Raw genomic sequence first — 54,893 nt, 5'->3', positions numbered from 1 at the left:
TGTCTTTTGTTCAAGCGACTTTATTATTATATCTTATCAATCTCTTGAAGTCAACAACTTTTTAAATTTCTTTTTTCGTCAGCGCCTTGTTTAGCGGCAACGAATAATAATATACCACCTCACAAATAATAGTGCAATAGTTTTTTAAAAGAAAATCAAAAAAGTTTTACGAGCGGCTTGTTTCTAAAAAAGCGCCGTACTGCGATAAGCAGAAACGGCGCCTTCCCTTTTATTATCGTTGTCTCATTTGAGGGAATAATAAAACGTCTCTGATAGACGGAGCATTTGTTAACAGCATGACAAGGCGGTCGATACCGATACCCAATCCCCCGGTCGGCGGCATGCCGTATTCAAGAGCTTCAACGAAGTCTTCATCCATCATATGCGCTTCATCGTTTCCTTCTTCTCTTTCTTTTAACTGCGCTTCAAAGCGTTCCCTCTGGTCAATAGGGTCATTCAGCTCCGTAAACGCATTAGCGTGCTCACGGCCGACGATAAACAGCTCAAAACGGTCTGTAAAGCGAGGGTCCTCCGGATTTTTCTTAGCAAGAGGAGAAATCTCTACAGGGTGGCCGTAAATAAATGTAGGCTGAATGAGTGTTTCTTCAATTTTTTGTTCGAAGAATTCATTGATGATATGACCCACCGTCATTGAGTTTGTGATCTCGATACCATGCTCTTTTGCATGACCGCGCGCTTCTTCAACAGTCATCTCATTCCAGAAATCTACACCTGTCGCTTCTTTGACCGCATCTACCATGTGGAGTCGTTTCCATTCAGGTTTCAGATCAATCTGCTCTTCGCCGTACTGGATTGTGGTGCTTCCAAGCACTTCCTGCGCAATATGTGCTACGAGGTTTTCCGTAAGACTCATAATATCTTTATAATCGGCGTACGCTTCATACAGCTCGATCATCGTGAATTCAGGGTTGTGGCGTGTAGAAACACCTTCGTTACGGAACACGCGGCCGATTTCGTAGACTTTTTCCAATCCGCCGACAATCAGGCGTTTCAGGTGCAGTTCAATCGCAATACGCATATAAAGAGGCATGTCGAGTGCGTTATGGTGCGTGATGAACGGGCGTGCAGACGCTCCTCCCGGTATGCTGTGCATCGTAGGTGTTTCAACTTCTAAGTATCCATGGTCATCTAAGTATCTTCTCATCGCTTGGATGATTTTGCTGCGTGTGATAAACGTTTGTTTGCTGTCAGGGTTTACGATGAGATCGAGATAGCGCTGGCGGTAACGCTGTTCAACGTCTTTTAACCCATGATATTTATCAGGAAGAGGACGCAGTGCTTTTGTCAGCAGTTCGAAAGATGTCGCTTTGACAGAAAGCTCGCCTACGTTTGTTTTGAAAACTTTCCCCGTGATGCCGATAACGTCTCCGAGGTCTGAAGATTTAAAGATTTCATATTGTTCTTCGCCGACACTGTCTTTTCTTACGTAAATTTGAATTTGACCTTCTAAGTCCTGCAGATGCGCAAAGCCGGCTTTCCCTTTTCCGCGCTTTGTCATCATACGGCCTGCAATGGTCACTTCGATCGCTTTTTCTTCCAGTTCTTCTTTAGAAAGCTCCTGGTAGGCGTCAATGATCTGTTGAGATTGATGCGTTCTCTCGAAACGTTCGCCGAAAGGGTCAATGCCGTTTTCTCTCAGCTGGTTCATTTTATCTCGTCTGACTTGCAGCTGGTCGTTCAATTCCTCATGATTTTGCTCTTCTTGACTCATTGGTATCACTCCGTTACATTTTGATTTCACGAAAAAGCAGAAAAACTGCCAGCGGTAAGCTGGCAGTGAGCAGCAATAGAGGGTGTATATTAACCTACTTTTGCATCTTGAAGCTCTTTTGCCTCTGCTTCGGCGGTAAATGCATCTAAAAGCTGCACAACTTCTTCACGCGTCTCACATTGGTTAATTTCGTTACGTACATTCGCATTGCCTCTGACACCTTTCAGGTACCAGGCAGCGTGTTTTCTCATTTCTCTGACTGCCACATTTTCGCCTTTTAACTTAATCAGGCGGTCTAAGTGCAGTTTGCATACCGACATTTTTTCACGGACTTTCGGTTCGTCTTTTAACTCGCCGGTTTCAAGGTAGTGCACCGTACGGTAAATCATCCACGGGTTGCCGAGTGCGGCCCGGCCGATCATGACGCCGTCAACTCCTGTTTCCTCAAGCATGCGTTTCGCGTCCTGAGGCGTTTTGACATCACCGTTTCCGATGACGGGAATGGAGACGGATTGCTTCACTTCTTTAATGATATCCCAGTTCGCAGTGCCTTCATACATTTGCACTCTTGTGCGTCCGTGCAGGGCAACGGCTTTTCCGCCGGCACGTTCAACGGCTTGGGCATTTTTCACCGCATAAATGTGCTCTTCATCCCAGCCCATTCTCATCTTCACTGTAACCGGCTTATCAACAGCATCTACTACTGCGGATACCATTTCATAAATCTTATCGGGATCGAGAAGCCATTTGGCGCCCGCATCACATTTTGTAATCTTGGGTACGGGACATCCCATGTTAATATCAATAATATCAGCAGTCGTGTTTTGATCTACAAACTTCGCCGCTTCCACAAGGGTTTCCTTTTTTCCTCCAAAAATCTGAAGGCTGAGCGGTTTTTCACGTTCATCAATGTAAAGCATCCCCATTGTTCTGGCGTTATTGTAAAGAATCGCTTTGTCACTGACCATTTCAGCGCATACCAATCCGGCTCCGAATTCCTTTACAGTCAATCTGAACGCTGAGTTGCAGACACCGGCCATAGGGGCAAGCACAACCCGGTTTTTCAATTGAATATCACCGATTTTAAACATTTTTCCCCTCCTTTCATTTGTCTATTTTTCAGGCGGGGCCAATTCGTCCGCACTTATATTTAAAACATCTGCCGCAGCTTGAATGATGGCATCTGACGGCAATCGGTTTCCGCGTTCAATTTCACCGACAATAGAAACTGATATACCTAATGCTTTTGCAAATCCTTCTTGAGTATAACCTTTCAGCTTTCTGAATGCACGAATTCGCCTACCCCAGATTTCTGCTTCCATACTCTTACACCTTCTTGGTTTGTTTCAGCGCTTATCGTGATATGATCCGCCTGCGGACATATTTCTTTTAACGGCGCAAGGACAAATAAGCGCTCATACATTCTCGGATGCGGAACAATCAGCCGCTCTGTTTCAATATTTTCACGATTATACAGCAAAATGTCAAGGTCTGCCGTCCGCGGTCCCCAGCGAATCTCTCTCGTTCTGCCTAATTCAGCTTCAATGCTCTGCGTTACATCAAGAAGTTCAAAAGGAGATAACGACGTTTTTACTTCAACCGCCATATTGAGAAACTGATCTTGATCCTCATAGCCGACGGGATCTGTTTCATATATGGAGGACACCTTTGACACCGTCACGCCATGATGCCGGCTGAGCATGGCCACTGCCTGGCGCAAATAATGTTCACGGTCGCCCATATTGGAGCCGAGGCCGATATATGCCGTATTGTTCATGATTTCTTTCTCGTCATTTCTATGGCTACTGATTTATAATGGCCGGGAATCGGCGGGTCAGGCTTAACAACCTTTACCGTACATTGCTGCACCGGCTCAAATTTCTCAAGGACGGTGTCTGCGATCCGTTCCGCAAGGGTCTCGACCAAATTAACGGGCTCGCCCTCAACGATGCCGCGGCAGACACTGTACAATTCCGCATAGTTAATGGTATAAGAGAGGTCATCCGTTTTTCCCGCTTTGCTCAAATCCAGTTCGGCAGTCAGGTCTACTTTGAAGCGCTGGCCGAGTTTGTTTTCTTCTTCGAACACGCCGTGATATCCGTAAAACTCCATACCTTCTACATATACTTTATCCATAATGTGCGCCTCCTTTGTTCAACATAGCATCCATCATCTTAGTCATTCTTGCGATCTCTTTGACATCGTGCACCCTCACAATGTCGCAGCCTTTCTGGACGCCAAGGCATACTGTCGCTCCCGTTCCCTCAGCACGTTCTTCAGGGGGAAGGTCAAGCACACGGCCGATGAACCTTTTTCTCGATGTCGCCAGGAGCAGCGGATAACCTAACCCGCTGAACACCTCCAGCTTGTTCATGACAGCCAGGTTGTCCTCATAGTTTTTCGCAAAGCCGATCCCCGGATCCAGAATCATGTTTTCATCTGTGACGCCGGCTTCTGCGGCAATTTTTACGCTTTCCATCAAGTCTGCAAGCATATCAGGAATAAGATCGTTGTAGTTTCTTTCCATGCGATTATGCATTAAGATAATCGGAACCCCGTGTGCGGCGGCTACTGACGCCATGTCAGGATCACCTTTCGCCCCCCAGATGTCATTAAGGATAGAGGCTCCCGCTTTGACCGCTTCGTCTGCCACGGACGCTTTGTACGTATCGATTGAAAGCGGAATGTCCAGCTCGCTTGTGATCCGCTCTATGACGGGGATGACTCGTGACATTTCCTCATCAGCCGACACGAGTGATGCGCCGGGTCTTGTCGATTCGCCGCCGATATCTATGATATGCGCCCCTTCTTCAGCCATCTTCGCCGCATGCAGAAGCGCCCTTTCCGTACTGTCGTATTTGCCGCCGTCAGAGAAGGAGTCTGGCGTTACATTTAATATCCCCATAACGAGCGTCTTCTCTTTATAGGAAAGAGCGCCTTTTTTTGTATGAATCAGTTTAGGCTGTTCAATTGTTTGCTGCGCCATTTTGTTCCTCCTCCTGTACATTCATTTTGTTTATTTCCTGCTGATACTGATTACGGAGCAATTGCACCGTTTTTCCGCTCACTCCGGGCAGCGGCACTTCCTCTATTTTAGAAAACGGGATGATTTCAAGCACGGAGTTTGTCAACCATGCTTCATCCGCTTCAAGCATTGATTGAAAACGGAATCGGCCTTCGGTGACTTCTGTCCCCTGCCGTTTCAATTCATCAATGACAAACTGTCTCGTTACACCATCGAGAATTCCCGTATCCAAGGATGGCGTAAAGACCTTGTCTCCTTTTCGCCAAAACACGTTGGAGACAATGCCTTCCGCGACATCTCCTTCTCCGGTCAGGAAAATGCCTTCAAGATTGGGATCATTCCCGATCTCCCGTTTAGCATACATGTTGTTTAAATAGTGATGGGATTTTAACCGGAAATATCCTTCAGGCGTATTTCTCCTGATAGAGAGAAGCTTGCCTTCTTTTTGAACAGGCAGAGTTTCCGGATTGAGCCGGTTGACGAAACAAAGGACGGTCGGCTTTTCATAAGTCTGCGCGGCAAACCCTTTATCGCTGACTCCTGCCGAGATGTTAAGCCGGACACGCGCGCTGCCGTCCTTGATGTCATTGAGGAGCAACAGTCTCCGAAGCATATCAAGCAGCTCCTGTTTGTTCACCTCATATGCAATCTGCACATCCCGAAGCGCCCTGTTGAGCCTGGCGACATGCGCATCCGGCAAAAACGGCCGGCCGCTGTAAAGCCTGAACGTCTCGAACGCGCCGATCCCGTACAGATAACCATGGTCAAAAGGAGAAAGCGCCGCTTCTTTCTCCTCTATATATTGACCATTCAAATATATAATCACACCGTCACTTCCTTTTTGCGGTGTGTCTCTATAAAGTTTCTGAGCATCTCTTTGCCGAAGGAGGTCATGATGGATTCCGGATGGAACTGAACACCTTCAACAGGCAGCTCATTATGGCGGATTGCCATAATTTCTCCTTCTTTGGTTTGAGCGGATACCGTAAAACACTCCGGCAGCGTGTCCGCTTTGACAATAAGTGAATGGTACCGGGTGGCGACAAGCGGATTTTGCAGGCCTTTAAAAATCGTCTGTCCGTCATGCATAACTTCTGACGTTTTGCCGTGCATGAGCCGCTCCGCTCTGACGACATCGCCGCCGAATACTTGCGCAATCGACTGATGCCCGAGACATACGCCGAAAATAGGAATACTGCCGGCAAAATGTTTGATCGCTTCGAGGCTGATCCCCGCTTCATCAGGACTGCACGGCCCGGGTGAAATCATTAAGAAATCCGGTGCCAGCTCTTCAATCTGCTCAATTGTAATCTCGTCATTCCGTCTGACGATCAGTTCCTCCCCGAGCTCACCCAAATATTGAACCAAGTTGTACGTAAATGAATCATAATTGTCAATCATTAAAATCATCTCTGCTCACCTCGTCTAATTTTTTGTCTCTTCTTCGCTCAGCTCTAACGCCTTTTTCATTGCAAAAGCTTTTTTGAACGATTCCTTGTATTCATGCTTCGGAACCGAATCAATGACTACTCCTGCTCCGGACTGCATGAAAGCATGTCCGCCGGCTGCATAGATCGTCCGGATCACAATGTTAAACTGCAAATCTCCGTTGAATCCGAACCAGCCTATAGATCCAGTATAAAGCCCCCGTCTTGTCGGCTCAAGCTCTTCTATAATTTCCATCGTTCTCACTTTGGGCGCTCCCGTGATGGTGCCCCCCGGGAAAACCGCATGAATAATGTCTGTCGCGTCATATCCGTCCTGCAGTTCCCCCTGTACGTTTGACACGATATGCATGACGTGGGAATACTTTTCGATCGCCATAAATTCGTTAACCCGCACGGAGCCGTAGCGCGATACGCGCCCGAGGTCATTGCGCTCAAGATCAACAAGCATGACGTGTTCCGCACGTTCTTTTTCGTTGTGAATTAATTCATCAGCCAAAGCCTTGTCTTCAGCATCGTCTTTTCCTCTTGAACGCGTACCCGCGATCGGTCTCGTTTCAAGCTTCTTCCCCTTCTTTGTCACCAATAGCTCCGGCGACCCGCATATCACTTGAAACCCCGGTGTCTCGAGATAGGCCATATAAGGAGACGGATTGACGTTTCTCAAGTGTTTATACACCTCATACGGATGAACGGATAAGGACTGAGACTGCCTGATGGACAAATTAACCTGGAACACATCGCCGCTCGCGATATATTGTTTAATTTGTTCTACAGCCTGCGAAAATCCTTCTTCAGTGAACGGAGCGGCGTACGATCCGTCCCCATTCCGATTCAGCGGTGAAAAAGGCTCGTCCGCCGTTTGGAGGGAACACCACATGTCCTCTAAGCCGGACAGCTTTTCTTCCGCAAGATCCGCTTCTTCCGCTTCAGTATGGGTAATGAGCCATAACGCCTCTTCCTCATGGTCATAAACGGCCACATCATCAAAAACAAGAAAGTAAATATCAGGTGTTTCCAGATCATCTAACGACAGCATCTTAAAATTCTCAATATATCGGGCGTAGTCGTAACTGATAAAACCAATCGCACCGCCTTGAAAGTCCGGAAACTCAACGTTTGTTTCCGTTCCGAGCGTTCCAAACCATTCATGAAAGGCCCGCAGCGGGTCACCTTCTTTAAACAGTGTTTCCCCCTCATGCTTGATCGTTGTAATTCCGTCTTTCCCTCTGACGGACGCAATCGGATCTAGACCGGCTATACTGAATCTTCCCCCTCTCGCGCTTTCGAGCAGAACATGCCGTTTTCTCGATTTCGAAAGGTTTTCATATCGCTGTAAAAATGCTTGTTTCGTAAAAGGTATTTTTCTTCCTGCCGGTCTGCGTTGTGCCATCATATCAATCCTCTGCTTCGTTTTACTGTAGTTTTATTTTAAAGCAATCACACTGGTGAAAAAAGTGAATTTCACTTCCAACCATAAAATTCGAAACGTTTTTTGGATTTTCGATGCTTCAGGCACAAAAAAACTCCCGGATACAGCCGGGAGCCGTGTGTATGTCTCTATTCAAACTGATAAAGCGGTGTGCTTAAGTAACGTTCTCCGTTACTAGGGATGATCGCAAGCACTTTCTTGCCTTTCCCCAGTTTTTTCGCGATTTCCAGTGCCGCGTAAATGGCCGCTCCGGAAGAAATGCCGCCGAGAATCCCTTCTTCTTTTGCCGTTTTACGGGCATATTCAAATGCATCCTCGTTTTTGACGGGAATGATCTGATCATAGATGTCCGTATTCAATGTTTCAGGGACAAATCCCGCTCCGATACCCTGAATTTTATGCGGGCCCGGTTTTCCGCCGGAAAGAACTGGAGAATCCGCCGGCTCTACCGCATAGATTTTGATGGATGGATATGCTTCTTTCAGTACTTCGCCCGCTCCCGTGATGGTTCCGCCGGTACCGATTCCGGCCACGAACGCATCAAGCTGGTCGTCACCAAACTGTTCTACGATTTCTTTCCCCGTCGTTTGGCGGTGAATTTCCGGGTTTGCCGCATTGTTGAATTGCTGAGGCACAAAGTATCCGTGTTCCTCGGCAAGTTCTTCCGCCTTTTTAATGGCGCCCTTCATTCCTTCTGCGCCGGGAGTCAGCACAAGCTCCGCTCCGTATGCGCGCAGCAGATTGCGTCGCTCCATACTCATTGTATCAGGCATAACGAGAATGGCTCTGAGACCTTTAGCCGCTGCCACCATCGCAAGACCGATTCCTGTATTTCCGCTTGTCGGTTCAATGATTGTGTCGCCGGCTTTTAATTTTCCTTCTTTTTCAGCCGCTTCAATCATCGCCACTCCGATCCGATCTTTTACGCTGCTGCCCGGATTCATGTATTCAAGCTTCAGATATACATCTGCACTGTTTTCATCCGTCAGGCGATTCAATTTCACAATAGGAGTATTTCCGATTAGTTCAGTAATAGAATTTGCAATACGCACCATGTTGGACACCTCAATTTCCGACTAAATTTATTGGTATTATAAATATAAGTTATCAATTTCAAAATTTTTTGTCAATCATTTAGTTCTTTTTTCCCCGTAGAACCAAGAGACCCCCGCCTCTTTCCACAGCGTTTTGACTGTCGCCTTGTCACCTAATTGATCCATCGCGATCTGGCGTCTGATTTGGCTCTTCACTTCATTGTATGAGAAAGTTCTCGCTTTAAGCTTTTCTTTCAGCTGAATGACGGCGTATCCTGAAGAAACTTTAATCGGTTCAGCGGACCATTCATCTTCTTTAAGATTTTTAGCTTCTGTGATATATGCCTGCGGGATATTTTCCTGGTTTTCTGTCACAAAGCCGAGGTCTCCGCCATACTGAGACGTGTATCTGTCCGTGGAACGCTCAGCGGCGACGGCTTCAAAGCTGGAACCGCCTTTCAAATCAGCAAGCACCCTGTCCGCCTCATCTTTGTTTTTGACGACAATGTGCCGGATTCTGTATGAATCATCGAAATGGTACAATTCTTTATTTTTATTATAAAATGATTGCATTTCCTTATCCGATATATCGATGTCCTTCGTCAGCAGTTCTTCAAGAAGAATGTTGTAGCGGATCTGGTCTCTCCATTCTTTTTCGGTAATATGGCTGTCTTCATAAAATGAATTATCTACCGCTTTGATTAAAAGAAACTCCCGCTCCAATTCGCTGTTTGAAACTGTGAGTTTATTCTTTTTCGCAAGCTCTTCCACTACTTCTGCATTAATCATGTCTTCCAGAGTTGATTTTCCGTACTGGTCTTCCATCTTTTTCATCCAGTCTTGCCGTGTGATATGTTTATCACCGATTGTCGCGATGGATTCTTCAGATGACCCCGCGGCTTGGGATTTTGTTAACTTATACGCCACTGTCACACTGCATACTAACAGCGCCGCTACAATAATCGTCAAAAGTGTTCTCGATTTCAAAATCTACCCCATCCCTTTTATAAAATAGAACAACCCGCTAAAGAGCTAGCGGGTTGTTTCGTCACGAAGCTCTTCCAGTTCTTCTTTTGTAAATAAATATTTCTCATTACAAAAATGGCAAACCGCTTCGGCTTTTCCGTCTTCTTCTATCATATCTTGTATTTCTTTTTTGCCTAGTCCTAAAATGGCCGTTTCGAATCGATCTTTTGAACAAGAACAGTGAAATTTGACCGGCATTGTTTCGAGAACGTCCGGTTTTTGACCCAGAACTTCTTCCAAGATTTCTTCCGGTGTCAGGCCTTTTTGAATCAATTTTGAAATCGGTTCGATTTGAGATAATTGCTTTTCAATTGTTGAAATGGTTTCTTCATCAGTCCCCGGAAGAAGCTGAATGATGAACCCGCCCGCAGCGAGAATCGTGTTATCAGGATTTACCAGAACACCTACGCCGACAGATGAAGGGACTTGTTCAGAAGAAACAAGATAATATGTGAAGTCGTCACCGAGTTCACCCGAGACAATCTCTACTTGTCCCGTAAAATAATCACGCAAGCCCAAATCTTTTACGACACTGAGTGTTCCATCAGTTCCGACCGCCCGTCTGACATCCAGTTTCCCTTGTTCATTGAGATCAAAATGAACGTGCGGGTTTGATACGTATGCTCTTACCTCACCCTTTGCGTTCGCATCTGCGACAATGGCTCCGATCGGGCCGCCGCCTTCTATTTTGACTGTCAGCTTATCTTCACCCTTAAGCATCGCTCCTAGCATCAGAGAAGCTGTCATCGTCCGGCCGATTGCGGCTGATGCCGTCGGCCACGTGTCATGCCTTCTTTGCGCTTCATTAACCATATCTGTCGTTCTGGCTGCATAAGCCCGCACTTTACCGTCATATGCAATTGCTTTAATTAAATAATCCATCGTTTACCTCCTATACGTGACCCACGCGATTTCGCTCATAAATGATTTCCAGCCCTTTCAGAGTGAGAAACGGGTCAACAATATCAATACAGTCTGATTCGTTTGCGATTAATGACGCAAGCCCGCCTGTCGCAATGACTTTCGGTTCCTGTGTTGCCTGCCATTTCATCCGCTTCACTATACCTTCAACTTGTCCGACATAGCCAAAAAGGATGCCGGACTGCATGGCGCTTACCGTGTTTTTGCCGATGATATTGTCCGGACGGGCAATTTCAATTCTTGGAAGCTTCGCCGCACGTGAGTACAGCGCTTCCGTTGAAATCGTAATGCCGGGAGCAATCGCGCCGCCCATGTATTGTTTGTTTTCATCAATGTAGCAATACGTCGTCGCCGTTCCGAAATCAACAACAATTAAGGGGCCGCCATACTGCTGGATCGCCGCAACGGCATTGACGATCCTGTCAGCTCCCACTTCTTTCGGATTGTCATACTTTATATTTAAACCTGTTTTCATTCCCGGGCCGACAACTTGCGGCTCGATGTGAAAGTATTTTGTGCACATTCTTTCTAAAGAGAACATAATCGGCGGCACCACGGATGAGATGATAATCCCTTCAATCTGTTCAAACATGAGTCCGGAATGTTCAAATAAGGAGCGGAGCAGCATGCCGAATTCGTCTTCTGTTTTGTGCCTGCTCGTTTCTATGCGCCAATGATATTCTAATTCCCCATCATGATATACACCAATCACGGTGTTGGTGTTCCCCACATCTATAACCAGTAACAACCTCTATCACCACTTTTGAATAGTTTCTAATCATAACATTTTCAACATTCTACAATACCATACACGATCTGCGGCTCTTTTGTAAACAAAACGGAACCAGTAAAAAAACCGCCGGTATACGCCGGCGGTTTTCATATCAGAAAGCGAACTATTCTTTCGGCTCGTCTTTCTTTTCGTCTTCTGTTTTAGACAGGATGTTTACTTTCACATCGTCTTTTTGAAGATGGTCATCTGAGAAATTGCGCTCAGGGAGTTTTCCGTGATCCACGAGATGCTTGATTTGTTCCGCATCTAATGTTTCCACATCAAGCAATGTCTGAGCAATCAATTCAAGCTTATCGCGATTTTCAGTCAGGATGGTTTTCGCACGCTCATAACATTCTTTAATGATGCGCTGAATTTCCTGATCGATTTCGTAAGCGATCTGATCACTGTAGTTCTGCTCGTTGTTGAAATCCCGGCCCAGGAATACTTGACCGCCTTGAGATTGACCGAACTGAAGCGGTCCGAGTTTTTCTGACATACCGAACTCTGTCACCATTCTTCTGGCAATGCTCGTTGCCCGCTGGAAGTCATTGTGAGCCCCCGTGCTGACTTCGCCGAAGATAATTTCCTCGGCAACCCGTCCGCCCAGAAGACCGACAATTTTATCGAGAAGTTCAGGTTTTGTCTGGAAGTAACGGTCTTCTCTCGGAAGCATGACCGCGTATCCGCCCGCCTGCCCCCTCGGAACGATCGTTACTTTATGAACCATATCGGCTTCATCCAGCACAAGTCCGATAACGGTGTGACCGCCCTCGTGGTACGCCACGATATTGCGTTCTTTTTTCGATATGACGCGGCTCTTCTTCGCAGGACCCGCAATGACACGGTCCGTCGCTTCATCAATGTCGCGCATATCAATTTTCTTCTTGTTTTGACGGGCAGCAACAAGTGCCGCTTCGTTAAGAAGGTTTTCTAAATCGGCGCCTGAGAAACCGGGTGTTCTTGAAGCGATTGCTTTTAAGTTCACCGTTTCATCAAGCGGTTTGTTTCTCGCATGGACCTGTAATACGGCTTCACGGCCGATGACATCCGGACGGTCTACCGTAATCTGACGGTCAAAACGTCCCGGACGAAGCAATGCAGGGTCGAGAATGTCCGCACGGTTTGTCGCAGCGATAATAATGATTCCTTCATTCGCACTGAAACCGTCCATCTCAACAAGCAGCTGGTTCAGCGTCTGTTCGCGTTCATCATGCCCGCCGCCAAGACCTGCGCCGCGCTGACGTCCTACCGCGTCGATCTCATCAATGAAGATCAGACAAGGCGCATTCTTTTTCGCATTTTCGAATAAATCACGCACACGGGAAGCACCGACACCGACAAACATTTCAACGAAGTCAGATCCGCTGATGCTGAAGAAAGGAACGCCCGCTTCACCGGCTGAGGCTCTCGCAAGCAATGTCTTACCGGTTCCCGGAGGTCCGACCAGCAGCACGCCTTTAGGAATTCTGGCGCCAAGCTCGGCGAATTTGCGAGGATCTTTCAGAAACTCAACAACCTCAACAAGCTCCTGCTTCTCCTCATCCGCGCCGGCTACATCTTTAAACTTCACGCGTTTCTTTTCTTCCGTATACAGCTTCGCTTTGCTCTTTCCGAAGTTCATGACACGGCTGCCGCCGCCCTGAGCCTGATTGAGCAGGAAGAAAAACAGAATAAAGATGATGACAAACGGAATGATCGTCGTTAAGAACGTCACCCACCCGCTTGTTTCCTGTGCGGGATCAACTTTTACGTCCGTCTTTTTAATTGCATCAAATATCTGGTCTGCTCCCTTTCCTTCAGGAACATGTGTTAAAAAGTACTGGTCTTTGTCGTATTTTTTCAGCTGTCCTTTTACCTCATAAACACCTCTGACAGGCTGAACCGATACGCTATCAACTTTCCCCTCATCGAGGTTCTTGATAAACGTACTGTACGACATATTTTCTGTCTTCGGGTTTGAAGTCTGGAAGTAACTCACAACCCCGATTACTACTAATAAAATAAGTAAATAAAAAATGGTATTACGGAAGACCCGATTCATTCCTTACCTCCTCCCACAGTAAGCACAACTATGTTCAATAGTACCATAGAAAATCATTCCAATACAACCGATAACCATCTCGGAAGCAGGCAGCCGATCAGCTTTCATAAATCGCCGGTTTTAATACTCCGATGTAAGGCAGATTGCGATAGCGTTCGGCATAATCAAGTCCGTAACCCACAACAAACGCGTCAGGAACTTCAAAGCCTACGAAGTCTGCTTTAATGTCCGCTTTTCTTCCGCTTGGTTTATCCAACAGGGTAACAATCTTAATTGATTTCGCTTTACGATATCGGAAGAGTTCTACGAGATAGCTCAAGGTTAACCCACTGTCGATAATATCTTCAATGATTAAGATGTCCCGGCCTTCTACAGATGTATCCAAATCTTTGATGATTTTGACTTCTCCGGAAGAAACCGTGGAATTTCCGTAGCTTGATACATCCATGAAGTCCATTTCCAAATATGTATCAATATGCTTTATAAGATCAGCCATAAAAGGAAGCGCTCCCTTTAACACACCGATTGCCAACGGAAACGTGTCGCTGTACTCGCTTGTTAATTGTTCTCCAAGCTGTTTTACTTTCTGCTGGATCTCATCTTCTGAGATCAGCACTTTTTCGATATCCTGTTTCATGTTAATGCTTGCCCCCTACACTTTTCATGCTGTCTATATTGTAATACAATGCGGTCACTGTTTGAAATCACAAGATCGTCAAAGATGGATTTTTTCAAGCCAGGCAGCCAGATAATTTCACCGCTCGCATCCGTTACAATCGGCCATTCGTCCCGATCCCGCAGAGGCAGTTTATGATCAATAAATATATCTTTCACCTTTTTCGAGCCATTCATCCCTTTAAGTTTGATCCGGTCGCCGATTTTTCTCGTCCGGATTGTTAAAGGAAATTGCACCTTGTTTCTGCTTGTCATAAAAACAGCATTCCCATTTTTGATATGAGGATCAGCCTGATCGGCCACCTCTATCATAAAGCCGTTGGGGAGAACAGCAGTCTCGCCTTTCGCTCCTTGCAGCTGCAGCTCAAAGGGAACTTTTTCACATTGCCATTGTTCAAATGTAAACAAACATGTCTGATATGATTTGACCACCTTCAGCCCTTTCGGAAAATCAAGCACTCCCGAGGCGCTTCCATTTTCCGCCCATTCGAGAAACTGCTGTATGTGGCGGGCGGAAAACGACGATGGAACGTTTTCATAAAGATAGTTTAATATTAGTTGAACTCCTCTTCTTTGTAAAGGTATCGGAAGGGCAAGCAATTGAGAGGAATTGACTTCAACCGATGTGTCTGACTTGCTTGTAATAACCTTATTCATTCGTTCTTTCGTTAATGACTGCAGGTATTGTTCGTCTTCTGTCAGTGCTTCACTCACCTTTTGAAACATTTTATGAACGTCAGGTGATTCATGTTTTAAAAAAGGAAGCACGGTCTTTCTGAATCTGTTTCTTGTATAATCGTCTTTTGCATTGCTCTCATCCGTTCTGTAGCTGAGCCCTTCTTGACGGCAGTATTCAAGGATTTCATCCTTTGCCGCATAGAGGAAAGGCCTGATCAGCCAGCCGGATGCAAATTCGCGGACGGGCTGCATTCCCGCAAGCCCTGCCCCGAGCGTACCTTTCGCAAGCCTCATGAGCATTGTCTCAACCTGGTCATCGCCGTGATGAGCCAGCGCCAAAAACTTCGCTTGGTGTTTTGTCATCAGATCTTCGAAAAACTGATATCTGCAATCACGCGCGGCAGCCTGCTTGTTCAGCTTATTCTTCTTTGCGTATGCAGAAACATCAATCTGTACCGTTTCGCAGAGGATGTGTTCCGCTTCGCAATATGACTGCACAAACTTCATATCTTCTTCAGATTCAGGACCCCTGAACTGATGGTCGACATGCGCCGCTATGATAACGGAGGAATGCCCGAAGTGCTTATTCAGCATACTGAGAAGCGCCATTGAATCAGGGCCTCCGGAGACCCCGGCAATAATCGTTTCTCCCTCCGCCTGAAGATGATATGTTTTGAAAAAATCTTCCACGCTTTTCACAATGTCCCCCTCACAATGAGCAGGTTTTTTAAAGATATACATATCCTATCACTTTCATTCCCTCCAAGCAAAGAAGAAGCATGAGCGCAGGCGTCCGGCCGGCACTAGATGAGAAAAAAGACGATGTAAGCGAAATAAAGGGCGAGAACGCTGATTAAAATAAGTGTTGTTTCAAACAAACCATTGTGCTTTGCGGGTTTTTGTTTAGGTTTATACCGCGTTTGAGATACAGTGCCCTGCCGCGGTTTTGATTGCGGCGGCTTAGGCTTGGCGGCGGCTTTCCTTTTACTCCCTGCACTCTGCCCCGCCGTCAGGATGTCATGCTTCATGGCTTCCGCAGACGGATATTGGCCGTTAAAAGCAGAAAACAGAACCTTCTTATACTTATTCAGAAACGGGTGGCCTTCAATGATAGAACGAAGCTGTTCTTTCGGCTGTCCTGACTTTTTGCACTCTTTCTTCTGGGCACAGTGGATCATGATCATTGCGACAGCAAACAGGTCATAGGATGGTTCTGCTTTTCTTGTTCCATACCCCCAATAGCCCCTGTCGTAAAACTCCGTATACTCTTTAATCGCGCGGCCCTGTTTTGTCGTTCCCCCTACATCAATGCAGCGAATGGCAGCCGGTGGTCCGGTTACAATGAGATTGTCCGGTTTGAGGTCGCCAAAAACCCACCCTTGCTGATGAAGGACTGACAGGCTGGAAAGAAGCTGCACCATCAGCACCGGAATCCACTCTGTTCCCTTACTGCTGATATATTGCGGAAGAAGCGGCCCTTCTATGTACTCCATCACGTAAAAAGAGACATTTTTATTCAGCTGCGGAATAAACGCGTCGTCCGCATCAAAAAAAGAAGGCCCCATCGTTTGCGACCGGGCCTTTGAAAAGGATTTTAAGACATTCACTTCAGAGGTAACAGACATGCTGTCGCTGCTTATTTTCAAAGCGACCTGTCCGCCTGATGCTTCTGCCAGATATACAATACCGTTAGCCCCTTTTCCAAGCTGTTTGAGCAATCTGTAGGATTTGCCGTTCCATTTGCCCTGAATTGCCGTCCCCGGTGCCAGACTACATGCCAAACTCGTTAAAGCGTCGTTCATCATCTGCCAACATGCTCCTTCTTGAGCGGATTCTCTCAAACTGCTGCGTCGCTTCCCGGATAGCGGGGCCCGTAGGGGTGATACCGCCGGTCGACAGCTTCGCAAAGAGTGCAGAAAGGGATTCAAGCTTCGGCGTCCAATTCAGCACAAGCTCAACTTCCTGGCTTTTCCCGGGAAATATACACATTGCAAATTCATTTTGCCCGGCCCGGGAATTTAAACTGATGGAAAGATCGATCAGCGCTTCTTTCACCGTCGGCAGTTTCGGCGCCATACTCGCACTCGTATCAACCAGCACAAGCACTTGCAGATGAACCGTTTCGCCGAGTTCATCAACCACTTCCATCACTTCGCCGCGTTTTTCAGGAGAAAGCTCTTCCATTTCAACGTTTTTCCCTAAAATTTGTTTAAGCTCTTGATTGACGACACCTTGCAGCGTCTGGGTCATTGCTTTTTTCGTCACCATTTGAACCGTCTGAGACAATTGTGACGCATACACAACTTGATGGACGCCGCCTCCGGCCATGGCGATGCCTTCAACTTCCTTCATTGCTTCTTGGTCAATCGCGTTTTCTTCCATAATTCCTATAACATTCACCGTAATCCCCTGCTCCTTGGCGAAAGCCGCCATTGCAATCGGGTCTTCACCATGATTGGAGCAGCCATCTGTAATCAGCAGAACTTGATTTAAATGTCCCTTATTCACATACATTCCTCCCGGTGATACGATTAGTCCCATCTTCGCCAGAAGGAAAGTGATTTATACGAATGGATTAAGAAATCTCCTTTTTATTTTGGAAAACCGCCGGCACCGGTATGGAAGCCCATTTCGGCGTGTTGTGGTCAATCCGGACAACAACCACTGTCATATCGTCTTCGATTTGGCCGGAACGCGTTCTGATGACCTCTTCCATTAATATATCAGCGATTTCTTGCGGGTCTTCGGTTTTCAGCCCTTTCATTTTCCGTTTCATCCACAGGTCGTGGTTTTCAACGTGCTTCGGCCCTTCAAAAATACCGTCACTCATCATGACGAGCAGATCTCCCGCTTTTAACTGTTCACTTACAACCTCCACATCAAATTCATTGATGATGCCGATCGGCAGATTGCTGGCCTGCACTTTCATGACTTGATCTCCCCGCTTGATAAAACTCGGCGTTGAACCGACCTTCAAGAATTTGCAGCTTGCATCCTGAAGATCAATGATAGAAAGATCGAGAGTTGAGTAGATTTCGTCTGTCGTCCGTAAAGACAGAATACTGTTGATCGTTTTTATCGCTATTTTTTCATCAATACCTGATTCGAGAATTTTTTCGAGCAGCTTAATCGTTTCATTGCTCTCATAATGGGCCCTCGCCCCATTGCCCATGCCGTCACTGATCGCGGCCGCATACTTTCTCGCCCCCAGTTCCATCATGCTGTAGCTGTCGCCGGAGACAAGGCCGCCGCCTTTTGCCGCATGAGCCGCGCCTGTCGATACCCGGTACGACTTGGTCGAACCGAATGCGACATGGCTGTAGCCATTCGGATGAGTCGAGTGCTGTTCGCTTTTGACAAGTATCTGCTCCTCAAGAATGTCAGACAGCATCGGGGCGATAATTTTCTCACTCTCGCCGTGTCCTCCGCTGAACGGGATTGTCATTTCGATATCAATATTGCCCTGCTCCAAGCTGTATATCTCGACATGCTGAATCTCGATTCCAAAATGCTGAAGCGCCTCTATCATTTGTTCTTCCTGAATAAAATGCTGCTCCCTCTCCCGTTTTATTTCCCGAGAAAAGTCCGCCATGACCTCAGAAACCCCCAACAGCTGCTCGGCAACAAGCCTTCTGCTGTCCTGAACTTTTCTCTTCAGTGTCAGATGGGCGTGATGGTGGGCAAGTTCGTCCTCAATCAGCTCTTCCACCTGTCTGGATTTGGAACAGTGCTGTTGAAACTCCTTTTTTAATCTGCGGTTTGAGGCATACTGTTTTTCTTCTGTTTCATGCATAACTTGTTTCATTAAGTCATATGTTTTATCAAAGTTTTGAACCCAGCATTTGCTTTTCTTATAGCAGGATTGGCAGGAATGCTCGGTGATTTTGCTTAAAAAGAGATCCACTTCCCCTTCTTCCGCCTGCTCATCGGAAGACGTCTGATGAAAGGTGGCGAAGCTCTCCGACAAGGCATGAAACACATTGGAGAACTGGTCTACTTTCTGGGCGGTGACATCTCTGATTTTCCTCGCGTACTGCTGCTGTTCCTGACTGTGCTCAGCAGTGCCCGGTATGTATCGCGCCACCTTTTTCGTAATCGATTGGGGCGTAATCAAAAACAAAACAACGGCAATCAAAGATTCATAAAGAGTGGTCATTAATCCGGCAGACCCTTCTCCATATAATGAAATCAGCAGTGAGCCGATCACTAACCCGACTGCGGCTCCGGCTTTCTTTCCTTCTTTCAGCAGCCCGCCAAGAAGCCCGGAAAACGCAAGCAGACTCATTTGATAGAGGTTCCCGATATTCGCAAGCCCGAGGATCAGTCCGGTCACCACACCGACCGTACAGCCGATGCTTGCCCCGCCGACAAAGGAAAAACTCAGCACGACATAGCGGGCCAGGATATGTTCAGCCTGCATTCCCTGAAATGAAACACCGGCAAGCCCGGTTAAAACGGATGCGATCAAGATCATAAAACAGATGATTTCTTCTATTTTTAACGATTGCTTCACTTTTTTGATCGTGAAGATCGGCAGGCTTTGCAAAAAGATCAGCGTCAAAATAAAGGCCAGGCCCGCCTCGACAACAGCCATCACATAATCATAGGTGGTAAAAGCGCCGCTCTCAAAATAAACAAATCCGATTCTCGCGGCAGCCATAGAGAAAAACACCACGATCGGCAGCATCTTCACCCGGTCCTGCACGATATATGTACCGATTTTTGAAAATAGAGTGAAGACGGCCAAAGCTGTGAGAATCAATAAAGAGTGTTTCGGCGAAATGGTTAAAGCGCCCGCAAGTAAAGACAGACAAGCATAGAAGGCTTTATCTCTTCTGATCAAAAGCATCGCTCCGAAAAACGGCAGCGCAAACGGAAGAACCTCAGATAATATGAAAGCCCGTCCAAGTAAAAAACCGATCACGACATAAATGAAACCCTTATAGAAAAAAAGTGAATGCGCTTGATGGACTGTAAGCTTTGCCGCCTTTTCAAAAAACGATTGCAGTTTTTCCAGAGCTTGTCCCGCCATCGGCCCGTTCACTCTTCTTTCCGCTTTTTCCATTGCTCTCATCCCCCACCTGTTTTATTCGTTGCTTGTCATTATAAATGAAAGCCCAGATAGGATTTTGTCAAAAGAAGGTAACAATTCCAAAGAACTCTTCGACGCTTTCTCCCTTGTTCCCCTTTCCTTTCGTATTTCCTCCGACATTTCTCAAAAAGTTGTCTAAATATGAAAAAATCGGCTTCTGCAACAGAAGCCGATTCGCTTGATGACCCGTACGGGATTCGAACCCGTGTTACCGCCGTGAAAGGGCGGTGTCTTAACCGCTTGACCAACGGGCCAGATATATATGGTAGCGGCGGAGGGGATCGAACCCCCGACCTCACGGGTATGAACCGTACGCTCTAGCCAGCTGAGCTACACCGCCATATAGGTGCTTATAAGCACAAGTTATATAATACAAAGGTTTCTTCATTCCGTCAACAGAAACTTTGAAGTTTTAATTTTCTGACTATAATGGCGCATACAAAAAAAGCACCCGCTGGGATAGACGGATGCTCCATGTATTTATAGAAAGCAGCAAGTTATCCTCTTCTTGCTCCGCGCCCTCCACGTTTTGATTCCGTGTTTCGTTTTAAAGATGATAAGCGGTCTTCGCTATCTTTAAGAAACTTGTTCATTTTCTGTTCAAAAGATTCTTTCGGACGGAAATCATTTCTAGGTCTGGCTTGCGGACGGTCTTTAGCTTTTTTAATTGATAAACCAATTTTCCCGTCTTTTTCAACGTTGATGACTTTCACTTCAACTTGATCGCCGACTTTTAAATGCTCGTTAATGTCTTTAACATAATTATCGGCTACCTCACTGATATGAACGAGACCGGTTGAGCCTCCAGGCAATTCAACAAATGCTCCGAAATTTGTAATACCTGTTATTTTCCCTTGCAACTTGCTGCCAACTTCAATCGACATAAAAAAAGTGCTCCTCCTTAGGCTTATAAAAAGATCGTTTGTTTAATTATACCTAAATAAAAATTTAAGTGTCAACAAGGCTACTTGCTCTTCTTTTCTACATTGAAGAGAATCTCACCATTTCCTGACATAAACAAGTCTCTTCTGGCAAGCTCTGTGACGTAATCCTCATCCTTTAATTTGGAAATTTCATCTTTTAAATCAGCCTGTTTCGCGTTCAATTCTTTCACTTGTTTTTCCAGCTGAGCTTTCTTTTCTTCGTTTGCGCTAAGGGAAGAGGTCTGTGACCACAGAGAACCCGCTAAGACAATAGCCGTCAACAACACAAGGGCGCCGAATACGATCAACCGTCTGAAAAGCCCTTTCCGCCTTCTTTTCATAAGCTGGGATTGCCGTTCAACCTGCTCTTTATAGTCGTTTTGGATTTCAGTTATTGTACGTTCTCTAGATAGATTCAAACCAGACGGTCCTCCTTTCACCTTTTCAAAATACGTATCATGGTCGATCTGATTGTTATGATTAGTTTCTTGCTCTTTTGTAAAAATCCTGCACTTTTTTGAAAATATCGTTTGAAAGTAAGACGCCACTTTTCAGGAAGAAGTTTCAATAATTGTTTCAACAGAAAAATCAGCGGATACAGCAAAAACGTTACGATCTTAAAAAGACACTTCGCAAAAAAGGCACTCACCCGATAGGAGTATAAAGAAATAACCGTGATCAGCCCGATGAGCAGCTTAAAGAGCAGAAGCACCGGACGGAACAGCACGTGCTGAATGAGCTTTTTTGCGAATTGGTAAAGAGACACCGCAAGATGAATGGCAAATTTCAGTATTTTTATATACATTCGTTTAAACAGGCTTTGGTACGTCGCAATCCCCAGTAAGACAGCCAAGAAAATGTATACCCTGAGTTCTCCTTCATTCACGTTGAGCAGCACATAGAAAAACAGCAGACCTTGTACAATCCAAAAGAGAATGTCATGAATGAATAACAGCCATCTGGCCGTTTTGGCGCGGCTGACAAACAGCCTGTATGTATCAAGCGACGCTCCGAGCCAGGCGCCCATACCGGTCATTGCCAGCATCGTATAAAATTGGGTGGTCAGCGTCATTTAAACAACTTGCTAAAAAACCCTTTAGCTTTATCCCCTTGCTGCTCGTCTAAATATACAAGGTCAAACACCCTGCCTTTTATAGATACAATCCCTTTTTCCACATCAAGGTTTTTCATCTGCAGGTTCTCGCCTCTGACGGAAAGCATTCCCATAACCGTTTCCAGCAAAAACTCTTCGTTGTCAAAACTTTCTACATGCTTGACGCCCGAAATGTCTAAATGCTTTCTCCCTTTCATCGTTACATCATGCTGTTCCGGAACAGAAGAAGAACCTTTTTGCTCATAATATGAATTCATCTATTCAGCCCCCATATCCTCGATACTTTTAGCATTATTACTGCATTGTATGAGGCGGGAGCCTTGTTTAGAACAAGCCTATTCGCCGAGTTTTTCTTCCTTGACGATTGTATACATGCCCGCGGCTTCTTCTTTTTTCGTTGTTTCTTTCAATTCGTTTACCTTCACGGTGACAAGCTTCTGGCCGAAGCGGACCGTCAGTTCATCACCGGCTTTTACGTCTGAGCTGGCTTTCGCCTGATTCCCGTTAACTGTGATTCTCCCTTGATCGGCGACCTCTTTCGCCAATGTGCGGCGTTTAATTAATCTGGATACTTTTAAAAACTTATCAAGTCTCATATCAGAATCTCCTCTCCATTTCTTTTGCTTCATCCCACAATTTGTCCATTTCCTCAAGTGACATTGCGGTCAATTCAAGGCCCTTTGCTGCCGCTTCTTTCTCAATATAAGCAAAGCGTCTGCGAAATTTGTCATTTGTCATGGCGAGCGCTTCCTCAGGCTCAATTTTATAGTATCGGCCGATATTGACCAATGCAAATAAAACATCGCCGAATTCAGCTTTTAAGCTGATTTCATCTGCTGATTCGGCGGAAGCCTCTGCAGAAAATTCCTTCAGCTCTTCATTTACTTTATCCCATATATCCTGAACGTCATCCCAGTCAAAGCCGGTTTTTGCGGCTTTTTTCTGAAGCTTGGCTGCTTTTGCAAGAGAAGGCAGTGTTTTCGGCACGGCATCCAGCAATGAAGTGGATGTTGTTTGCTTTTCCGCCTTTTTGATTTCTTCCCAGTTGGCGACGACATCATGTTCATCCTGAACCTTAACATCCTTAAACACGTGCGGGTGCCGTCTGACCATCTTCGCACTGATGTCTCTGATGACATCATCAATTGAGAAATACCCCTCGTCTTCTCCGATCTGGGCGTGCAGCATAACCTGAAGCATGACGTCCCCGAGTTCTTCTATCATGTGATCCGTGTCCTCTTCGTCAATGGCCTCAAGCAGTTCGTAGCATTCCTCAATCATATATTTCTTTAATGACTGGTGTGTCTGCTTTTGATCCCACGGACAGCCGTTCGGCCCGCGAAGCTCGCGAATAATACTTCGGAATGCAGAAAATTCCTGGTAAAGGAGTTCTTCTTTTTTAATCGGCGGAACATACACGCTTGTTAAGTTATTTATTTCTACATTGCGGTCAAGCTCAAACAAAGGCACCTTGGTCATCTTTTCTCCCTTGCTTCCGGCTGCCGTGACGATGACCACTTCATAGTCGTCAGGCAATTTCTCCATGAGTGTCAGTTTTACCTCAGAGGCCGTCATCTGGTCATAAACCTGGCAAATGATCAGATGATGGCGGAGTTCGAGCTCATCCGGCGTCATTGTTTGCGCATCCGTAAATTGAAACCCTTCAATCGGATCAATTCGCAATGCATTAAAAGTGGCATCCAAAAAGCTTTGCCCTCCGGCAGTATGAACAGCTACCTGTTGTTCTTCCCGGAGTTCAAATAACAGCTGAACGGTTTTCTCAGCGACAAACGGATGCCCGGGCACAGCGTAGACGACATCCTCTTGCTTCGCTTTTTCAAACAGAATGTCCGCGATCTCTTCATAGACCGCTTCAAACTGATCATGTTTTTCATAAATATCATCAAAATACCGGATGTCCGCTTCCGTCTCTTGCTCTAATTCCGGAATCAAAGGGTGGTCTTTCGTTCTTATATATAAATGCTTCGCCTGAGTCAGCAGCTTATGTATGCCCACTGTCAACTGATCCATGTCTCCGGCGCCGAGGCCGACGACCGTAATGTTACCTGCCATGTTTTTCTCTCCTCTTTTTCAATTTGCTTAAAGCACTGCCGAAAGGAAGGCCGCTCAGCTCTTCGTCCGTGAAAATCTTCATTCTTATCATACAATAAATAAACAATAGCCCTCCGATGACTGACGCAGACAGACTCTCACATACAGCTCCGGCCCTGCTGACGGGAACAAATAACTGCCATAGCTTCATATATACGAGCAGGAAGAAGACCATCAGCAGACTGCACCAGCACAGATGGGCAATCACGCCGCCGATATTCGTCAGCCAGCCCTTCGACCAAATTCTCCGGAGATTCAGACACGCAACTGCGGCAAATGCCAAGACGGTCGCCAGTGCCGCTCCTGTAATACCCCAGCCGGGGACCAGCCAAACATTCAGCACCCATTTCAGCGCCCCTCCCGCCAAAACGGATACGGCGGGGAAAACGGTATGTCCCGCTCCTTGCAGAATCGCGGCTGCTGTAAGCGCAATCGAGGCAAAAAAGATAGATAAGCTGAATATTTGTAAGGTCTGCGTCCCCTCACTGTTTTGGAAAAGCATGATATTCACCGGCTCTAAAATGCAAAAAAGCCCGGCTGATGCACCGATCCCTACCGCAAGGCAGAGCTTGACGGCTGATGTCGCTTTCTCTTTTATGATAAACGGCTTATTCTCATGCACCGCTTTTGAAATTGAAGGAACCAATGACGCGGCGATACTGACGGCAAACACGGTTCCCAGCTGAAGGAGCGGCTGTCCGCGGTCATATATGCCTTTCAGCTGTTTCGCAGCATGGCTCTCCGTCCCGTCTGAAAGCAGTGAATATAAGTTTAAGGCGTCTACAAGCTGAATCAAAAGCATGAGTACACTGCTGATACAGATGGTGACTGAATAAAGCAGCAGCTTTTTTACAATGACGGCCGTTTCGATATGTCCGCCGTCTTTCTTTGTTTCTTCCCGCTTATACCAGAAAACAGCCAATACACAAAGGGCCGCCAAGCTTCCGGCAATTGATCCCGAAGCCGCCCCCGCACCAGCCGCGTATAATGAACGGCCGCTTTTCAAAAGCCAGAAGGATAAACCGAGAAGCACCGCCACGCGAAGAAGCTGTTCCGTAATCTGGGATAAGGCTGACGGCATCATATCATGCACGCCTTGGAAATACCCCCGGAAAACCGCCGTAAACGGAAACAGTATGAAAGCGAACGCCGCGACCCTTATCAGCATCACAAGGCGGGCGTCACCCATAAAACCGGCCAACGGCGCCGCGCCGGCATACATGAGCGCAAACAGAACAAGTCCGGCCGCCGTGACATAAAGGGCGGAAATTTTCATTATTTTTTGTTTATGATCGCTATAATCGTTCATTAATTTTGAGATGATTACCGGAAAACCGGATGTTGACAGCATGACCGCGATCCCTAAAAACGGATACACCTGCTGATAAATGTAAAATCCGACGTCACCGACAATATTCTGAAAAGGAACCCTGTACACGGCGCTTAATATCTTCGTCACGATACCCGCAACGACGAGCACAAAAGCACCTTTCCATGCCGATTGCCGCTTGGCGCCAACTGAATCGTTCATCCAAAAGCTCCTTCCAGCCGCTAGAAAATTACGTCTATAAAACGAGCTTATTATATCACAATCCTAACGGCCGAACCGATAGAGAGCACATATGAATATGAAAAAGAACAGCACTTGTATAAGAGCTGCTCTTTCTCCGTTTTCTTATTTCAATAATGGTAATAAGACCTACTGCTCCATTTGTCTCGCCAAAAAACTGGCTGCCGTTTCTACCGCTTTATGTTCTACTTCTCCAAGTGCCTGTTCCTTGGAAAAGATGACCACGGCACCGATAGGATCGCCATTTGCCACGATCGGAGCTATTGTATAGGAGCTCATATCTTCATCAATGTCATTAACAAGCTGCGCGGACTTCACGTCGTTTTCTACCACTGAGCTGCGCTGATCCATCGTTTTTTCGAGCAAATCGCTGATGGCTTTGTTCAGAAATTCTTTTTTCGAACTGCCTGAAACGGCAATATACGCGTCACGGTCGCAAATCAAGACGGAATGGCCGAGACTGTCATACAAAGCATCTGCATATTCCTTCGCAAAATCGCCAAGCTCACTGATAGGAGAATACTTTTTCAATATAACTTCTCCGTCGCGGTCAACGAATATTTCAAGCGGGTCTCCTTCCCTGATTCGCAGTGTTCTCCGAATTTCTTTAGGAATGACGACCCGTCCTAGATCATCAATACGACGTACGATACCTGTAGCTTTCATCTCTCTGGTGCCTCTCTTTCATGTGATGATATTTAAGGGAAAGTACTAAAGCTCTTTACTTTATGTAGCTTCCGCCACTCGCTTGAAATTAGTATCCGTCACATCAAATGTAATATACACCAGAGAGTAACAATTTTTATGAAGACGCGATTGTTTCTTTCTTCACATCCTGAAGGCCTTTCAGCATGCCGAGCACGGTCTCCAGCCACTCTTCCGTTTTGCGGCCTTTCGTCTGTACTGAGATTTTCAGCTTTTTCCCTTCCATTCCCAGTCCGATCTGCCGGCCGTATTTATTGCCGAGTTCGAACAATTTCTGACCGTCAATCTGTGCGCTGGCCTCTTCAGAAATGGTAAATCTGATCGCGTCTTTATCCTGCTTGATGAGTTCGACGCGTTCATATTTTCCGTATACCTTCATCTCAGCAACCGTAAACAGCCATTCAACTTCTTTAGGGTAGCTGCCGAACCTGTCGATGATTTCATCTTGAAGCTCATTTTTCTCCTCAATTGTGGCGATTGACCTGAACCGTTTGTACATGTCGATTTTTTGCTTGCCGTCTTGTATATAGTTTTCAGGAATATACGCGTCAAGCTCGATATCGATTTCTGTCTCAAACTGTTCGCTTTTCGGAATATCGCCTTTCCGCTCTTCAATCGCTTCCTTGAGCATTTGCGAGTACAGGTCAAAACCGACTGAGTCGATAAAGCCGTGCTGCTGGGCGCCGAGAAGGTTCCCCGCTCCCCTGATCGTCAAGTCACGCATGGCGATTTTAAAGCCTGATCCCAGCTCGGTAAATTCTTTAATCGCCTGCAGCCGTTTTTCCGCCACCTCAGTGAGCACTTTGTCTCTGCGGTACGTAAAATACGCATAAGCGACGCGGTTGGAACGGCCGACCCGTCCTCTCAGCTGATACAGCTGAGACAGCCCCATTTTGTCTCCGTCGAACACAATCAAGGTGTTGACATTTGGTATATCTACGCCTGTCTCAATAATGGTCGTGCTGACAAGGACGTCTGATTCCCCTTCCAGAAAATTGAGCATGACGCTTTCCAATTCATTTTCAGTCATTTTTCCGTGGGCATATGCCACTTTCGCATCGGGAACAAGCATGGAAATTTCATCAGCCTTCCGCTCGATGTCATCCACGCGGTTGTACAAGAAATATACCTGTCCTCCGCGCGCCAGTTCTCTTTCGATGGCTTCCCGCACAAGCGCGCCGTTGTATTCCACGACATATGTCTGAACAGGGAAACGGTTTTCCGGCGGCGTTTCAATAACAGATAAGTCCCGCACACCGAGCATGGACATATGAAGCGTACGCGGTATCGGCGTCGCTGTAAGAGTCAGCACATCGACATTGGCTTTGATCTGTTTGATTTTTTCCTTATGCGTTACGCCGAAGCGCTGCTCTTCATCAATGATGAGCAAGCCGAGATCTTTATAGACGACGTCTTTAGATAAGAGCCTGTGGGTTCCGATTACGATGTCTACCGTTCCGTTCTTCAGGCCTTTAATCGTTTCATTGGATTCTTTTCTCGTTCTGAATCGGCTGAGAAGACCGATGTTAATCGGATAGTCCTGGAAACGCTCCATAATGGTTTCATAATGCTGCTGCGCGAGTATTGTCGTCGGCACAAGAAGCGCGACCTGCTTTCCGTCTGCGATCGCTTTAAAGGCCGCTCGGATGGCTACCTCCGTCTTCCCGTAACCCACATCACCGCAAAGCAAACGGTCCATCGGGCGCTCTCTTTCCATGTCCTTTTTAATCTCCTGAATGGAACGGAGCTGGTCCTCTGTTTCCTGATAAGGGAAAGCAGATTCGAACTGTCGCTGCATTTCATGATCGGGCGAGAACGCATAGCCCTTGCTTGCTTCCCGTTCCGCATAAAGCTTAATCAGATCATCGGCAATATCCTGAACGGAGTTTTCAACTTTTTTCTTCACCCGTTTCCATTCACTGCCGCCCAGTTTATAAAGCTTCGGTTCTTTTCCTTCAGAGCCGACGTACTTCTGCACCTGGTCGATTTGTTCTACAGGGACGTACAGCTTATCGCTGCCCTGATAATGAATGTTGAGGTAATCTTTATGAATGCCTTTGATTTCTAGTGTTTCGATCCCCAAATACTTACCGATCCCGTGGTTGACGTGGACGACATAGTCACCGACCTGAAGCTCGGAATAGCTTTTGATCCGTTCGGCATTTGTCAGCTTCTGCTTTCTCGGCTTTTTCTTGATTCGGTTTTTGAACAGCTCTTCCTCCGTAATGACGGCCAGCTTCATCAGCGGCAGTTCAAAACCGGATTGCAGCTCGCCTTCCATGACATAGACCTGTCCTTGCACAAGCGCTTTGGAGCTGTCCGTTTTTGCGGCTTCAATTTCGTAATCAGCCAGCACGGATGCCAATCTGTCGGTTCTGTCCTTATTTGCGCCTAAAAAGACAACGGTGAAGTTTGATTTCTTAAAGCGCTCCATTTCACCTGCGAGCACATTCATCTGCCCGTGAAAACTCTGCATCTGCCGGCTTGTCACATTCACGATATTCTGAGGGCTTGTATGCTGGACATGACGCAAAAATAATGAATAATAAATAGCCGGGCGCCGCTTTTCGCTCATAAGCTCCTGAAAGCTGAAGGATAAATGAATATCATGCAGAATTTTCCCTTCCTCGAGCAGACTTGTCATAAATTCGGCCTCTTCTTTTTGCAGCTGATCCTCCATTTCATGAATGCGGCTGACCTCGTCTAACAGTAACAACGTGTCTGCCGGTGTATAATCTAGCAAACTAGCAGGTTTTTCGTAAAAGTACGAGAGATACTTCACAAGTTCCTGATCAGTCTGTCCCGTTGATAACCGTTCTTTATCATGTGAGATATTGATATGAAGCATTTCCTTTTGTTTGTCCTGCTTCAGCTTTTTCAGACTGTCGGCAAGCCCTTTATCGAGCCTTTCCATCGCCCGGGCTTTTTCTTCCGCCCTGATGATCAATTCCTTCGCCGGTCCGATCGCCACATGTTTGAGCGTCTCAATTGATCTCTGGTCATCAGAATTGAAGCTTCTGATGGAATCGACCTCCGTATCAAACAGTTCAATTCGCACCGGATGCTCCGACGTCAGCGGATAAATGTCGATAATTCCGCCGCGAATACTGAATTCACCGGGTGCAGAAACCATATCGGAACGCTCATACCCCACCTCTACAAGGCGCGCGGACAGCTGATCCGGTTCTATTTCGTCTCCGAGTGAAATGACGAGCTGGCTGCTTTTCCACAGCTCCTTCGGCGGAAGCATTCTTCTCACTGCCGCAACGGGCGCCACAACGACCGGCGCTTCTCCGTTTGTTAATCTATTAATGACATCAAGCCGCTGAGCGCGCAGTTCAGGGCTCGCTACCGCAATTTCTGAAGAAATCAATTCATTCACGGGGTATAAAAAAACAGATTGATCCCCGAGAAGCGCCGTCAGATCTTCCGTCACTTTTTGGGCCTGATATAAATTATGGGTGATAAAGAAAATCGGCCTTTTCGTTTCCTGTGCAAGGGCGGAGGTAAAAACAGAACGCGCGGAACCTGACAGACCCGCAAGCAGCTGTTCCTTCAGCCCCTCATGTAAACCGTTGACAATGGATTTAAAATCATCGCTTTCTTTAATAAAGGTTTGAATGTTGTCCATATGGGCCCTCCTCTCTATTTTCTGCAAGAACAGAAAAACGCTTTGGTCTAGAATCTACACCAAAGCTTCTTATTGAATAAATGTGTTGTGTTCATGGTAGTGCGGATTGCGCTCCAGCGCCTCTTGGCAGTCTTCACAAATTGTAAGAACATGGACATCTCCATTGTCTTTATATGAAATCATATCGTTTCTTTCCTCATTTGTTAAGTGCTGAAATCCAAGTGACTGTGTCGGCACCGTCGAATATTCCAGGCTCCCTACCTTAAAGCCGCAGTGGCGGCAGAAATAATGCAAAGCCATACGTTGGACCTCCTGATGTGAAAAAATCATTTTTCCCTAGTATGGTCTCCCATTATTTATCTTATACATTTGCATTAAATTCGTTCATGACTTCTAAAAATGGTTTCGTTAAGGAAGCTTCGCAGGCTTTTACGGTTTTTGAGACGGCATCATTGATATGCGGCGCTTCTTCCTTCGTAAAAGCTCCCAGTACATAGTCAACGACTTTCATTCCGTTGACGGGGCGGCCGATTCCGATTCTGACCCGGTCAAATTCAGGGGTTCCGAGGTGCTGTATAAGCGATTTAATTCCGTTATGTCCGCCTGCGCTCCCCTTCGTCCGGAGCCTGATTTTCCCCGTCGGAAGATCAAGGTCATCGTATATGACTTTCAGATCTTCATGATCGGCATCATAATAATCCAGTAGCGGCCGCAAACATTCCCCTGATAAATTCATATATGTAAGCGGTTTAACAAGTAGAACTTTTTTTCCGGAAACAAACCCCATTCCGTAAAGTCCGTTGAATTTCGTTTTATTCAATTCAATATTCCATTCTTTAGAAAGCTCGTCAATGGCCATAAAGCCGACATTATGTCTCGTGTTCTCGTAGGTTTTTCCCGGGTTACCCAGACCGGCAATCACAAGCATCGTAAATCCTCCCTCAACATCGCTGTAATTCTTCTCATTCTAGCACAAAAGACGTAACCTCGGGCGGGTTACGTCTTAAAGCGCTTATTGATTTTCTCCTTCGGGCTCTTCCCCAGGAGACGGTTCTGCATCTTCTTCGAATGCTTCCTGCTTAGGAGGAAGGATGGAAGCCACGACTTCTTCCGGGTCGTTTGTAAATGTATAATTGCCGTCAGCAGTCAGATCTGCGATGGTCAGCACATCATTCATTTCAAGCCCGGAAATATCAACATTGATTGTCTGAGGGATGTCCTTCGGCTTAGCCTTAATCGAAAGCTCATGCAGCGGCTGCTGGATGACGCCTCCGTCTTTGACTCCCTTCGCCTCTCCCGTCAGCTGAATCGGCACCTCGGCCTCCAGCTCCTCACTCATATTCACGACTTGAAAATCGGCGTGCGTCAATTCGTTTTTGAGCGGGTCTGTCTGAAGATCAGTCACCATAACCGATTGCTGATTTCCGTTGACATCAATTGTGATAATCGTGTTTTTTCCTTCGTCCCGCAATGTTTTAAGCAATTCGACACTGTCTAAAGAGACAGGCGTATTCGTTATTTCTTTACCGTATATAATCCCTGGAACATGTCCTGAATGACGGATTTTCCGAAGCGTCGAACGTTTAAAATCTGTTCTTTCATTTGCTTTTAAAGTTGCCATATTCAGCACCATCCTAATTATCGTTTTATCGTCCTATTAGAACAATACCCACAATAACTGGGATTTAAACCTTAAAATTTCGGTTTAGCTGAATAAATAGCTGACAGATTGTTTCTCGTGAACGCGGATAATCGCTTCAGCCAGAAGCGGTCCGACAGAAAGCTGCTTAAAGCGTTCGATTTTTTTCTCATCAGGAAGCTTAATGCTGTTCGTTACGACAAGCTCCTTGATTTTAGAGTTATTGATCCGCTCAACGGCAGGACCTGACAGTACAGGGTGCGTACAGCATGCATACACTTCTGCAGCTCCGTTTTCAACCAGCGCGTTAGCGGCAAGTGTGATTGTGCCGGCCGTATCAATAATATCATCGATCAGAATCGCTGTTTTACCTTCCACGTTACCGACGATGTTCATCACTTCTACCTCATTCGGTCTAGGACGGCGTTTGTCGATAATCGCGATCGGCGCTTTCAGACGGTCCGCAAGTTTGCGGGCGCGCGTCACACCGCCGTGGTCAGGAGAAACAATAACGATATCTTTCAAGTCTTTACCTTCAAAGTAATGGCCTAAAATCGGAACACCCATTAAGTGGTCAATCGGAATATCAAAGAAACCTTGAATTTGCGGCGCGTGTAAATCAAGCGCGATCACGCGTGTCGCACCCGCTGTTTCAAGCAGGTTTGCAAAAAGTTTTGCCGTAATCGGTTCACGCGATCTTGCTTTTCTGTCCTGGCGCGCATAACCGTAGTACGGAATGACAATGTTGATTGTTTTCGCGGAAGCGCGCTTTAAAGCGTCAACCATAATCAGCAATTCCATGATGTGCTCGTTGACCGGCGCACTTGTAGACTGAATGATATAGCAATCACAGCCGCGAATACTTTCTTCTATGTTGATCTGGACCTCTCCGTCACTGAATCTTGTAACAGAGCACTTTCCTAATTGAACCCCTACATTATCCGCGATTTCTTTTGCAAGTTCTGGATTTGAATTCAAAGAAAAAATCTTTAAATTCTTATCTCCGTATTCGTTAGACATGGTAAACCTCCGATTTTAGGATTATTTTTTATGAATGTTTTTCACATAATCTTCTTTATTTACTTGTCTTGCTCTGGCAATGGCAAGCGCTTCGCCCGGCACATCTTCAGTTACGGTTGAACCCGCAGCGACGTACGCGCCTTCTCCCACTGTAACAGGAGCGACCAGATTGGAGTTGCAGCCAATAAAGGCGCCGTCTTCAATTTTGGTTAAATACTTTTTCTTCCCATCATAATTGACCGTGATGGAGCCGCAACCCAGATTCACATCCGTGCCCACTTCGGCATCACCGATATAGCTTAAATGAGATGCTTTGCTTCGGTCGCCGAATTGTGTTTTCTTGATTTCAACAAAGTTTCCGATCTTCACTTCATTGCCGATTGCGGAATCGGGTCTGATGTGAGCAAAAGGACCGATATTTACATCATTCCCAACTTTGCTGCGATTGACAACGGATTGTTTAATCACAGTACGGCTGCCGATTGAGCTGTCCTCTATCTCAGTGTGGGGGCCGATGACACATTCATCGCCGATTTCAGCTTGTCCCTTTAACACAGTTCCGGGATAAATAACTGTATCTTGTCCGATACGTGCGTCAGGTGAGATGTACGTATTCATCGGATCGATTAAAGTGACTCCGTTCTGCATATGCCGTTTGTTAATACGCTCTTTCATATACATTTCAGCCTGAGAAAGAGCGACTCTATCATTCACTCCGAGCGTCTCTTGGAAGTTACCAGTCTGGTAAGCGGCAACAGTTTCGCCTTCGTCTTTGAGGATTTCGATCACATCCGGCAGATAATACTCGCCTTGGGCATTTTCATTCGAAACCTGTTCGATGACACGAAAAAGAGCCTCGTTATCAAAACAGTACGTTCCCGTGTTGATTTCTTTCACAAGACGTTCTTGCTCCGAAGCATCCTTGTGCTCCACGATTTTTTGAACGGCGCCGTCTTCACTGCGGATGATTCTTCCGTATCCGGCGGGATCGTCGGCAACGGCCGTTAACACCGTGGCTTTTGCACCTTTGTCTGTATGTTCATTCAGCATGGCTTCCATCGTCTCCGCCGTCAGAAGCGGTGTATCGCCGCAAATAACGATCGTGACACCCTTTTCTCCGTGAAGAAATGGTTTTGCCTGTTTGACCGCATGAGCCGTACCGAGCTGTTCTGCTTGGAGAGCGTAATCGCTTTTCTGTCCGAGCTGCTTCTTCACATCTTCGGCGCCGTGTCCTACGATGGTGACAAGCTTCGCTAAAGATAATTTCAGAGCTTCGTCTGCGACGTGCTCTACCATAGGCTTTCCGCATACCGGATGAAGGACCTTGTAAAGCTTCGATTTCATTCTCGTTCCTTTTCCGGCAGCTAAAATCACTGCAAACCGCTTATCCATTTAATGGCCTCCAATATCCCTTTTATCCATAGAAAAATATATCCTAAATAGCTGTTGATTTCAAGAAGACATCAAAAAGTGCAAGAATTTTCTATGTAATCGCTTTATTACTGAAAAATCAGATTTAAAAAAGGACTGCCGGAAAAGGCCTTGTGTCAGCCTTTATCAGCAGTCCTTACATTTTGTTATGTTTAAGAAGCCCCGGCTTCTTCATATTCTAATGCTTCAGAATCACCCAAACGATGATACTCATTTAAAACAGCATCCTGGATCTTGCCCCGCGTGCTGGAATTAATAGGATGAGCAATATCGCGGAATTCTCCATCAGGGGTGCGTTTACTCGGCATCGCAACGAAAAGACCATTGTTTCCATCAATCACACGAATATCATGTACGACAAATTCGTGATCCAGCGTGATGGATGCAATCGCTCTCATGCGACCATCGGTATTCACGCGGCGTAATCTTACGTCAGTAACTTCCACAGTAGTTCACCACCTTTTCCCTATATAAAAGCATTAGTCTAACAATTCCACGATTCTTTTTAAATTCCTGCACGTTTCAAAAAGTTTTTTTGAAAATATAGGATATACATACACAATTAGGTGATAAACCATATTTGGGGATCATATACTGCATAAAAAAAGTGATCCCGGAGACCGGAACCACTTTTCTGAGATTTAAGATTTCACCAGCGCAATGACTTCAATTTCCACGAGAGCGTCTTTCGGCAGTCTCGCCACTTCCACACAAGACCTTGCCGGCTTATGTACATCAAAGTATTGTCCGTACACTTCATTCACTTCCGCAAACTGCTCCATATCAGCAATAAACACCGTTGCTTTGACAACCGTCTCGAGAGAAGCGCCCGCTTCTTTCAGCACAGCTTTTAAATTGCTGAACACCTGATGCGTTTGCTCTGTGATATCACCGTTTACCATTTCTCCTTCAGCAGTAAGAGGAATCTGGCCTGAGCTGTAAAACATGTTGTTTACGATGATTCCCTGTGAATATGGCCCGATCGCTGCCGGCGCGTGTTTTGTATGGATTGCTTTTGTCATTTTTCTGTCTCCCCATTCTTTAAATGCTGTTCTTTAAAAAATCGCAGAAAATTGCCGTTTTGAATCTCAATCGTTTTGTCTTTCATATTGATGGTTGAAAGCGTGAGCAGTGACATGTATTCATCGACAAGCCGTTCATTCACTCCCTCGGCTTCAACCAAGACGCCTATTCCCGCAACGTTTGCATTAAACTCATCAAGCAGGCTGATCATGCCGTTAATGGTGCCGCCGGCTTTCATAAAATCGTCAATAATCAAAACGTTCGAACCCGTAGCCAAACTTCTTTTCGCAAGCGACATCGTTTGAATGCGGTTAGACGACCCTGATACATAATTGATGCTCACCGTGGAGCCTTCCGTCACTTTATTGTCTTTTCGCACGATGACAACCGGAACGTTCAGATAACTGGCCGCTGCGTAAGCAAGAGGGATTCCTTTTGTCGCAACGGTCATCACCACATCAATCTCCCGCTCCGCAAAAACGGAAGCAAAAAGCCTGCCTACATGAGAGAGGACAGATGGTTTTCCTAAGATATCCGTTAAATATACATAACCGCCCGGAAGGATACGCTCAGGATTTACTAAAGACTGTCCCAGCTCCTGTATAAACGCTTCTGCTTCAGCCTGTTTCACTTTCGGAATGTATTTGACGCCTCCGGCAGCTCCCGGCACTGTAAGCAGCGTCCCAATGCCTTGCTGTTCAAAGGTCTGTTTAATAATCGTTAAATCTTCACTGATTGATGACTTTGCTGATTGATACCGTTCTGAGAAAAACGTTAACGGTATTAATTCATGCGGATGGGTTAACAAATAATTTGTTAAGTCCACCAATCTGCCGCTGCGACGAAACTTCATGAACTTACCCCCAAAATCCGAATAATTTAAAAATAATATAACTTAACATACGGATTTAATCAAGAGCATTCTGTTCGCCGATCATCCGCACCGCGTACACTTGATCACAGAAACCTCTTAACCCGTTATAAATCCGCTGCACCTTCGATTCGTATTGAACCAAACCGAATACAGTCGGTCCGCTTCCGCTCATTAACACCGCATCAGCGCCGAAGCGTTTCATTTGATTTTTAATCATCGCCACCTCGGGATGGAGGCTGAGCGTAACCGACTCCAATACGTTTCCTAATTGTCCGCATACCTTTTGGAAGCTTTTTTCTTCAATCGCGTCAATCATCGCCTGCACATCAGGATGCCGAACCTGCTGTAAGTTCAGCCGGCGGTACACTTCGGCAGTCGATACCCCGATCGTCGGTTTGGCAAGCACGACCCAGCAATGAGGCGGAGCACTGATGTGCCTGATCTTCTCACCGCGTCCGGTTGCCAGGGCAGTGCCTCCGTATACACAGAAGGACACGTCTGAACCGATTTCAGCTCCAAGCTCCGCGAGCTCTTCGACAGAAAGCTTTAAATCCCAAAGCCTGTTCAGCCCTCTGAGCGTGGCTGCCGCATCGCTGCTTCCGCCGGCAAGCCCTGCCGCTACAGGGATCACTTTTGTAATCATAATGGAAACGCCTTTTTTGACTTGAAATCGTTCTTTAAGCAGTTTGGCTGCCTGATAAGCCAGATTCCTTTGATCATCCGGAACAAAGCGATTATGCGACGCCACTCTGATAACGTTTTCGGGCAGTTCTGTCAGTTCAATCCGATCTGCCAAATCAATTGTCGTCATGATCATCTCCACTTCGTGATAACCATCCGGGCGTTTACTCGTCACATCGAGGGACAGATTGATTTTGGCCGGCGCTTTTTCTAAAATACGCATAGCTTTCACCTACTTCTCCATCTAAACATAAGTATGAACATTGTATCACATTTGGAGACCCGGAGGTACTTATCCGAAATTGACGCCGGTTTTGACAGCCGATAGAAAAAACCGGGGAACGGATTGTCCCCCGGGCCACTGCATTATCGGTTATTTTGGTTCTGAGCCGCCATCTGCTGTTCGGCAATCTCAATCGCGCGTTTTACCATATTCCCGGCGTCACGCGCCCGAATGCCTCCCCAGCCCTCGTTTTTCACCGTATCGTAAAAACCAAGGTCCTTCGCCAGCTCATATTTGAACTCATCTGACATAACTCCACGACGTCTGCCCAAACGAAACAACCCCTTTTATAGAATTGATCACCATTCGTGCACGCCACGATAAAACATGTGACACTTATAGCTTCCGTTTAATCGGCTGAAACTTTCGAGGGAATAATTAGAAGAGCTTTAGAAGGCAAAACAAAAAGCAGTAAACAAAAGGTTCACTGCCCATTAAAATGCTACTGAGCTTGCCGCATCGTCATTGAATGTCAATTCAACAGTCTCAGTCAGAATATCAGCATAACTGTATGAAACTCTTTCAAACGAATTCTCGTCTTGATCTAGTTGTATCACAAAAACAGAAGGGTACGTCTCAGCTAAAATGCCCGAACGCTCAATCGTTTTTCGGCGGCCGCCGTTTGCTTTTAACGTAAGCCGTTTACCTAAATTCCCATCAAGCGATCTTTTTATATCGGACAACGTCTTCGCCATTGCATCCACCTCACTACATTTATTGTACAACAAGAGCCCAATTTTGTCAAATAAAATTTAAATTATATCAACGTTAATAAGTCATTGTCAACAAAATTATTTTGACAAAATTCTATTGATTTCTGCGTTATTTTTCACAAGTTCCGGAAATTTATGTATCAATTTGTAAAATAATTAACCCGCATAGCGAAATATATGCGGGTTTTATCACTCATCCATTTGATTTATACGGCATACCGACACGCAGCACACCCTTCGTTTCAATTCCTCCCAGCCCTTTCTCTCTCGTCAGCGTATTTCTCAGGACATCCCATACATTGATCCGCTCCATAAACGGGGTGAAGCTGATTTTCGCGACAATATATACCGGGTCAAGCGCGTGGATATTGACGCGTGACGGAGAACTTGCGAAATTCGCGCCTGCTCTGATTAAAGACTCGAAATGAGATTGACAGGCCCCCGCGAATATAACCAGCTGATCCAAATGAGGGACTTTACGCCTCGCTTTTTGAACGGTTTCGACAAAGTGTTTGGAATGCCTGTAGGCGCTTAAATCGTTCACGCCTCCCTTATGCTTGGAATATGCATCATGGCCGGTGATGACTAAAATATCCGGCCTGTATTTATCAAGCAGCTCGTCAATTGATGCCGGCATTTTTTTCTCATGGCAATGAATTCCGTATACCGGCACACCGATTTTTTCATAAAAGTTCAGGCACTTTTTCAAATAGGCCTCATCGCCGTCCAGATGCAATACCTTTCCGGGCATATGAAAGTAGTGCTCCTGATGCTGATATTGATTTGTCGCATAATATTCCTGTTTTTCCCGAAGCAGCTTATAATCCTGGCGGAGCAGCTCGAGAGATTCATTCATCCTGCTTTCATCTCTTTTCTTTCTCATGGCCTGTTCGTCTTTTCTGACAGGCTCCAAATCAGAAAAATCAGCATCCGCAATCAATCTGACTTCGTCACCATGCAGGATGGCAATTGAATTTCCGTTGCTTGTTTGCTCTATACCGATAATGCGAAATAAAACATCCATTTGATAGGATTTCCTGGCTACCATATCTCCTATTTGAAATTGCACGTTACCCACTCCACAAATAGACTAAGCCTCATCATGAAAGAAGTCTTGGCAAATACACCTCTTTCCGCTGCGGCGCTTGATGTTTCAAGCTTTTCTTGCAGTTGAATGAATAAGGTTCTCCTCTAGCCTATGTAGCGGCAGTCCAAGTGGTGACGCAAAACAAAAAGCCCTCTTAGAAAAGGGCTTTATGCAATCCGTTGGACAGGAGCGCGAATTCTTCTATGGACAGGGATTCACCGCGCCGCTTTCCGTCAATATTCGTTTCTTGAAGAACTTCTTCAATTTGAGCTTTTTTTTCTTTTCCGCCCGGAAGATTGTTCACAAGGTTGTTCAGCAAGGTTTTCCGGCGCTGTGCGAAGCTTGCTTTAATCAGCTGGAAGAAAAACGGTTCATTATCGACGTCAACCGCCGGGCCGTCACGCAGTAAAAGCCGGATAACCGCGGAATCGACATTAGGCTGAGGCACAAACACCGTTTTCGGGACGGTCATGACGGTTTTGGCCTCCGTATAGAACTGAACCGCAATGGAAAGCGATCCGTACTCCTTAGAGGAAGGATCAGCGGCCATCCGCTCAGCGACCTCTTTTTGCAGCATCACGACAATCCCTTTTAACGGAAGATGTTCTTCCAAGAGCTTCATGATGATCGGCGTCGTCACATAATATGGGAGATTCGCCGTCACCATAATTTCATCACAATCCTGAAAATGCTCTTCAATGACAGATTTAACGTCTGCTTTCAGCACATCTTGATGAATGATCGTTACATTGTCATATGGAGACAGCGTATCATTGAGAATGGGCAGCAGGCGCTGATCAATTTCAAACGCGACGACCTTTTTCGCCCGTTTGGCAAGCTGCTCTGTCAGCGCGCCGATTCCGGGCCCGATTTCAATGACTCCGGTCCGATCCGTAATTTCCGCATGGTCCACAATTCTGTCCAATATATTTGTATCAATTAAGAAATTCTGTCCCAGACTCTTTTTAAAAGAGAAACCGTACTTTTTCAGAATTTCCTTCGTTCTGATAGGTGTCGCGATATCTTTATTGTTCATCCTGTTCCTCCTGCCTCATAGCATCGAGCGCATCAATAAAATCACTTCTTTTGATTTGAAACATTTGCAGCCGTTTTTGAAGCTGCTTGCCGTTTGTATAGCCGATCTTCAGCAGGTCGCCCAATCGTTCGCGGCGTCTTTTGGCAGCCGGTCCGCCGATCAGACCGGCCTGTATGACATCTTCAGCTGAAATCTCACTCGGCTTTGCCTCCATCTCTTCATGCACATTTTCCAGACATGCTCTGATGCTTTCAATGGATGCGTGCTCAACGCCAATGCCGCGCTTGTTTTTCGGTTTGGCAAGATGTTTGGGCAGAAATGCGTGTTTACAGCCGGGTACTGCTTCAGAAATGGTTTTCCGGATCTTTTCCCCCGGAAAATCCGGGTCCGTCAGCACGATGACCCCTCTCGTTTCCTGCGCCAGCCGAATCTGTCTGATGACTTCGTCTCCGATTGCGGAACCGTTTGTCTCGATCGTATCCGCATCAACGGCAAGTTTTATGCGCGCAGTGTCATCGCGTCCCTCGACTACAATAATTTCTTTAATTTTCATTACTTCCTCCAAAAAAACTTTTTATATCCAAAACGAAACCTTTGCTTACATGTCACGTCTAATATACTGAAAATACACTTTACCTATTATAACGAAAAAAACAGAGGGCGCAAAACCCTCTGAGTGAATCGGAATTAATTTAAGATTTTTATTTTGACCTGTTTCTTTCCCCAGCGGTAAGCTGAAGATTTTTCAGGGAAAAAGACATCAATCCGTCTTCCTTTAATGGCTGAGCCTGTATCAGCGGCCACGGCATCCCCGTATCCGTCTACGTGGACTCTTGTGCCGAGCGGAATGACGCTTGGGTCTACCGCAATGACTTTAGCATTCGGATTGCTTGTCAGGTTAACGCCTGTAGCCGTATGGCCGGAACAGCCGCTGCAGCTTGCGGTATAAGCCGTGGAAGACACGGTAATCACTTTACCGGAAGATCCGGTTTCGCCAGAAGATGCCTTCACAGGTGCACTGAGCTGCTCAATCTTGGGACTGTGCCGCTTTGTGCCGACCGCAATGATTTGATCTTTGCTTTTTTCAGATGTTTCTTCTTTAACAAGCTTTCTTGAAACTTCTTTTCCATTTTCTTTGACAACATGAAAATGCTTTTTAAGTTTGCCTTCTTTTCCTTTTTGAACGATCTTTTCTTTCCCGCTGTCGAGAGACGCATCTTCTTTTTCTTTCACTTGATACGCTATTTTTTCCTCAACTACATCGGTGACTTTTTCGATACGAGTGATTTGTATGCCGGCCTGATTTTTTGTGAGCTTTTCGTGTAATGCCGGTTTTACTTTATCTTCGTCTTTCATGTCCATCTTATGCTGCGTTAAAAAGTCAGCGACCGTAGTCGAAGTCGTCCATATTTTCTTTTTCTTTCCCGCATCATTTACAGTGACCTGAAAAGCCGGGTCGACCGTGACTTTCATGCCGTTTGTCACTTTCGTATCTGCTGCTGGATCTATTTTATCGTGCTGATTCACAGGTGTATGCTGTTCATTCAGAAATGCGCCGACTGTTTTTGCCGTTGACCATAAAGTCTTTTCTTCTCCGCCTCTTGTCACACGGATCTGCTTTGCAGCTTCATACACGACATTCATGTTGTCTGCCAATGCTGTCTGCTTAGACGGGGTAATCCGGTCTTCATTTCTCGTCTCTATATGTAAATCTTCCAGAAGTTCCCCAACCGTTTTTGCATGAGTGCGTATTTGCTTTTTCTTGCCGTTGATAGAAACAGAAACTGATTGTTTTGAGAGCTCATGTGCCCCGTATGCAGTCCCGGTTCCGCCCAGCAGAATAATAGCTGCAATAAGAATAACCTTGCTTTTACCAAGCTTTACGGAAAACAGTTTTTTCATTTTTTGTGTGATGAAAAACGCCTCCTTCTCCTCGGAGAGATTATATAGAGTATCTAAAATGCTGTCAACCCTCCCATCTCGAAGATGAAAAACCTTCAGCGTATCCCTCATTATGCAAAAACAAAGCAAAAAAAGGAAGAGAGACATATCGACAACCTATCTTATGAGGAGAAGGAAGCTTGTAGAACCGTTTTACATATCCACTGAATCGGACAAGCCTTTACACGTTACGACAGCGCATTCTGTCAGTTTATGCGGAAAAGTCTTTTTGCGTTTTCGGTTGTAATTGAGGCAATTTCTTCATATGTCAGCCCTTTTAATTCAGCGAGCTGTTCAGCAACATATTTTACGTAGCTTGGCTCATTTCGTTTACCGCGGAAAGGATGCGGTGTCAGGAAAGGACAGTCCGTTTCAATCAGCAAACGGTCATTCGGAATTTCCTTTGCTACTTCTTTTGGTTTCTTCGCATTTTTGAAGGTAACCGGTCCGCCGAATGAAATATAAAAATTCATATCCATACACTGCCGCGCAACCTCCGCGCTCCCTGTAAAGCAGTGCATAATACCGCCGACTTCTTCCGCCCCCTCTTCTTTCAAAATCGTGACAACATCTTCCGTTGCATCACGATTATGAATGATAATTGGAAGGTTCACTTCTTTGGCGAGAGCGATTTGTTTCCGGAATACTTCTTTCTGAACGTCTTTTGGTGATTTATCCCAGTGATAATCAAGGCCCATCTCTCCGATTGCCACGACTTTTTCGTGAGAGGACAGTTCCTTAATCCATGATAAATCTTCCTCTGTCATGTCAATTGCGTCTACCGGATGCCAGCCGATCGCAGCGTATATAAAGTCATATTCCTCAATCAGCTCCATCGCACGCGTGATAGTGGGTTTGTCGAAGCCGACAACGACGATTCGTTCAACTTCTTCAGCCTTTGCACGCGCAATGACTTCCTCTAAGTCTGTGTCAAATTGCTCGGCATTTAAGTGCGCATGTGTATCAAAAAGCATCATAAAAACTCCTTTCTTGTTGAAAAACAAAAGGTGTTCGACGGAATGTTACACGTGAAACACCTTTTGCATCTATTATTTAATTCGAGTGCCTTTCGGTAATGACTGGTCGATAGCTACAACTTTTAGTACGCCGTCCGATTCTCCTGCCAGTATCATTCCTTGAGAAAGCTCGCCTCTCAGTTTTACCGGTTTTAGATTCGTTACACAAATGATCTTCATTCCCACAAGCTGATCCGGTGTGTAATGCTTCGCGATACCTGATACAACTTGGCGCTGTTCAAAGCCCAGATCAATTTGCAATTTCAGCAGCCGATCTGCTTTTTTCACCGGCTCTGCGGACAAGACTTCTGCGACGCGAAGTTCTGTATCCATAAATTGATCAAACGTAATTTCAGGAAGACGCTCTGCTTCTTGCGGCTCTTCCGCCTTTTCTTCTTTAGCAGGAGCAGTTCCTTGCATTTTTTGCTTGATGTAAGCTACTTCCTCTTCAGCTTCAAGACGAGGGAAAAGCGGTTCCCCTTTTTTCACTTTCGCGTTCTTCAATTGGCCGAATGTCTGAATGCTGTCCCATGCTTTAAGAGACTGATCCTCAACTCCGAGCTGGGCAAACATTTTTTCAGGCGTTTGTGTCAAGAAAGGCTGGAGCAATACGGCTGAGATACGTAAAGATTCAGCTAAATGATACATGACAGAACGTAATTCTTTTTCTTTTTCCTGGTCTTTAGCAAGCACCCACGGAGCAGTTTCATCAATATATTTGTTCGTACGGCTGATTAATTGCCATAGCGTTGATAAAGCGACTGAAAACTCCATGTTTTCCATTGCCTTTTCATAAGCTTTAACCGTTTCACCGGCTACAGAAGAAAGCTCTGAATCAAAATCGGTCACATTTCCTTCATATGAACCAATCTCACCGTCAAAATATTTTTGGATCATCGCGACTGTACGATTCAGAAGGTTTCCTAAGTCGTTCGCCAAGTCATAATTAATCCGTTCTACGAAACCTTCCGGCGTAAAGACACCGTCTGAACCGAACGGTACTTCGCGAAGCAGGTAATAGCGAAGTTCATCCAAGCCGTAACGTTCAATTAACGTTACCGGATCAACGACATTTCCTTTTGATTTCGACATTTTTCCGTCTTTCATCAATAACCAGCCATGCGCGAAGACTTGCTTAGGCAGCGGGAGATCAAGCGCCATCAGCATAATCGGCCAGTAAATGGTATGAAAACGGACAATTTCTTTACCGACAAGGTGGACGTCAGCCGGCCAGTACTTTTTGTAAAGCTCATCATTTTCCGTATCGTAACCGAGCGCTGTAATATAGTTGAACAGTGCGTCAATCCATACATACACGACATGCTTCGGATTTCCCGGCACTTTTACGCCCCAGTCGAACGTCGTTCTGGAAACGGCCAAATCTTCAAGCCCAGGTTTAATGAAGTTGTTAATCATTTCATTTTTGCGTGATTCAGGCTGGATGAAAGAAGGATTTTCCTCATAAAACTTCAGCAGGCGGTCTGCGTATTTGCTCATGCGGAAGAAGTATGACTCCTCTTTGATTAATTCGACCGGATGGCCGCTGTCCGGGCTTTTTCCGCCGACAACCTCACCCTTCTCATTTCTTTCCACATCCACCAGCTGTGTTTCCGTATAGAATGTTTCATCAGGGATGCTGTACCAGCCCTCATACTCATCCAGGTAAATGTCACCATTATCAAGAAGTTTTTGAAACACTTTCTCGATAATTTCTTTGTGCCGGCTTTCCGTCGTCCGGATGAAATCATCGTGAGAAATGTCGAGCTGCTTCCATAGTTTTTGGATTTCAGCAACTGCACGATCTACATAAGCTTGAGGCGTGATATTCTCTTCCTCCGCTTTCTGCTGGATTTTCTGTCCGTGCTCATCCGTTCCGGTTAAGTAGCGTACGTCAAATCCTTTTAATCTTTTGTAACGCGCCATCGCATCGCCGGCCACGGTAGTATAAGCATGGCCGATATGTAATTTTCCGCTCGGATAATATATCGGGGTCGTAATATAAAAAGTATTATTGTCTTGCGGCATGTTGCAACCTCCCATTCAGAATGTCGAAAAGCTCACGCCCAAAGGACGAGAGCGGTTTTATTTGATATACAATATTGATATTTGTCCTCTATCTATGATACCATCTTAGCCTTTAAGATCAAGGATATATACGTACTGCGCGTAAAAGAGTAAATAAAATTAAAAATTTTTATTGAAATTAAAAAAAGTCTTAACATGTCGAAATTTGTCGTATATAATCTACTAATATAAAACATCTTGGTTCGAAAGTCTTGATTTAAAAGGATTTTCAGTAGGATAATAGGTTCGAAAAAGCAGTCAAAAAGCCTGTTATTTCAGGATTTCCAAGGCTTTACTTACTATAAGAACTAATTCTTACAATCAATAGTAAACAAAAAGATTGACGATTATTGGAAACCTTGTTATGCTAGGAATGTAAGGAATTTTGTCGAATAATGACGAAGAAAAATATAAACTACAAAATAATTATCTCTCGGGAGGAGACTGTTAATGAAATCTACTGGTATCGTACGTAAAGTTGATGAACTTGGACGCGTCGTTATCCCTATCGAACTTCGCCGTACACTGGGCATCGCAGAAAAAGACGCTCTTGAAATTTATGTTGATGATGAAAAAATCATCCTTAAAAAATATAAACCAAACATGACTTGCCAAGTAACTGGTGAAGTTTCTGATGATAACCTTAAACTTGCCGGCGGCAAATTGGTACTCAGCAAAGAAGGCGCTGAGCAAATTATCTCTGAAATTCAAAACCAGCTTCAAAACCAAAAATAAGCTATTTCATACAAAAACCGTTCTTGTTACGATACAAGAACGGTTTTTTTTATGATTGAATGTGATAAGCGTCATAAATCTCGCGTTTCGGAACGCCCCGATCTACCGCTGTTTGTTTTATGGCCTGTTTGGAAGATGCTCCTTCGTTTATGTAATGCTCCACATGCTCGTTCTCAGAAAGCTCCGTCCACCAAGGCTTTTCCTCTTCCTCCGGTTCAGCGGTTTGATTTCCTTCGACAACGAGACAGAACTCACCGCGGATTTGATCTTCATTTGCCCATTCCATCACCTCGGCGATGGTTCCTCTGATGAATTCCTCGTACTTTTTCGTTAATTCTCTCGTGACGGCGATGGTTCGATTACCCAAAACGTCATGCATTGCTGTTAATGTTTCTTTTAATCTGTGCGGCGCTTCGTAAAATATCATCGTTTCCTGCCGTTTTTTCAGGATTTCGAGTTCTTTCTTCTTTTCTTTTTTCTGTCTGTTTAAAAATCCGTAGAAGAAAAATGGCTGCGGGGTGATGCCTGATGCGGTCAGCGCGGTTAATGCCGCATTTGCACCCGGAAGCGGAACGACATATCCGCCGATTTGGGTGAAATCTCTCACAATCTCAGCCCCCGGGTCGGAAATTGTCGGCATGCCGGCATCACTGACCAATGCCACATTCTTTCCGCTTTTCAGCCATTCAATGATTTTATGGCCGCTGCTTTCTTTATTATGTTCATGATAGCTGATGAGAGATGTTTCTATATCATAAACATGGCACAGCTTTTTCGTCTGTCTCGTATCTTCGGCAGCTATGACATCGGCCGATTTCAGCGTCTCTACTGCACGAAAGGTCATGTCCTCCAAATTGCCGATCGGTGTAGGAACAAGGTACAGAGTTCCCATTTCTGATTTTCCATTAAAACTCATCTGGCGTCTTAACATATACAGCCTCCTTGCTGCGTCGTTTTTCTTCTATATATTGCTCTTTTTTCTTTCGGGTCAGCTGCTTAAAACGGTATTCCGCCTGCATCGCTTCCCGTTTTGTTTCAAATGATTCCGCATGACATAACGAAACCGGCCTTCTCGCCCTTGTGTACTTCGCGCCCTTTCCCTCATTGTGGGTTTTCAGCCGTTTTTGCAGATCATTTGTATAACCGGCATACAGACTGTTGTCATTGCACAGCAGCACATAAAAGAAATGACTATTTGTCTCCATATAAAATCGTGCGGATCTCTTTCGTATATTCATTTTGTTCATTGTATACGAACAGCGGGGGAAGAATTTTGAGATCAGGGCGGCCGCCTTTAATTCCTTCAACCAAAATGGTATTCGCTTCTTTACCTTGTTTCGGATAAATAAACTGAACCCGTTTCGGTTCTATTCGGTACGCTTTCATTAATTCAAAGATTTCCAAAAGCCTCCCCGGCCGATGAACGATAGCCGCTTTTCCGCCTTGCTTCAGCAGTTTGCTGCTGACGGAAATCACATCTTCAAGCGTGCAAAGGATTTCGTGCCTTGCGATTCTGAGATGCTCGTTCAGGTTCTGCTCCGCCTCTTTCGGTGTTTTAAAATAAGGCGGATTGCAGGTGACAACATCATATTTATTATGTCCGAGTCTTTCCGGCATATTTTTCAGATCATCATGAATGAGACTGATCTGACCGCCCAGCCCGTTGTATTCCACGCTTCGGAGCGCCATATCATACAAGCGTTCCTGAATTTCAACCCCGGTGATATCGGCTTTTGACCTTGTGCTGAGCAAAAGCGGCACAATGCCGTTCCCCGTGCATAAATCAACGATGTTTCCCTTTTGAATCGGAACGTATGCAAACTTAGACAGCAGCACGGCATCTAATGAAAAAGCGAAAACCGTCGGACTCTGTACTATTTTCATATCCTCTGCTAATAAGTAATCCAATCTTTCATCATCACGTAATGAAACCATAATCTTATTCCTTTCGGCACTCTTTGAAAAAGGCTTCCGACATCAGCGGAAGCCTTTTCCTTATTTTTTATTTAAGAAGGACAGACAAAAAAGGCAATCTCCCTTGCGGACGCTCCCATAATGGACGTTGCAAATATGAAAGCCTTCTTGATACAGCCGGGCCAGATTGTCGTACCCTTCTCCTATATCACTCTGCTCTGCCTTCTGTGTTTTTGTTTCTTTCTGATCGGCTTTGAATTTTTCAATTTGCTCTGTCGTGTCATCAAGCCGCTTACGCAAATGCTTATTTTCAAGCTGAAGATGGTGATTCTCTTCAATCATTTCGCCGATATGCTGCTTTAAGTCACCCAGCTGACGGTACAGCGAACCGATTTGTTCCTCCAGGTTTATGACAGTATCAAATAACTCTTTTTTATCCAAGGTTCCACACCTCGTTAATCTGTGGTTTGTGCGGATACGACGCCCTCTTCCAAGAGCTCTTCCCAAGTATATTCTATCACTTTTTCACGATTCTTCAGTTCCACCTGAAGCACCCGTTCCAGAATATTAAGACCGACAACCTTTGCGGGGCCGTTTGCCGTCGTAATCATTTCGCCTAAATCCGGCAGCTGTTCTTTTGCCGTCTCATACTCATCATTTTCGTACTTCAAACAGCACATCAAACGGCCGCACAGACCGGAAATCTTCGTTGGGTTCAACGATAAATTTTGATCCTTCGCCATTTTGATGGACACCGGTTCAAAATCACCGAGGAACGTGGAGCAGCAAAGCATTCTTCCGCATGGTCCGATACCGCCGAGCATTTTCGCCTCGTCCCTCACCCCGATTTGGCGCAATTCGATTCTCGTTTTAAAGATAGAAGCCAAGTCTTTGACCAATTCCCTGAAATCAACCCGTCCGTCTGCTGTAAAGTAAAAAATGACTTTATTGCGGTCAAATGTAAACTCAACATCAACCAGCTTCATATCTAAGCCGTGGTCAGCCACTTTTTTCTGACAGACTTCAAAAGCGGACAGGGCCTCCTGTTTGTTTTCTTCTACAATGAGAAGATCGCGTTCATCAGCAACGCGTATGACCTTTCGAAGCGGAAGCACAACATCATGCTCGTCCACTTGTTTATTTGCGATGACAACCTGCCCGTATTCGACACCTCTTACGGTTTCAACAATGACGCAGCTGTCTTGTTCTATATCAAATCCGTTCGGATCAAAATAATAAATTTTCCCCGCTTTTTTAAAGCGGACGCCTATTACGTTGTACAAGCTTATCCCTCCTGCAACGTTAACACCAAGTGCTCCATTAATCCCTGCACATTCACATTGGAATGAAGCCGTTTTTTTGCTTCTAAAACAGCGAGAATTTGGTTCGTAACGCTTTGTTGTGTAAATTGCAGCGCATGCTGTTTTATTGATTGGAATAAGTCTTGATAAATCAGTTTATCTTCATTTCCAATTTGGATGGATAATACATCACGGTATATCAATAAGAGCATATCAAGACCCATTTCTTGATGGGTTTTTTCTTTGAAAAAGGGCACCCACTGATCCTGAATGAAGAAAAAGGCATGTCCTTTCCGCTGATGTAAGACTTCATACAATTTTATCACTTTCGCTCTGGACTCTGCAAACTCATCATTTCGACTTAATTCGACTGCTTCCGCAATATTATTTGTCATATTTGCTAAGAGCCGGGCCATGTGAGGGCTCACTTCCTGTTCAATCAGTCTTTCTTCTATGGCTTTCGGCTGAAGCGGCTGGAACGGAAGAACCTGACATCTCGAAACGATGGTATCCAGTATTCGGTGGAGCTGCTCAGTAATAAGAATTGCGATGGTGTCTTGACTCGGCTCCTCTAAAAACTTCAGCAGACTGTTTGCTGCATTTGTCGTCATTTGATCCGCATGGGATATAATGTACAGCTTTTTATGCGATTCCAGTCCTGTTTTAGAAAACTCTTCCTGAAGCGATTGGATCTGAGCCTTTTTAATGGATAATCCGTCGGGCTGAACCACATGCAGGTCGGGATGGTTTCCGGATTCAATACGCTTACAGTTCCGGCACTCCCCGCAAGGCTCAGTCCCGTCTTCAAGGCAAAAAAAGCTTTTTGCGAGAAGCAGTGCGGCATCCAATTTGCCCGTTCCTTTTTTGCCTTCAAACAGATATGCGTGAGAAAGCCTTTTCTTTTCAATGCTGTTATGCAAAAGCCGCATCACTCTGGGCTGCTGCCCGGTCATTTCCTTCCATGATATTGCCATTGTATCACTCTCTATGTGTAAAGGTTAATCAATAAACCTTTTATTTCTCCGATTCGATCCAGCAAATCAATTGCCGGTTTTTCCTGATCTAACATTTCTTCCGTCAGCTGAAGCAGTTTTTCATCTATTTCTTTCACAAGCCCCAGAGTCCGGCTGCTGCCGTACAGGTCAAAGCTTTTCTCCGTCTCATGCGATAATCCGCTGTCTACGGCCTCTTTTACAAAACGTTTTACCAATCCTTTGAATTTCGCTAAGTCTTTGAAGTTTCTCGACTTCGTCAGCCTTTTCCCGAACGTTTCTATATCCGTTAAGAACCTGCTCAGCTGATCAAATTTCAGCTTGCTGCTTTGGCTGTCCATTGAACTTTTAAATGTTCCGGAAAGCTCTGCCGCTTTATAAGCAGGCTGCTGCTTTTTCTCAATAAATGTACGTAAGTCAGAATTTATTTTCACGTCGTCAAATCCTTAAAATTGATGAAATTCATCGACCGGGAGGACAAAGACCGTCGCTCCGCCGACTTCCACTTCGACGGGATATGGAACGTAGGAATCCGCATTCCCGCCCATCGGGGATACCGGGGCAATCATCTGATCACGTTTACAGCCATTCTCTTTAATGAGGCTGAGCGCTTTATCGACACGGATATCTTCCACCCCGATCATAAACGTCGTATTGCCTGATTTAAGGAATCCGCCTGTTGTCGCAAGCTTCGTCACCCTGAAGTTGTGGTCGGTTAATACTTTCAAAAGCCTGTTGCTGTCCTGATCCTGCACCACTGCCACTATTAGTTTCATTCTCTAGGCCCCCTTTAGGTTGGAAAGAACATTATCGTTACATTCATTATAGCAACTTATGAGAAACAGGTCACAACTGAATTTTTTTCAATGCTTCATTTATCACTTGAAGTGCGTCCTGAATGACGAGTTCCTTCTTTTTCGATGCGTCGATTGTATGGAATCTTTCCGGAAAACGCTGCATTACCTTTTGGTATCCTTCCCGTACTTTCGTGTGAAAGTGCAGGGCCTCAAGATCGAGACGATTCTTCTCTCTTGAATCATTCGACGTAATCCGTTTCAACCCTTCTTCCGGCTCAATAGAAAAATAGATGGTGACATCAGGCATCGTATCGCCGATTGCAAACTGGTTAATAGAAAGGACTTCATCAATGCCGAGCCCTCTCGCATAGCCTTGGTAAGCCAGCGAACTGTCGATGAAACGATCGCACAGCACAATGCGGCCTTCTTTCAATGCAGGCTGCACCTTTTCGACTAAATGCTGTCTTCTCGCCGCAGCGTAAAGCAGCGCCTCCGTTTTTGCATCCATCAGTGTATTGTTTTTATTTAAGATCACTTCTCTGATCTGTTCCGCAATGTCGATGCCGCCCGGTTCTCTTGTCGCTGTCACCGGGAGCCCCTCTGCCGACAGAATCTCTTTCATTTCCTGAAGCACAGTCGTTTTCCCTGCACCTTCAGGACCTTCAAATGTTATAAATAAACCGCTCATGATTTCTCCTCTTCTATATAGACAAGTAATTGTTCCCCGTTTAACAAGCCTTGAATATGCGCGTCCATGCCGATTAAACGGGAAAGCTTTTGTACGATCTCTTCTGTTATCCGTTCTCCGTCCATGATCAGCGGAATTCCCGGCGGATAAGGAATAATGTTGCCCGCATGCAAGCGCCCGGCCGCCTTATTTATATCTGCAGGCTCTTTTGTAAACTTCCGCATCTCATTTTGCGGATATTCAAGTGTCGAAATGGACGGAAATGTCCAATTCACGGCATCCGGCAATTTATCGGGCGGTGTATCCTCCAGTTTCTGCTGTATGTTTCTTACGGTTGCCTGTTCTATCATCCGCCGGCCGCCTATCGGCAGTACGAGCAATACTTGGTACTCGTCAGCCAGCTCGGCAACAATGCCTTCACTCTCCAAAATCCGTTGTAATGAATAGCCGGAATGTCCGAGCTTTGACCGAAGAATTAATTTTAACGGGTCCGCCCGCAGCCCATATCCGGAAGGCTCGATTATTTCAATAGAAGAAATTGATGCGAACTTTCGTTTGATTTTCTCAATGCGCTCCATATGAACGGGAAGTGTCCCTTTTTCAGCAATATCCTGCACATAAGCGCGCGCCGTATCTAAAGATGCCATAATCGGGTATGACGGGCTGCTGCTTTGCAAACTGCTTACATAATAAGTTAATCGATCTCTGTCAATTCTGGTGCTGTTCAAATGAAAGTAAGACCCCATCGTCATAGCTGGAAGTGTTTTGTGAGCCGATTGAACAACGGCGTCTGCCCCCATAGCCAATGATGAAGGCGGGAAAGGCTGGCCTAACACAAAGTGAGCCCCATGAGCCTCATCCACCAGTACAGGAACGCCGTATGAATGGGCTTTGTTAACTGCCGCGGTCAAATCGGCGGCGTGTCCGTAGTAAGTCGGATTGGTCAGAACAAGTCCTTTCGCCTTCGGATATGACGCCAGCGCTTTTTCGATGACTGAAAGGGATACATGTGCCGGCACATGCATGTTTTCATCGATTTCCGGCGCCAAATAAACCGGCTTGGCTCCGGCCAATGCCGCCGCATGGAAAACAGACTTGTGACAATTACGCTGGATCAGAATGGGTTCACCCGGTTCACAAACAGCTAAAATCATCGCCAGATTGCCGGCGGTCGTTCCATTGACGAGAAAGAAACTTTCCTGAGAGCCGTAAAATCTGCTCACCAAATCCTGCGCTTCCTTAATGACCCCCGTCGGGTGATGCAAGTCATCAAGACCCGTGATCTCAGTCATATCAATAGATAAAAGAGATTGATATACAGATTTGGCTTCATCAAAAAAGACATCTCCATTGTGATGTCCCGGAACATGAAAAGAATACGTATTTCGGTGCGCATGCTTCATCAGCGCTGTATATAAAGGTGTGTCCATTTTTAAACAAATCCTTTGCCTGTCTTTCTTATTATATCGTGCCTGCGAGCCAACTTAAAGCTAAGACTTTTTGCCATCTAGCCGTTATCCCGGCCGGACCTCATATCAAGCAGCTTCTTTTTTAAATCGCCTTCCATGATAACAAGCTCCTTCTCGGCAAGCCTGCGTTTCATCCTGCCTTCTTCTTGAATAGACATGATTTCTTCAAGTGTGCTGACTAAGCTTTCCTGCACTTTTTTGAGGGTTTCTGCCTCAACAAGTCCGCGCTCATTGGCTTTCGCGGTCTCGACTGTACTTGTTTTCAGAAGTTCAGCGTTTTTCAGCAGCAATTGATTTGTCGTATCCGCCGCCTTCTGCTGCACATCTGCCGCACTCCGCTGCCTCATAAGCGTCAGCGCGATGGCGACTTGATTCTTCCATAAAGGAATAGCCGTAACAATGGAGGACTGAATTTTCTCTGCCAGTGCCTGATTCGTGTTTTGAATCAGGCGGATTTGCGGCGCACTCTGAAGCGTAATCTGCCTGCTCAGCAGCAGATCATGCACCCTCTTATCCAGACGGTTGGCAAACTGGCGAAGATCATTCACTTCCTGCGCGGCCATTTGATTGTGTTCTTGTAATTCGGCTTTTCTTGCCGCTTCGGGTATCATCTTTGTTTTCAGCTCATCTAATTTTAATTCCCCCGCTGCTATATACATAGTTAAATCAGAAAAGTATTGTTTATTTTGGGCGTACAGCTGATCTAACAATTTATTGTCACTCAACAGCACATTTTTAGAATGTTCCAGCCTTCTGCTGATACGGTCAATCTGCACACTTGTCTTTTGATATTTCGAAAGCACTTCCTGCACAGAACCGGATACCCTTTTAAACAGCCGGGCGAAAAACCCTTTGTTCTTCATCTGCAGATCATCAGGGTTTACCTGGTCAAGCTTCATCATCAGATCAGCCAATATTTGTCCCATCTCTCCTGCATCTTTTCTTTGCACGTGCTCTATCATCGTATGGGAAAATTCCAGAAGATTCGCCTGCGCCTGTGAACCAAACAGAACAATGCTTTGCATGTTCTCAGGGTCCAGTTTTTCAGCGAGCTGAAGTGCCGCCTCTCTTTTTTCTTCCGGCAGCGTATCTGCATGCTTTAGAGGGGTCTGGTCATTTTGGGCGCCCATGCTGTCGTCGGAACGGTCTTTGGCCATTTCCTTCTTCCTTTCTTATTTTCTCAGTGAATGCTTTGCCATATCTAATTCAAAGTGCAGGTCGTCGATGTCCTCCTTCATCAGTTCATGAAGATCCTCTTCCAGCCTTCTGGAGAGCTCTGCCAGAGTCATCCTCGTCTCACTCAAGGACATTGATAAATCTTTATTTTTTCGCGGCTGTGAGGAGAGCAGAGCATACTTTTCCGTCAGTTCCGCAACAGAATCAAGCGTTTGATAATAGAAACGCTCTGCCTGATAAAAACGCTTCGGCTCCTGCTTTGTGAGCAGATATATTCGTCGGGTTATCCGCAGTATCTCTGCATTCTGCTTCAGCATTTGTATACTTTTAGAGCGAAAAAGCGCCCTGCGTAATCGGATGATTTTACCCTTTGCTTCCTCAAGATTTTCCTTGATATAAGCATATTCTTTTCTTGTCAGCCGGTGTTTTTTTAAAAAGAGACGCTTCGCATTCCATAGTCCGGCCGCACTGGCTGCGGCTCCGCTGGCTGCCCCGTATAAAAACGAATACAAAAAAGGCTGATGCCCTATCGTAAAGAAGGTTATCCCCGCTAATACAAAAACTGTGCTGCCGCAAAGCGTCCATTTCATATATTGAATAAACGGTTTCATACTTGATCGACTCCTATTTATTCACTTTTATCAGTATTATCTATTACATTCCATGTCTAAACAAGTTCCTCTTCTTATCGTATCAGTTCTTTTATAAAAAGTGTAAAAACTCCTCTGATTTCAGGCAAAAAAAAGACCCTTTTCAGGGTTAAGAATATAACGTCGGTGTATGAAGGCTTTTCAGTTTACGAACGAAAAATTCATAATTTGGATCAGAGGTCGGAGTGGAAACTACTTTCTTCTCACACTCTAAACATATAAATTTCGTATAAATATGGATTCCCCTGCTTTTTTTGGTTTCACACACAATACATGTTTCTTCATGGCTGGACGTTTCATTCATTTTGCCCACCTCCGTATGAATAGCCTTCCCTTAAGCTGTTGATTGTATACACAATTTGGACCTTTTTGAAGTTTGCAATTAGTATATGGGCGTTTCCGTATTTCGGTGTTTGTTTTGTTTTTATTCAA

Annotated in this window: 59 protein-coding genes and 2 tRNA genes; 1 reads left to right on the top strand and 60 read right to left on the bottom strand. The window is 45.5% G+C overall.

What is annotated here, in order from left to right:
- Nucleotides 1-232 precede the first annotated feature (232 nt).
- The 47 genes from lysS to metG form a co-directional block, all read right to left on the bottom strand.
- A complete protein-coding gene (gene lysS / locus V7728_RS19780) occupies nt 233-1,732 on the bottom strand; it encodes a lysine--tRNA ligase (protein ID WP_014416740.1) in 1,500 nt (499 codons plus the stop codon).
- An 89-nt stretch (nt 1,733-1,821) separates the two neighbouring features.
- A complete protein-coding gene (dusB, locus tag V7728_RS19775) occupies nt 1,822-2,823 on the bottom strand; it encodes a tRNA dihydrouridine synthase DusB (protein WP_007409948.1) in 1,002 nt (333 codons plus the stop codon).
- Between the two features lie 21 nt (nt 2,824-2,844).
- The gene (locus tag V7728_RS19770) at nt 2,845-3,054 is read right to left on the bottom strand and encodes a helix-turn-helix domain-containing protein (protein ID WP_043020639.1); all 210 of its coding nucleotides are present in this window, start codon (nt 3,052-3,054) and stop codon (nt 2,845-2,847) included.
- The gene (gene folK, locus V7728_RS19765; RefSeq protein WP_007409947.1) at nt 3,006-3,509 is read right to left on the bottom strand and encodes a 2-amino-4-hydroxy-6-hydroxymethyldihydropteridine diphosphokinase; all 504 of its coding nucleotides are present in this window, start codon (nt 3,507-3,509) and stop codon (nt 3,006-3,008) included. The genes V7728_RS19770 and folK overlap by 49 nt, the downstream gene beginning before the upstream one ends.
- On the bottom strand, nt 3,506-3,868 hold the full coding sequence (gene folB, locus V7728_RS19760) for a dihydroneopterin aldolase (RefSeq protein WP_003150671.1): 363 nt from the start codon (nt 3,866-3,868) through the stop codon (nt 3,506-3,508). The genes folK and folB overlap by 4 nt, the downstream gene beginning before the upstream one ends.
- A complete protein-coding gene (gene folP, locus V7728_RS19755) occupies nt 3,861-4,718 on the bottom strand; it encodes a dihydropteroate synthase (RefSeq protein WP_003150672.1) in 858 nt (285 codons plus the stop codon). The genes folB and folP overlap by 8 nt, the downstream gene beginning before the upstream one ends.
- The gene (gene pabC, locus V7728_RS19750; protein ID WP_099566355.1) at nt 4,699-5,583 is read right to left on the bottom strand and encodes an aminodeoxychorismate lyase; all 885 of its coding nucleotides are present in this window, start codon (nt 5,581-5,583) and stop codon (nt 4,699-4,701) included. The genes folP and pabC overlap by 20 nt, the downstream gene beginning before the upstream one ends.
- On the bottom strand, nt 5,580-6,167 hold the full coding sequence (gene pabA / locus V7728_RS19745; protein WP_076425823.1) for an aminodeoxychorismate/anthranilate synthase component II: 588 nt from the start codon (nt 6,165-6,167) through the stop codon (nt 5,580-5,582). Before pabA ends, pabC begins: the two co-directional genes overlap by 4 nt.
- A 15-nt stretch (nt 6,168-6,182) precedes the next feature.
- The gene (gene pabB, locus V7728_RS19740; RefSeq protein WP_059366886.1) at nt 6,183-7,595 is read right to left on the bottom strand and encodes an aminodeoxychorismate synthase, component I; all 1,413 of its coding nucleotides are present in this window, start codon (nt 7,593-7,595) and stop codon (nt 6,183-6,185) included.
- A 167-nt stretch (nt 7,596-7,762) separates the two neighbouring features.
- Complete coding sequence (gene cysK / locus V7728_RS19735; RefSeq protein WP_007615206.1) at nt 7,763-8,689, bottom strand: cysteine synthase A; 927 nt, start codon at nt 8,687-8,689, stop codon at nt 7,763-7,765.
- A 75-nt stretch (nt 8,690-8,764) separates the two neighbouring features.
- Nucleotides 8,765-9,655, bottom strand: coding sequence for a peptidyl-prolyl cis-trans isomerase (locus tag V7728_RS19730; protein ID WP_039062448.1), 891 nt, complete (start codon nt 9,653-9,655; stop codon nt 8,765-8,767).
- A gap of 45 nt (nt 9,656-9,700) precedes the next feature.
- Nucleotides 9,701-10,576, bottom strand: coding sequence for an Hsp33 family molecular chaperone HslO (hslO, locus tag V7728_RS19725; RefSeq protein WP_004264606.1), 876 nt, complete (start codon nt 10,574-10,576; stop codon nt 9,701-9,703).
- Nucleotides 10,577-10,586: 10 nt separating this feature from the next.
- A complete protein-coding gene (locus tag V7728_RS19720; protein WP_007409940.1) occupies nt 10,587-11,363 on the bottom strand; it encodes a type III pantothenate kinase in 777 nt (258 codons plus the stop codon).
- A gap of 148 nt (nt 11,364-11,511) precedes the next feature.
- Nucleotides 11,512-13,431, bottom strand: coding sequence for an ATP-dependent zinc metalloprotease FtsH (ftsH, locus tag V7728_RS19715; RefSeq protein WP_007615201.1), 1,920 nt, complete (start codon nt 13,429-13,431; stop codon nt 11,512-11,514).
- Between the two features lie 97 nt (nt 13,432-13,528).
- Nucleotides 13,529-14,068 (bottom strand): hypoxanthine phosphoribosyltransferase, encoded by a 540-nt coding sequence (gene hpt / locus V7728_RS19710; protein ID WP_004264611.1) that lies wholly within the window; start codon nt 14,066-14,068, stop codon nt 13,529-13,531.
- Nucleotides 14,065-15,483, bottom strand: coding sequence for a tRNA lysidine(34) synthetase TilS (gene tilS, locus V7728_RS19705; protein ID WP_011996180.1), 1,419 nt, complete (start codon nt 15,481-15,483; stop codon nt 14,065-14,067). The genes hpt and tilS overlap by 4 nt, the downstream gene beginning before the upstream one ends.
- A 104-nt stretch (nt 15,484-15,587) precedes the next feature.
- Entirely contained in the window at nt 15,588-16,589 is a 1,002-nt protein-coding gene (locus V7728_RS19700; RefSeq protein WP_094031439.1) for a protein kinase domain-containing protein, read from the bottom strand.
- The gene (locus V7728_RS19695; protein ID WP_004264624.1) at nt 16,555-17,292 is read right to left on the bottom strand and encodes a VWA domain-containing protein; all 738 of its coding nucleotides are present in this window, start codon (nt 17,290-17,292) and stop codon (nt 16,555-16,557) included. Before V7728_RS19695 ends, V7728_RS19700 begins: the two co-directional genes overlap by 35 nt.
- Nucleotides 17,293-17,359: 67 nt before the next feature.
- Nucleotides 17,360-19,849 (bottom strand): stage II sporulation protein E, encoded by a 2,490-nt coding sequence (spoIIE, locus tag V7728_RS19690; protein WP_007409936.1) that lies wholly within the window; start codon nt 19,847-19,849, stop codon nt 17,360-17,362.
- A gap of 209 nt (nt 19,850-20,058) precedes the next feature.
- Nucleotides 20,059-20,130 (bottom strand) — tRNA-Glu (locus V7728_RS19685).
- 9 nt (nt 20,131-20,139) lie between these two features.
- A tRNA-Met gene (locus tag V7728_RS19680) sits at nt 20,140-20,216 on the bottom strand.
- Between the two features lie 157 nt (nt 20,217-20,373).
- Nucleotides 20,374-20,760, bottom strand: a complete 387-nt coding sequence (locus V7728_RS19675; RefSeq protein WP_004264630.1) for a S1 domain-containing RNA-binding protein — start codon at nt 20,758-20,760, stop codon at nt 20,374-20,376.
- A gap of 80 nt (nt 20,761-20,840) precedes the next feature.
- Complete coding sequence (gene divIC / locus V7728_RS19670) at nt 20,841-21,218, bottom strand: cell division protein DivIC (RefSeq protein ID WP_004264632.1); 378 nt, start codon at nt 21,216-21,218, stop codon at nt 20,841-20,843.
- Nucleotides 21,219-21,235: 17 nt separating this feature from the next.
- Nucleotides 21,236-21,871 (bottom strand): spore cortex biosynthesis protein YabQ, encoded by a 636-nt coding sequence (yabQ, locus tag V7728_RS19665; RefSeq protein ID WP_025284087.1) that lies wholly within the window; start codon nt 21,869-21,871, stop codon nt 21,236-21,238.
- Entirely contained in the window at nt 21,868-22,170 is a 303-nt protein-coding gene (gene yabP, locus V7728_RS19660; RefSeq protein WP_004264638.1) for a sporulation protein YabP, read from the bottom strand. The genes yabQ and yabP overlap by 4 nt, the downstream gene beginning before the upstream one ends.
- A gap of 78 nt (nt 22,171-22,248) precedes the next feature.
- Nucleotides 22,249-22,509 carry an RNA-binding S4 domain-containing protein gene (locus V7728_RS19655; protein ID WP_007409934.1) on the bottom strand — a complete coding sequence of 87 codons (261 nt, stop codon included), beginning with the start codon at nt 22,507-22,509 and terminating at the stop codon, nt 22,249-22,251.
- A gap of 1 nt (nt 22,510) precedes the next feature.
- Nucleotides 22,511-23,986 carry a nucleoside triphosphate pyrophosphohydrolase gene (gene mazG / locus V7728_RS19650; protein ID WP_099566354.1) on the bottom strand — a complete coding sequence of 492 codons (1,476 nt, stop codon included), beginning with the start codon at nt 23,984-23,986 and terminating at the stop codon, nt 22,511-22,513.
- Nucleotides 23,976-25,556 (bottom strand): putative polysaccharide biosynthesis protein, encoded by a 1,581-nt coding sequence (locus tag V7728_RS19645; protein ID WP_099566353.1) that lies wholly within the window; start codon nt 25,554-25,556, stop codon nt 23,976-23,978. The genes mazG and V7728_RS19645 overlap by 11 nt, the downstream gene beginning before the upstream one ends.
- 168 nt (nt 25,557-25,724) lie before the next feature.
- On the bottom strand, nt 25,725-26,261 hold the full coding sequence (gene spoVT, locus V7728_RS19640) for a stage V sporulation protein T (protein ID WP_004264646.1): 537 nt from the start codon (nt 26,259-26,261) through the stop codon (nt 25,725-25,727).
- A 136-nt stretch (nt 26,262-26,397) separates the two neighbouring features.
- A complete protein-coding gene (mfd, locus tag V7728_RS19635; protein WP_007409931.1) occupies nt 26,398-29,931 on the bottom strand; it encodes a transcription-repair coupling factor in 3,534 nt (1,177 codons plus the stop codon).
- Between the two features lie 69 nt (nt 29,932-30,000).
- Nucleotides 30,001-30,231, bottom strand: coding sequence for an anti-sigma-F factor Fin family protein (locus V7728_RS19630; protein ID WP_004264650.1), 231 nt, complete (start codon nt 30,229-30,231; stop codon nt 30,001-30,003).
- 61 nt (nt 30,232-30,292) lie between these two features.
- Nucleotides 30,293-30,859 (bottom strand): aminoacyl-tRNA hydrolase, encoded by a 567-nt coding sequence (gene pth / locus V7728_RS19625; protein WP_004264652.1) that lies wholly within the window; start codon nt 30,857-30,859, stop codon nt 30,293-30,295.
- 84 nt (nt 30,860-30,943) lie between these two features.
- Nucleotides 30,944-31,552, bottom strand: a complete 609-nt coding sequence (locus V7728_RS19620; RefSeq protein WP_011996173.1) for a 50S ribosomal protein L25/general stress protein Ctc — start codon at nt 31,550-31,552, stop codon at nt 30,944-30,946.
- An 84-nt stretch (nt 31,553-31,636) separates the two neighbouring features.
- Nucleotides 31,637-32,590, bottom strand: a complete 954-nt coding sequence (locus tag V7728_RS19615; protein WP_007409928.1) for a ribose-phosphate diphosphokinase — start codon at nt 32,588-32,590, stop codon at nt 31,637-31,639.
- Between the two features lie 21 nt (nt 32,591-32,611).
- Nucleotides 32,612-33,982: a bifunctional UDP-N-acetylglucosamine diphosphorylase/glucosamine-1-phosphate N-acetyltransferase GlmU gene (gene glmU / locus V7728_RS19610; protein WP_004264658.1), complete on the bottom strand. Its 1,371-nt coding sequence runs from the start codon at nt 33,980-33,982 to the stop codon at nt 32,612-32,614.
- Nucleotides 33,983-34,173: 191 nt separating this feature from the next.
- The gene (spoVG, locus tag V7728_RS19605) at nt 34,174-34,467 is read right to left on the bottom strand and encodes a septation regulator SpoVG (protein ID WP_004264660.1); all 294 of its coding nucleotides are present in this window, start codon (nt 34,465-34,467) and stop codon (nt 34,174-34,176) included.
- A gap of 195 nt (nt 34,468-34,662) precedes the next feature.
- Nucleotides 34,663-35,043, bottom strand: coding sequence for a 2-iminobutanoate/2-iminopropanoate deaminase (gene ridA / locus V7728_RS19600; protein ID WP_004264663.1), 381 nt, complete (start codon nt 35,041-35,043; stop codon nt 34,663-34,665).
- Entirely contained in the window at nt 35,040-35,897 is an 858-nt protein-coding gene (gene purR / locus V7728_RS19595) for a pur operon repressor (RefSeq protein ID WP_004264666.1), read from the bottom strand. Before purR ends, ridA begins: the two co-directional genes overlap by 4 nt.
- Before the next feature lie 55 nt (nt 35,898-35,952).
- Nucleotides 35,953-36,822 carry a 4-(cytidine 5'-diphospho)-2-C-methyl-D-erythritol kinase gene (gene ispE, locus V7728_RS19590; protein ID WP_007409927.1) on the bottom strand — a complete coding sequence of 290 codons (870 nt, stop codon included), beginning with the start codon at nt 36,820-36,822 and terminating at the stop codon, nt 35,953-35,955.
- Between the two features lie 143 nt (nt 36,823-36,965).
- Nucleotides 36,966-37,154 carry a small, acid-soluble spore protein, alpha/beta type gene (locus V7728_RS19585; RefSeq protein ID WP_011996172.1) on the bottom strand — a complete coding sequence of 63 codons (189 nt, stop codon included), beginning with the start codon at nt 37,152-37,154 and terminating at the stop codon, nt 36,966-36,968.
- A gap of 162 nt (nt 37,155-37,316) precedes the next feature.
- Nucleotides 37,317-37,577 carry a biofilm formation stimulator Veg gene (gene veg, locus V7728_RS19580; RefSeq protein ID WP_003218330.1) on the bottom strand — a complete coding sequence of 87 codons (261 nt, stop codon included), beginning with the start codon at nt 37,575-37,577 and terminating at the stop codon, nt 37,317-37,319.
- A 211-nt stretch (nt 37,578-37,788) separates the two neighbouring features.
- Nucleotides 37,789-38,664, bottom strand: a complete 876-nt coding sequence (gene yabG, locus V7728_RS19575; RefSeq protein ID WP_025284083.1) for a sporulation peptidase YabG — start codon at nt 38,662-38,664, stop codon at nt 37,789-37,791.
- Nucleotides 38,665-38,836: 172 nt separating this feature from the next.
- On the bottom strand, nt 38,837-39,718 hold the full coding sequence (gene rsmA / locus V7728_RS19570) for a 16S rRNA (adenine(1518)-N(6)/adenine(1519)-N(6))-dimethyltransferase RsmA (protein WP_015239023.1): 882 nt from the start codon (nt 39,716-39,718) through the stop codon (nt 38,837-38,839).
- Nucleotides 39,708-40,271, bottom strand: coding sequence for a ribonuclease M5 (gene rnmV, locus V7728_RS19565; RefSeq protein WP_004264696.1), 564 nt, complete (start codon nt 40,269-40,271; stop codon nt 39,708-39,710). Before rnmV ends, rsmA begins: the two co-directional genes overlap by 11 nt.
- A gap of 134 nt (nt 40,272-40,405) precedes the next feature.
- Complete coding sequence (locus V7728_RS19560) at nt 40,406-41,731, bottom strand: G5 and 3D domain-containing protein (RefSeq protein ID WP_023356663.1); 1,326 nt, start codon at nt 41,729-41,731, stop codon at nt 40,406-40,408.
- A 134-nt stretch (nt 41,732-41,865) separates the two neighbouring features.
- A complete protein-coding gene (locus V7728_RS19555) occupies nt 41,866-42,633 on the bottom strand; it encodes a TatD family hydrolase (RefSeq protein ID WP_059366867.1) in 768 nt (255 codons plus the stop codon).
- Nucleotides 42,634-42,708: 75 nt separating this feature from the next.
- Nucleotides 42,709-44,700 (bottom strand): methionine--tRNA ligase, encoded by a 1,992-nt coding sequence (metG, locus tag V7728_RS19550; protein WP_059366865.1) that lies wholly within the window; start codon nt 44,698-44,700, stop codon nt 42,709-42,711.
- A gap of 483 nt (nt 44,701-45,183) precedes the next feature.
- Between metG and abrB the strand changes: the two genes are divergently transcribed.
- The gene (gene abrB, locus V7728_RS19545; protein ID WP_169510469.1) at nt 45,184-45,474 is read left to right on the top strand and encodes a transition state genes transcriptional regulator AbrB; all 291 of its coding nucleotides are present in this window, start codon (nt 45,184-45,186) and stop codon (nt 45,472-45,474) included.
- A gap of 49 nt (nt 45,475-45,523) precedes the next feature.
- Here the strand turns inward: abrB and rsmI are convergent, their stop codons facing one another.
- The 13 genes from rsmI to V7728_RS19480 all read right to left on the bottom strand — a co-directional run bounded on the left by rsmI (nt 45,524) and on the right by V7728_RS19480 (nt 54,765).
- Nucleotides 45,524-46,405 (bottom strand): 16S rRNA (cytidine(1402)-2'-O)-methyltransferase, encoded by an 882-nt coding sequence (gene rsmI / locus V7728_RS19540; RefSeq protein ID WP_043020647.1) that lies wholly within the window; start codon nt 46,403-46,405, stop codon nt 45,524-45,526.
- Complete coding sequence (locus tag V7728_RS19535) at nt 46,380-46,679, bottom strand: GIY-YIG nuclease family protein (protein WP_007409921.1); 300 nt, start codon at nt 46,677-46,679, stop codon at nt 46,380-46,382. Before V7728_RS19535 ends, rsmI begins: the two co-directional genes overlap by 26 nt.
- Entirely contained in the window at nt 46,666-47,409 is a 744-nt protein-coding gene (locus V7728_RS19530) for a tRNA1(Val) (adenine(37)-N6)-methyltransferase (protein ID WP_015239018.1), read from the bottom strand. Before V7728_RS19530 ends, V7728_RS19535 begins: the two co-directional genes overlap by 14 nt.
- A 60-nt stretch (nt 47,410-47,469) precedes the next feature.
- A complete protein-coding gene (yabA, locus tag V7728_RS19525; RefSeq protein WP_004264720.1) occupies nt 47,470-47,829 on the bottom strand; it encodes a replication initiation-control protein YabA in 360 nt (119 codons plus the stop codon).
- Between the two features lie 14 nt (nt 47,830-47,843).
- Entirely contained in the window at nt 47,844-48,671 is an 828-nt protein-coding gene (gene ricT, locus V7728_RS19520; protein WP_004264723.1) for a competence/sporulation regulator complex protein RicT, read from the bottom strand.
- 2 nt (nt 48,672-48,673) lie between these two features.
- The gene (gene holB, locus V7728_RS19515) at nt 48,674-49,663 is read right to left on the bottom strand and encodes a DNA polymerase III subunit delta' (protein ID WP_007409919.1); all 990 of its coding nucleotides are present in this window, start codon (nt 49,661-49,663) and stop codon (nt 48,674-48,676) included.
- Nucleotides 49,664-49,674: 11 nt separating this feature from the next.
- Complete coding sequence (locus tag V7728_RS19510) at nt 49,675-50,115, bottom strand: YaaR family protein (protein WP_004264730.1); 441 nt, start codon at nt 50,113-50,115, stop codon at nt 49,675-49,677.
- A 12-nt stretch (nt 50,116-50,127) separates the two neighbouring features.
- Nucleotides 50,128-50,457 carry a cyclic di-AMP receptor DarA gene (darA, locus tag V7728_RS19505; protein WP_004264734.1) on the bottom strand — a complete coding sequence of 110 codons (330 nt, stop codon included), beginning with the start codon at nt 50,455-50,457 and terminating at the stop codon, nt 50,128-50,130.
- Between the two features lie 70 nt (nt 50,458-50,527).
- A complete protein-coding gene (tmk, locus tag V7728_RS19500) occupies nt 50,528-51,166 on the bottom strand; it encodes a dTMP kinase (RefSeq protein WP_007409918.1) in 639 nt (212 codons plus the stop codon).
- Nucleotides 51,163-52,596, bottom strand: coding sequence for an aminotransferase class I/II-fold pyridoxal phosphate-dependent enzyme (locus V7728_RS19495; RefSeq protein ID WP_099566352.1), 1,434 nt, complete (start codon nt 52,594-52,596; stop codon nt 51,163-51,165). Before V7728_RS19495 ends, tmk begins: the two co-directional genes overlap by 4 nt.
- Nucleotides 52,597-52,673: 77 nt before the next feature.
- Nucleotides 52,674-53,765 carry a toxic anion resistance protein gene (locus V7728_RS19490; protein WP_371136940.1) on the bottom strand — a complete coding sequence of 364 codons (1,092 nt, stop codon included), beginning with the start codon at nt 53,763-53,765 and terminating at the stop codon, nt 52,674-52,676.
- 42 nt (nt 53,766-53,807) lie between these two features.
- The gene (locus V7728_RS19485) at nt 53,808-54,422 is read right to left on the bottom strand and encodes a 5-bromo-4-chloroindolyl phosphate hydrolysis family protein (protein WP_043020650.1); all 615 of its coding nucleotides are present in this window, start codon (nt 54,420-54,422) and stop codon (nt 53,808-53,810) included.
- A 148-nt stretch (nt 54,423-54,570) separates the two neighbouring features.
- Nucleotides 54,571-54,765, bottom strand: coding sequence for a sigma factor G inhibitor Gin (locus V7728_RS19480; RefSeq protein ID WP_007409914.1), 195 nt, complete (start codon nt 54,763-54,765; stop codon nt 54,571-54,573).
- Between the last annotated feature and the right edge of the window lie 128 nt (nt 54,766-54,893).

This window comes from Bacillus sp. JHAA, from assembly GCF_036961585.1.
Lineage (GTDB): Bacteria > Bacillota > Bacilli > Bacillales > Bacillaceae > Bacillus > Bacillus velezensis.
Note: the sequence above shows the minus strand (reverse complement) of the source record. Positions and strands in the feature narration are given on the sequence as shown.

What these genes read in the sequence shown, in the direction of transcription:
- V7728_RS19645 (WP_099566353.1), bottom strand. Translation starts at nt 25,556, where the DNA reads ATGAACGATTCAGTTGGCGCCAAGCGGCAATCGGCATGGAAAGGTGCT.
- V7728_RS19630 (WP_004264650.1), bottom strand. Translation starts at nt 30,231, where the DNA reads ATGGCTTTGCATTATTTCTGCCGCCACTGCGGCTTTAAGGTAGGGAGC.
- V7728_RS19490 (WP_371136940.1), bottom strand. Translation starts at nt 53,765, where the DNA reads ATGGGCGCCCAAAATGACCAGACCCCTCTAAAGCATGCAGATACGCTG.
- yabQ (WP_025284087.1), bottom strand. Translation starts at nt 21,871, where the DNA reads ATGACGCTGACCACCCAATTTTATACGATGCTGGCAATGACCGGTATG.
- folP (WP_003150672.1), bottom strand. Translation starts at nt 4,718, where the DNA reads ATGGCGCAGCAAACAATTGAACAGCCTAAACTGATTCATACAAAAAAA.
- V7728_RS19770 (WP_043020639.1), bottom strand. Translation starts at nt 3,054, where the DNA reads ATGGAAGCAGAAATCTGGGGTAGGCGAATTCGTGCATTCAGAAAGCTG.
- cysK (WP_007615206.1), bottom strand. Translation starts at nt 8,689, where the DNA reads ATGGTGCGTATTGCAAATTCTATTACTGAACTAATCGGAAATACTCCT.
- ridA (WP_004264663.1), bottom strand. Translation starts at nt 35,043, where the DNA reads ATGACAAAAGCAATCCATACAAAACACGCGCCGGCAGCGATCGGGCCA.
- yabP (WP_004264638.1), bottom strand. Translation starts at nt 22,170, where the DNA reads ATGAATTCATATTATGAGCAAAAAGGTTCTTCTTCTGTTCCGGAACAG.
- veg (WP_003218330.1), bottom strand. Translation starts at nt 37,577, where the DNA reads ATGGCGAAGACGTTGTCCGATATAAAAAGATCGCTTGATGGGAATTTA.
- V7728_RS19675 (WP_004264630.1), bottom strand. Translation starts at nt 20,760, where the DNA reads ATGTCGATTGAAGTTGGCAGCAAGTTGCAAGGGAAAATAACAGGTATT.
- V7728_RS19655 (WP_007409934.1), bottom strand. Translation starts at nt 22,509, where the DNA reads ATGAGACTTGATAAGTTTTTAAAAGTATCCAGATTAATTAAACGCCGC.
- metG (WP_059366865.1), bottom strand. Translation starts at nt 44,700, where the DNA reads ATGCCGCAAGACAATAATACTTTTTATATTACGACCCCGATATATTAT.
- spoVT (WP_004264646.1), bottom strand. Translation starts at nt 26,261, where the DNA reads ATGAAAGCTACAGGTATCGTACGTCGTATTGATGATCTAGGACGGGTC.
- glmU (WP_004264658.1), bottom strand. Translation starts at nt 33,982, where the DNA reads ATGGATAAGCGGTTTGCAGTGATTTTAGCTGCCGGAAAAGGAACGAGA.
- V7728_RS19555 (WP_059366867.1), bottom strand. Translation starts at nt 42,633, where the DNA reads ATGCTTTTTGATACACATGCGCACTTAAATGCCGAGCAATTTGACACA.
- folB (WP_003150671.1), bottom strand. Translation starts at nt 3,868, where the DNA reads ATGGATAAAGTATATGTAGAAGGTATGGAGTTTTACGGATATCACGGC.
- mfd (WP_007409931.1), bottom strand. Translation starts at nt 29,931, where the DNA reads ATGGACAACATTCAAACCTTTATTAAAGAAAGCGATGATTTTAAATCC.
- rnmV (WP_004264696.1), bottom strand. Translation starts at nt 40,271, where the DNA reads ATGAAAATTAAAGAAATTATTGTAGTCGAGGGACGCGATGACACTGCG.
- V7728_RS19620 (WP_011996173.1), bottom strand. Translation starts at nt 31,552, where the DNA reads ATGGCAACTTTAAAAGCAAATGAAAGAACAGATTTTAAACGTTCGACG.
- V7728_RS19535 (WP_007409921.1), bottom strand. Translation starts at nt 46,679, where the DNA reads ATGGAGACAAATAGTCATTTCTTTTATGTGCTGCTGTGCAATGACAAC.
- V7728_RS19700 (WP_094031439.1), bottom strand. Translation starts at nt 16,589, where the DNA reads ATGATGAACGACGCTTTAACGAGTTTGGCATGTAGTCTGGCACCGGGG.
- hslO (WP_004264606.1), bottom strand. Translation starts at nt 10,576, where the DNA reads ATGGATTATTTAATTAAAGCAATTGCATATGACGGTAAAGTGCGGGCT.
- V7728_RS19530 (WP_015239018.1), bottom strand. Translation starts at nt 47,409, where the DNA reads ATGGTTTCATTACGTGATGATGAAAGATTGGATTACTTATTAGCAGAG.
- V7728_RS19495 (WP_099566352.1), bottom strand. Translation starts at nt 52,596, where the DNA reads ATGGACACACCTTTATATACAGCGCTGATGAAGCATGCGCACCGAAAT.
- rsmI (WP_043020647.1), bottom strand. Translation starts at nt 46,405, where the DNA reads ATGTTAAGACGCCAGATGAGTTTTAATGGAAAATCAGAAATGGGAACT.
- darA (WP_004264734.1), bottom strand. Translation starts at nt 50,457, where the DNA reads ATGAAACTAATAGTGGCAGTGGTGCAGGATCAGGACAGCAACAGGCTT.
- pabA (WP_076425823.1), bottom strand. Translation starts at nt 6,167, where the DNA reads ATGATTTTAATGATTGACAATTATGATTCATTTACGTACAACTTGGTT.
- holB (WP_007409919.1), bottom strand. Translation starts at nt 49,663, where the DNA reads ATGGCAATATCATGGAAGGAAATGACCGGGCAGCAGCCCAGAGTGATG.
- V7728_RS19485 (WP_043020650.1), bottom strand. Translation starts at nt 54,422, where the DNA reads ATGAAACCGTTTATTCAATATATGAAATGGACGCTTTGCGGCAGCACA.
- pabB (WP_059366886.1), bottom strand. Translation starts at nt 7,595, where the DNA reads ATGGCACAACGCAGACCGGCAGGAAGAAAAATACCTTTTACGAAACAA.
- V7728_RS19480 (WP_007409914.1), bottom strand. Translation starts at nt 54,765, where the DNA reads ATGAATGAAACGTCCAGCCATGAAGAAACATGTATTGTGTGTGAAACC.
- V7728_RS19615 (WP_007409928.1), bottom strand. Translation starts at nt 32,590, where the DNA reads ATGTCTAACGAATACGGAGATAAGAATTTAAAGATTTTTTCTTTGAAT.
- folK (WP_007409947.1), bottom strand. Translation starts at nt 3,509, where the DNA reads ATGAACAATACGGCATATATCGGCCTCGGCTCCAATATGGGCGACCGT.
- spoIIE (WP_007409936.1), bottom strand. Translation starts at nt 19,849, where the DNA reads ATGGAAAAAGCGGAAAGAAGAGTGAACGGGCCGATGGCGGGACAAGCT.
- hpt (WP_004264611.1), bottom strand. Translation starts at nt 14,068, where the DNA reads ATGAAACAGGATATCGAAAAAGTGCTGATCTCAGAAGATGAGATCCAG.
- tmk (WP_007409918.1), bottom strand. Translation starts at nt 51,166, where the DNA reads ATGAGCGGTTTATTTATAACATTTGAAGGTCCTGAAGGTGCAGGGAAA.
- rsmA (WP_015239023.1), bottom strand. Translation starts at nt 39,718, where the DNA reads ATGAACAATAAAGATATCGCGACACCTATCAGAACGAAGGAAATTCTG.
- lysS (WP_014416740.1), bottom strand. Translation starts at nt 1,732, where the DNA reads ATGAGTCAAGAAGAGCAAAATCATGAGGAATTGAACGACCAGCTGCAA.
- pth (WP_004264652.1), bottom strand. Translation starts at nt 30,859, where the DNA reads ATGCTTGTGATTGCCGGTCTGGGTAACCCGGGAAAAACCTACGAGAAC.
- dusB (WP_007409948.1), bottom strand. Translation starts at nt 2,823, where the DNA reads ATGTTTAAAATCGGTGATATTCAATTGAAAAACCGGGTTGTGCTTGCC.
- ispE (WP_007409927.1), bottom strand. Translation starts at nt 36,822, where the DNA reads ATGCGTATTTTAGAAAAAGCGCCGGCCAAAATCAATCTGTCCCTCGAT.
- V7728_RS19560 (WP_023356663.1), bottom strand. Translation starts at nt 41,731, where the DNA reads ATGAGGGATACGCTGAAGGTTTTTCATCTTCGAGATGGGAGGGTTGAC.
- mazG (WP_099566354.1), bottom strand. Translation starts at nt 23,986, where the DNA reads ATGGCAGGTAACATTACGGTCGTCGGCCTCGGCGCCGGAGACATGGAT.
- ftsH (WP_007615201.1), bottom strand. Translation starts at nt 13,431, where the DNA reads ATGAATCGGGTCTTCCGTAATACCATTTTTTATTTACTTATTTTATTA.
- purR (WP_004264666.1), bottom strand. Translation starts at nt 35,897, where the DNA reads ATGAAGTTTCGTCGCAGCGGCAGATTGGTGGACTTAACAAATTATTTG.